The 55,506-nt window shown below is 61.2% G+C and carries 58 protein-coding genes (2 of these 58 only partly in view); 32 read left to right on the top strand and 26 right to left on the bottom strand.

Annotation, left to right across the window (positions count from 1 at the left end; all coding sequences use genetic code 11):
• Window positions 1-953 carry the 5' portion of an AAA family ATPase gene (locus tag JF539_RS25165; RefSeq protein WP_207143701.1) on the bottom strand. Its footprint begins 67 nt before the window's first position, so only the first 953 of its 1,020 coding nucleotides appear in the window; its start codon is at window positions 951-953; its stop codon lies beyond the left edge, outside the window.
• 306 nt (window positions 954-1,259) lie between these two features.
• Here JF539_RS25165 and JF539_RS25160 point away from each other — a divergent pair, with 306 nt between their 5' ends.
• The 5 genes from JF539_RS25160 (at window position 1,260) to JF539_RS25140 (ending at window position 5,252) form a co-directional block, all read left to right on the top strand.
• Window positions 1,260-1,850: a DUF1285 domain-containing protein gene (locus JF539_RS25160; protein WP_419247702.1), complete on the top strand. Its 591-nt coding sequence runs from the start codon at window positions 1,260-1,262 to the stop codon at window positions 1,848-1,850.
• A 50-nt stretch (window positions 1,851-1,900) separates the two neighbouring features.
• Window positions 1,901-2,536: a CoA pyrophosphatase gene (locus tag JF539_RS25155; protein ID WP_207143695.1), complete on the top strand. Its 636-nt coding sequence runs from the start codon at window positions 1,901-1,903 to the stop codon at window positions 2,534-2,536.
• Entirely contained in the window at window positions 2,536-2,796 is a 261-nt protein-coding gene (locus JF539_RS25150) for a DUF6111 family protein (protein ID WP_207143692.1), read from the top strand. Before JF539_RS25155 ends, JF539_RS25150 begins: the two co-directional genes overlap by 1 nt.
• A 10-nt stretch (window positions 2,797-2,806) precedes the next feature.
• Window positions 2,807-4,054, top strand: a complete 1,248-nt coding sequence (locus tag JF539_RS25145) for a CCA tRNA nucleotidyltransferase (RefSeq protein ID WP_207143690.1) — start codon at window positions 2,807-2,809, stop codon at window positions 4,052-4,054.
• A gap of 103 nt (window positions 4,055-4,157) precedes the next feature.
• Entirely contained in the window at window positions 4,158-5,252 is a 1,095-nt protein-coding gene (locus JF539_RS25140) for an HD-GYP domain-containing protein (protein WP_207143686.1), read from the top strand.
• A 15-nt stretch (window positions 5,253-5,267) separates the two neighbouring features.
• Here the strand turns inward: JF539_RS25140 and hemF are convergent, their stop codons facing one another.
• Together hemF and JF539_RS25130 are read right to left on the bottom strand one after the other, a co-directional pair.
• On the bottom strand, window positions 5,268-6,197 hold the full coding sequence (gene hemF, locus JF539_RS25135) for an oxygen-dependent coproporphyrinogen oxidase (protein ID WP_207143683.1): 930 nt from the start codon (window positions 6,195-6,197) through the stop codon (window positions 5,268-5,270).
• 48 nt (window positions 6,198-6,245) lie between these two features.
• Window positions 6,246-6,716 carry a tRNA (cytidine(34)-2'-O)-methyltransferase gene (locus JF539_RS25130; protein ID WP_207143680.1) on the bottom strand — a complete coding sequence of 157 codons (471 nt, stop codon included), beginning with the start codon at window positions 6,714-6,716 and terminating at the stop codon, window positions 6,246-6,248.
• A gap of 227 nt (window positions 6,717-6,943) precedes the next feature.
• On the opposite strand from JF539_RS25130, the gene JF539_RS25125 reads away from it, so the two are divergent.
• The 13 genes from JF539_RS25125 to JF539_RS25065 all read left to right on the top strand — a co-directional run bounded on the left by JF539_RS25125 (window position 6,944) and on the right by JF539_RS25065 (window position 21,428).
• Complete coding sequence (locus JF539_RS25125; RefSeq protein WP_236042671.1) at window positions 6,944-8,725, top strand: ABC transporter ATP-binding protein; 1,782 nt, start codon at window positions 6,944-6,946, stop codon at window positions 8,723-8,725.
• Window positions 8,726-8,776: 51 nt separating this feature from the next.
• Window positions 8,777-9,190, top strand: a complete 414-nt coding sequence (locus JF539_RS25120; RefSeq protein ID WP_207143675.1) for a DUF2177 family protein — start codon at window positions 8,777-8,779, stop codon at window positions 9,188-9,190.
• 187 nt (window positions 9,191-9,377) lie between these two features.
• Complete coding sequence (locus tag JF539_RS25115; RefSeq protein WP_209017587.1) at window positions 9,378-10,697, top strand: methyl-accepting chemotaxis protein; 1,320 nt, start codon at window positions 9,378-9,380, stop codon at window positions 10,695-10,697.
• A 145-nt stretch (window positions 10,698-10,842) separates the two neighbouring features.
• Window positions 10,843-12,705, top strand: coding sequence for a putative bifunctional diguanylate cyclase/phosphodiesterase (locus tag JF539_RS25110; protein WP_207143673.1), 1,863 nt, complete (start codon window positions 10,843-10,845; stop codon window positions 12,703-12,705).
• A gap of 418 nt (window positions 12,706-13,123) precedes the next feature.
• Window positions 13,124-13,543 carry a hypothetical protein gene (locus tag JF539_RS25105; RefSeq protein ID WP_207143670.1) on the top strand — a complete coding sequence of 140 codons (420 nt, stop codon included), beginning with the start codon at window positions 13,124-13,126 and terminating at the stop codon, window positions 13,541-13,543.
• A gap of 2 nt (window positions 13,544-13,545) precedes the next feature.
• Window positions 13,546-15,384 carry an ABC transporter ATP-binding protein gene (locus tag JF539_RS25100; protein WP_207143667.1) on the top strand — a complete coding sequence of 613 codons (1,839 nt, stop codon included), beginning with the start codon at window positions 13,546-13,548 and terminating at the stop codon, window positions 15,382-15,384.
• A gap of 299 nt (window positions 15,385-15,683) precedes the next feature.
• Window positions 15,684-16,247: a ubiquinol-cytochrome c reductase iron-sulfur subunit gene (petA, locus tag JF539_RS25095; RefSeq protein ID WP_207143664.1), complete on the top strand. Its 564-nt coding sequence runs from the start codon at window positions 15,684-15,686 to the stop codon at window positions 16,245-16,247.
• A 25-nt stretch (window positions 16,248-16,272) separates the two neighbouring features.
• The gene (locus JF539_RS25090; RefSeq protein ID WP_207143661.1) at window positions 16,273-17,538 is read left to right on the top strand and encodes a cytochrome b; all 1,266 of its coding nucleotides are present in this window, start codon (window positions 16,273-16,275) and stop codon (window positions 17,536-17,538) included.
• Window positions 17,539-17,568: 30 nt separating this feature from the next.
• The gene (locus JF539_RS25085) at window positions 17,569-18,453 is read left to right on the top strand and encodes a cytochrome c1 (protein ID WP_207143658.1); all 885 of its coding nucleotides are present in this window, start codon (window positions 17,569-17,571) and stop codon (window positions 18,451-18,453) included.
• Window positions 18,454-18,674: 221 nt separating this feature from the next.
• Complete coding sequence (locus JF539_RS25080) at window positions 18,675-19,556, top strand: S-methyl-5'-thioadenosine phosphorylase (protein ID WP_207143655.1); 882 nt, start codon at window positions 18,675-18,677, stop codon at window positions 19,554-19,556.
• A gap of 167 nt (window positions 19,557-19,723) precedes the next feature.
• Window positions 19,724-20,272: an adenine phosphoribosyltransferase gene (locus tag JF539_RS25075; protein WP_207143652.1), complete on the top strand. Its 549-nt coding sequence runs from the start codon at window positions 19,724-19,726 to the stop codon at window positions 20,270-20,272.
• A 3-nt stretch (window positions 20,273-20,275) separates the two neighbouring features.
• On the top strand, window positions 20,276-20,941 hold the full coding sequence (bluB, locus tag JF539_RS25070) for a 5,6-dimethylbenzimidazole synthase (RefSeq protein ID WP_207143649.1): 666 nt from the start codon (window positions 20,276-20,278) through the stop codon (window positions 20,939-20,941).
• Between the two features lie 7 nt (window positions 20,942-20,948).
• Window positions 20,949-21,428, top strand: coding sequence for a GNAT family N-acetyltransferase (locus JF539_RS25065; RefSeq protein ID WP_207143646.1), 480 nt, complete (start codon window positions 20,949-20,951; stop codon window positions 21,426-21,428).
• Between the two features lie 24 nt (window positions 21,429-21,452).
• On the opposite strand, the gene JF539_RS25060 is transcribed toward JF539_RS25065, so the two are convergent.
• Complete coding sequence (locus JF539_RS25060) at window positions 21,453-22,373, bottom strand: agmatinase (RefSeq protein ID WP_207143643.1); 921 nt, start codon at window positions 22,371-22,373, stop codon at window positions 21,453-21,455.
• 261 nt (window positions 22,374-22,634) lie between these two features.
• On the opposite strand from JF539_RS25060, the gene JF539_RS25055 reads away from it, so the two are divergent.
• Window positions 22,635-23,660, top strand: a complete 1,026-nt coding sequence (locus JF539_RS25055) for a methyltransferase (protein WP_207143640.1) — start codon at window positions 22,635-22,637, stop codon at window positions 23,658-23,660.
• Between the two features lie 134 nt (window positions 23,661-23,794).
• Complete coding sequence (locus JF539_RS25050) at window positions 23,795-24,037, top strand: hypothetical protein (RefSeq protein WP_207143637.1); 243 nt, start codon at window positions 23,795-23,797, stop codon at window positions 24,035-24,037.
• Window positions 24,038-24,049: 12 nt separating this feature from the next.
• Here the strand turns inward: JF539_RS25050 and JF539_RS25045 are convergent, their stop codons facing one another.
• The 4 genes from JF539_RS25045 to gcvA are packed head-to-tail and all read right to left on the bottom strand — an operon-like array spanning window position 24,050 to window position 26,854.
• Window positions 24,050-24,529 carry a MaoC family dehydratase gene (locus tag JF539_RS25045; protein ID WP_207143634.1) on the bottom strand — a complete coding sequence of 160 codons (480 nt, stop codon included), beginning with the start codon at window positions 24,527-24,529 and terminating at the stop codon, window positions 24,050-24,052.
• Window positions 24,526-25,005: a MaoC/PaaZ C-terminal domain-containing protein gene (locus JF539_RS25040; protein ID WP_328809316.1), complete on the bottom strand. Its 480-nt coding sequence runs from the start codon at window positions 25,003-25,005 to the stop codon at window positions 24,526-24,528. The genes JF539_RS25045 and JF539_RS25040 overlap by 4 nt, the downstream gene beginning before the upstream one ends.
• On the bottom strand, window positions 25,002-25,901 hold the full coding sequence (locus JF539_RS25035; protein WP_207143631.1) for an NAD-dependent epimerase/dehydratase family protein: 900 nt from the start codon (window positions 25,899-25,901) through the stop codon (window positions 25,002-25,004). Before JF539_RS25035 ends, JF539_RS25040 begins: the two co-directional genes overlap by 4 nt.
• A gap of 32 nt (window positions 25,902-25,933) precedes the next feature.
• Window positions 25,934-26,854 (bottom strand): transcriptional regulator GcvA, encoded by a 921-nt coding sequence (gene gcvA, locus JF539_RS25030; RefSeq protein ID WP_207143628.1) that lies wholly within the window; start codon window positions 26,852-26,854, stop codon window positions 25,934-25,936.
• Between the two features lie 148 nt (window positions 26,855-27,002).
• Here gcvA and JF539_RS25025 point away from each other — a divergent pair, with 148 nt between their 5' ends.
• Window positions 27,003-27,692 carry an FMN-dependent NADH-azoreductase gene (locus JF539_RS25025; RefSeq protein ID WP_207143625.1) on the top strand — a complete coding sequence of 230 codons (690 nt, stop codon included), beginning with the start codon at window positions 27,003-27,005 and terminating at the stop codon, window positions 27,690-27,692.
• An 80-nt stretch (window positions 27,693-27,772) separates the two neighbouring features.
• On the opposite strand, the gene JF539_RS25020 is transcribed toward JF539_RS25025, so the two are convergent.
• Complete coding sequence (locus JF539_RS25020) at window positions 27,773-29,548, bottom strand: SLC13 family permease (RefSeq protein ID WP_207143622.1); 1,776 nt, start codon at window positions 29,546-29,548, stop codon at window positions 27,773-27,775.
• A 387-nt stretch (window positions 29,549-29,935) separates the two neighbouring features.
• On the bottom strand, window positions 29,936-30,622 hold the full coding sequence (locus JF539_RS25015; protein ID WP_207143619.1) for a fumarylacetoacetate hydrolase family protein: 687 nt from the start codon (window positions 30,620-30,622) through the stop codon (window positions 29,936-29,938).
• A gap of 187 nt (window positions 30,623-30,809) precedes the next feature.
• On the opposite strand from JF539_RS25015, the gene JF539_RS25010 reads away from it, so the two are divergent.
• The 5 genes from JF539_RS25010 to JF539_RS24990 all read left to right on the top strand — a co-directional run bounded on the left by JF539_RS25010 (window position 30,810) and on the right by JF539_RS24990 (window position 34,981).
• Window positions 30,810-31,511 (top strand): FadR/GntR family transcriptional regulator, encoded by a 702-nt coding sequence (locus JF539_RS25010; protein ID WP_207143616.1) that lies wholly within the window; start codon window positions 30,810-30,812, stop codon window positions 31,509-31,511.
• A gap of 99 nt (window positions 31,512-31,610) precedes the next feature.
• Complete coding sequence (locus tag JF539_RS25005; RefSeq protein WP_207143613.1) at window positions 31,611-32,588, top strand: ABC transporter substrate-binding protein; 978 nt, start codon at window positions 31,611-31,613, stop codon at window positions 32,586-32,588.
• 82 nt (window positions 32,589-32,670) lie between these two features.
• Window positions 32,671-33,432 carry an ABC transporter permease gene (locus JF539_RS25000; RefSeq protein ID WP_207143610.1) on the top strand — a complete coding sequence of 254 codons (762 nt, stop codon included), beginning with the start codon at window positions 32,671-32,673 and terminating at the stop codon, window positions 33,430-33,432.
• Entirely contained in the window at window positions 33,419-34,219 is an 801-nt protein-coding gene (locus JF539_RS24995) for an ABC transporter ATP-binding protein (RefSeq protein ID WP_209017586.1), read from the top strand. Before JF539_RS25000 ends, JF539_RS24995 begins: the two co-directional genes overlap by 14 nt.
• 9 nt (window positions 34,220-34,228) lie before the next feature.
• Window positions 34,229-34,981 carry an ABC transporter permease gene (locus JF539_RS24990; RefSeq protein WP_207143604.1) on the top strand — a complete coding sequence of 251 codons (753 nt, stop codon included), beginning with the start codon at window positions 34,229-34,231 and terminating at the stop codon, window positions 34,979-34,981.
• A 235-nt stretch (window positions 34,982-35,216) separates the two neighbouring features.
• Here JF539_RS24990 and ychF read toward each other — a convergent pair whose 3' ends face one another.
• From ychF to JF539_RS24965, 5 genes are all read right to left on the bottom strand, one after another.
• A complete protein-coding gene (ychF, locus tag JF539_RS24985; RefSeq protein ID WP_207143601.1) occupies window positions 35,217-36,317 on the bottom strand; it encodes a redox-regulated ATPase YchF in 1,101 nt (366 codons plus the stop codon).
• A gap of 105 nt (window positions 36,318-36,422) precedes the next feature.
• Window positions 36,423-37,439, bottom strand: a complete 1,017-nt coding sequence (locus JF539_RS24980) for a ribonuclease T2 family protein (protein WP_209017585.1) — start codon at window positions 37,437-37,439, stop codon at window positions 36,423-36,425.
• A 122-nt stretch (window positions 37,440-37,561) separates the two neighbouring features.
• Entirely contained in the window at window positions 37,562-38,305 is a 744-nt protein-coding gene (gene pth / locus JF539_RS24975) for an aminoacyl-tRNA hydrolase (RefSeq protein WP_207143595.1), read from the bottom strand.
• 108 nt (window positions 38,306-38,413) lie between these two features.
• Window positions 38,414-39,034, bottom strand: coding sequence for a 50S ribosomal protein L25/general stress protein Ctc (locus tag JF539_RS24970; protein WP_207143592.1), 621 nt, complete (start codon window positions 39,032-39,034; stop codon window positions 38,414-38,416).
• 237 nt (window positions 39,035-39,271) lie between these two features.
• A complete protein-coding gene (locus tag JF539_RS24965) occupies window positions 39,272-40,177 on the bottom strand; it encodes a YiiX/YebB-like N1pC/P60 family cysteine hydrolase (protein WP_207143589.1) in 906 nt (301 codons plus the stop codon).
• Window positions 40,178-40,345: 168 nt separating this feature from the next.
• Here JF539_RS24965 and JF539_RS24960 point away from each other — a divergent pair, with 168 nt between their 5' ends.
• Entirely contained in the window at window positions 40,346-41,530 is a 1,185-nt protein-coding gene (locus tag JF539_RS24960) for a lipocalin family protein (RefSeq protein WP_207143587.1), read from the top strand.
• A 14-nt stretch (window positions 41,531-41,544) separates the two neighbouring features.
• Here the strand turns inward: JF539_RS24960 and JF539_RS24955 are convergent, their stop codons facing one another.
• The 9 genes from JF539_RS24955 to lgt form a co-directional block, all read right to left on the bottom strand.
• Entirely contained in the window at window positions 41,545-42,666 is a 1,122-nt protein-coding gene (locus JF539_RS24955) for an ABC transporter permease (protein WP_207143584.1), read from the bottom strand.
• Window positions 42,663-43,388: an ABC transporter ATP-binding protein gene (locus tag JF539_RS24950; protein WP_207143581.1), complete on the bottom strand. Its 726-nt coding sequence runs from the start codon at window positions 43,386-43,388 to the stop codon at window positions 42,663-42,665. Before JF539_RS24950 ends, JF539_RS24955 begins: the two co-directional genes overlap by 4 nt.
• Window positions 43,385-44,023, bottom strand: a complete 639-nt coding sequence (locus JF539_RS24945; RefSeq protein ID WP_207143579.1) for an ABC transporter substrate-binding protein — start codon at window positions 44,021-44,023, stop codon at window positions 43,385-43,387. The genes JF539_RS24950 and JF539_RS24945 overlap by 4 nt, the downstream gene beginning before the upstream one ends.
• Window positions 44,024-44,241: 218 nt before the next feature.
• Entirely contained in the window at window positions 44,242-45,174 is a 933-nt protein-coding gene (locus JF539_RS24940; RefSeq protein ID WP_207143575.1) for a ribose-phosphate pyrophosphokinase, read from the bottom strand.
• A gap of 247 nt (window positions 45,175-45,421) precedes the next feature.
• A complete protein-coding gene (locus tag JF539_RS24935; protein ID WP_209017584.1) occupies window positions 45,422-46,036 on the bottom strand; it encodes a hypothetical protein in 615 nt (204 codons plus the stop codon).
• 3 nt (window positions 46,037-46,039) lie between these two features.
• Window positions 46,040-47,197, bottom strand: a complete 1,158-nt coding sequence (locus JF539_RS24930) for a M24 family metallopeptidase (RefSeq protein WP_207143572.1) — start codon at window positions 47,195-47,197, stop codon at window positions 46,040-46,042.
• Window positions 47,198-47,206: 9 nt separating this feature from the next.
• Entirely contained in the window at window positions 47,207-47,971 is a 765-nt protein-coding gene (pgeF, locus tag JF539_RS24925; RefSeq protein ID WP_207143569.1) for a peptidoglycan editing factor PgeF, read from the bottom strand.
• A 71-nt stretch (window positions 47,972-48,042) separates the two neighbouring features.
• Complete coding sequence (locus tag JF539_RS24920) at window positions 48,043-49,131, bottom strand: class I SAM-dependent methyltransferase (RefSeq protein ID WP_209017583.1); 1,089 nt, start codon at window positions 49,129-49,131, stop codon at window positions 48,043-48,045.
• Window positions 49,128-49,958, bottom strand: a complete 831-nt coding sequence (gene lgt / locus JF539_RS24915; protein WP_328809315.1) for a prolipoprotein diacylglyceryl transferase — start codon at window positions 49,956-49,958, stop codon at window positions 49,128-49,130. Before lgt ends, JF539_RS24920 begins: the two co-directional genes overlap by 4 nt.
• A gap of 188 nt (window positions 49,959-50,146) precedes the next feature.
• On the opposite strand from lgt, the gene JF539_RS24910 reads away from it, so the two are divergent.
• The 5 genes from JF539_RS24910 to JF539_RS24890 all read left to right on the top strand — a co-directional run bounded on the left by JF539_RS24910 (window position 50,147) and on the right by JF539_RS24890 (window position 53,367).
• Window positions 50,147-50,413 carry an accessory factor UbiK family protein gene (locus JF539_RS24910; protein ID WP_207143566.1) on the top strand — a complete coding sequence of 89 codons (267 nt, stop codon included), beginning with the start codon at window positions 50,147-50,149 and terminating at the stop codon, window positions 50,411-50,413.
• Window positions 50,414-50,755: 342 nt separating this feature from the next.
• Window positions 50,756-51,256 (top strand): YbjN domain-containing protein, encoded by a 501-nt coding sequence (locus tag JF539_RS24905; RefSeq protein ID WP_207143563.1) that lies wholly within the window; start codon window positions 50,756-50,758, stop codon window positions 51,254-51,256.
• Window positions 51,253-52,071, top strand: coding sequence for a pyrroline-5-carboxylate reductase (proC, locus tag JF539_RS24900; protein WP_207143560.1), 819 nt, complete (start codon window positions 51,253-51,255; stop codon window positions 52,069-52,071). Before JF539_RS24905 ends, proC begins: the two co-directional genes overlap by 4 nt.
• Before the next feature lie 93 nt (window positions 52,072-52,164).
• Window positions 52,165-52,863 carry a TetR/AcrR family transcriptional regulator gene (locus JF539_RS24895; RefSeq protein ID WP_207143557.1) on the top strand — a complete coding sequence of 233 codons (699 nt, stop codon included), beginning with the start codon at window positions 52,165-52,167 and terminating at the stop codon, window positions 52,861-52,863.
• Window positions 52,864-53,025: 162 nt separating this feature from the next.
• On the top strand, window positions 53,026-53,367 hold the full coding sequence (locus JF539_RS24890) for a tRNA-binding protein (protein WP_207143555.1): 342 nt from the start codon (window positions 53,026-53,028) through the stop codon (window positions 53,365-53,367).
• Window positions 53,368-53,372: 5 nt separating this feature from the next.
• Here JF539_RS24890 and JF539_RS24885 read toward each other — a convergent pair whose 3' ends face one another.
• Both JF539_RS24885 and JF539_RS24880 read right to left on the bottom strand, forming a co-directional pair.
• Window positions 53,373-54,818, bottom strand: coding sequence for an ATP-binding protein (locus JF539_RS24885; protein ID WP_207143553.1), 1,446 nt, complete (start codon window positions 54,816-54,818; stop codon window positions 53,373-53,375).
• A gap of 11 nt (window positions 54,819-54,829) precedes the next feature.
• Window positions 54,830-55,506, bottom strand: the 3' portion of a protein-coding gene (locus JF539_RS24880) for a response regulator (protein ID WP_207143551.1). It continues 22 nt past the right edge of the window; only the last 677 of its 699 coding nucleotides appear in the window; the start codon falls outside the window, past its right edge; its stop codon occupies window positions 54,830-54,832.

Below are 55,506 nucleotides of genomic sequence, written 5' to 3'. Positions count from 1 at the left end.
AAAGTCAAGGCCATGCGGTGTTGCAGAATGGGTTCGGCAAGCGCCAGCACGTCGTCGATCGACGGTGCCAGCCTGCCGTCCACAAAAGCGCGGGCCCGGACGGTCAGCATCAGCGCCTGACTGGCGCGCGGGCCAGGCCCCCAGGCGATCAGGTTCCGGACGTCGGAGGCGTCAACGCCGTCTTCGGGACGGGCCGAGCGCACGAGCTTCAGGATGGCTTCGACAACGGATTCGCCCACCGGCATTCTGCGGACGAGCTGCTGGTATTCCATCAACTCCTCGGCACTCATGGCGGTCTGGGCCTCAGCCTGATCCGCGCCGGTCGTTTCAAGCAGGATGCGCCGCTCGGCTTCCAGGTCCGGATAGTGAACGTCGATCTGCATCAGGAAACGGTCGAGCTGGGCCTCGGGCAGCGGATAGGTGCCCTCCTGCTCCAGCGGGTTCTGGGTCGCAAGCACGTGGAAGGGGCGGGGCAGGTCGTGCGGATGGCCGGCGACGGTCACATGATATTCCTGCATGGCCTGCAGAAGCGCGGACTGCGTGCGCGGGCTGGCGCGGTTGATCTCATCGGCCATCAGCAACTGCGAAAAGACCGGACCGGGGATAAACCGGAAGGAGCGGTTGCCGTCGGCCCCTTGTTCCATAACTTCGGCACCGAGAATGTCGGAAGGCATGAGGTCGGGAGTGAACTGGATCCGTCGCGCGTCGAGGCCGAGAACGGTTCCGAGCGTTTCGACGAGCTTGGTCTTGGCAAGCCCGGGAACCCCGACCAGCAGGCCGTGTCCGCCCGCCAGTATGGTCACGAGCGTCTGTTCAACGACGGTCTCCTGGCCGAAAATAATACGTGCGATATCGGCTCTGGCCTCCTTGATCCGGTCAACGGCGCGCTCGGCGCTTTCCGCAATCGCGGCAAGATCTTCCTCGGAGGGGCTGGAGGGAGAAATAACGCTCATGTATCACCTTTCCCGTAGCTGGAGTTCGGCCTTCCGGTCCTGGATGGCACTATAGCGCATTGAACTCTGGTTGCTGCGACTCAGGCAGTCTGACACCATATAAATTCGTAGATAAGGCGCAAATGTGCGCCATACAGTGGAAAGGTCCAAGATTCTTGCCCTGCGCTGGGGAAAAGCTTCAGCCCGCCGGTAACCGTGCCGGCCGGGGGGCGGTGACATGGCGTGCGGAATTGTCAATTGTCGCGGTGTCCTCCGATACGATAAGCAGGGAGCGGTAACGCGGCGATGACGAAGGAAACTCAAGACATGGCCAGCACGATGCCGGAGGGGCTCCGGGCGCTGATCGGACGGGCGGATTCCAGGGACAGGCCACCGCCTCCGGTGGAGAAATGGGATCCGCCGTTTTGCGGCGATCTCGATATAAGGATCGCCCGAGACGGTACCTGGTTCTACCTCGGTTCGCCGATCGGCCGGGAGGCGCTCGTCAAGTTGTTCGCCTCGGTCCTGCGCAAGGATGCGGACGGCCGTCACTATCTCGTGACCCCGGTGGAAAAAATCGGCATCACGGTCGAAGACGCCCCGCTCCTGGCTGTCGAAATGGCGGTCGAGGGAAAGCTCGAAACCCAGGTGCTGACGGTGCGGACAAATCTCGGTGATCTTGTGGCAATCGGACCGGAGCACCCGCTCAGGTTCGAAAAAGAACCGGACAGCGGCGGTTTGAAACCCTATGTTCACGTGCGGGGCCGTCTGGAAGCGCTTTTCACCCGGGCGCTCATGTATCAGTTGGCCGACTTGATGGAGGAACGGGAAGCACCAACTGGTGTGGACATGGGAGTTTGGAGCAAGGGTCGGTTTTTCGAGGTGGATCCGGATCTCCTCGCGGGCGCGGAGCCATAAGGAATTGAACGCAAGGGACGGGATGAGATTCTCCAAAGACCGCTTCTTTCATGACTGACGCTTTTACAGCCACCGACTGGCCGGAATGGATATCGGCGCGCCTCGACACGGCTGCCCGCCACGACGCGGACCGGGAGACCGGAGATCATGTGCTCAATCCGGATCTGCCGCCCTACGCCCGCTGGGATGGCCCGCCTCGGGACGCGGCTGTCCTGATCGGCCTCACGGCCGAACCCGATGATCCGAAGGTGGTGCTGACGCAAAGGACCGCGCATCTTAATTCGCATGCGGGACAGATCGCCTTTCCGGGCGGAAAGGTCGATCCGACGGATGCGGATCCGATCGCAGCCGCCCTGCGGGAAGCGGACGAGGAAATCGGGCTGCCACCCGCCCGGGTGGAACCGCTGGGCAATCTTGCGCCTTACCTGACAGGTTCCGGTTACCGGGTCGTTCCGGTGGTGGGCCTCATCCATGCCGCGCCGGCGTTCAAGCCCAACCCGGAAGAAGTCGAGGAGGTCTTCGAAGTGCCCCTGCGGTTCCTTATGGACCCGGCCAATCACCGGAAGCTGAGCCGGGACTGGCAGGGCAAGCGCCGCTATTTCTATGCCATGCCCTTCGGCAAGCGCTACATCTGGGGCGTTACCGCCGGGATTATCCGCTCCCTTTATGAAACGGTCTACCGCTGATGCTGCGTGTCTTTCTTGCCCAACTTTTCCTGTTCCTCCTGCCGTTTCTGGGATACGGGCTCTTTCTCTGGCTGAGTGCGCACCGCAAACAGGCGGACATGTGGACGAAGGGACCTCTCGCCTGGCTGACGCTTGCGGGTCTTTCGCTGGTGATCGCCGGGATGGTGATCATGGCCACGGTCGGCCGCAGCGACGTGGAAAAGAGCTACAGGCCGTCGGAAATACGCGATGGCGTGTTCGTTCCCGGCCGGTTCGAATAGTTCGGGTAAAATGGCGATAGAAACGGCACAACAAAGGCTTCGGAACGCCGAATGGCTGCACGCTCCCGGCATACAGGCGGTGTTTTCAGCCGTGGAGCAGGGGGGGGACACGGCTCGCGTCGTGGGCGGGGCGGTGCGCAACACACTGCTGGGACATCCGGTGCCGGACATCGACATCGCCACGACCGCGCTGCCTCAAGAAGTCATGAAGCGTACGGCGGAAGCCGGGCTCAAGCCGATCGGAACCGGGATCGATCATGGTACGGTGACTGTTGTCAGCGGCGGATTTCCCTATGAAGTCACCACGCTCAGGGAAGACGTCGAAACCTTCGGGCGTCAGGCCAGGGTCGTTTTCGGCCGGGACTGGAAAAGGGACGCGGAGCGTCGCGACTTCACCTTGAATGCACTCTATGTGGATCGGAACGGCGAGCTTCACGATCCGCTGGGAGGATTGGACGACTGCCTTGAGCGGCGCGTCCGCTTCATCGGCGACCCTGACACCCGCCTGCGGGAGGATTACCTGAGGATTCTCCGCTTCTTCAGGATCTTTGCGGCCTATGGCCGGGGTGACATGGACCCGGATGGTCTCGGCGCATGCAGGCGTCAGCGGGACGGGCTCCGGCATCTGTCGGCGGAGAGGATCGGCCACGAAATGCGCCGGCTGTTGCAGGCGCCCCTGGCAGCGGCGGCCCTGCGCGTGATGAACGACAGCGGCTTGTGGGAGATCGCCGCCGGCGGTCTTGCCCGCATCGAGGACTACGAGGCATTGCGCAAGCTGGACGATCTGGCGCCGGAAACCCGGGATCCGGAGCTCGGGCTCGTTGTCCTGGCCGGCTTCGTGCACGAGGATCTCGACAGGGTCTGCGACCGCTTCCGCCTGTCGAACGCGGAACGCAAGCGCATGATGACCGCCTGGTCCGCGGCAAAAAGACTGAAACAGGCTGAAGACCTTCCCGCCGCTTCAGCGTTTTTGTACGAATTCGGACGGCAGGGCGCGCTCGACGGGCTGCTTGCGGTCTGGTCCATGCGCAGCGCCCAGGACTCCGCCGAGGCGGATGCCCTGGCCCGGCTGCTGCCTGTTTTGCGCAGCGGGCCGGTTCCGGTCTTCCCGGTGAAGGGAGCCGATCTGATCGCTCTCGGCCATCCTCCAGGCCCCGCGCTTGGCGGCCAGTTAAGCCTGCTGGAAGACACCTGGCGCCACAGCGGGTTTACGTTGAAAAAAGAAGAGTTGCTGGCACGGGTTGCTTGTGAATTTTAGCAGTTTTTAAAGAAAACCCCGGCACTCTGAATTGCGTTTTCCGTAAGGTTACGTTTTCAAGAATCCGCACCCGTAAGGCGTGCGAAGTTGGGTGAGGCATGGAATGGAAATTGTTCTGATCTCGGACGGACCTCTTCCGATCGAATCTCCGGTCAGAAAACTGCCGTTTTTTTTCCCGGCCCGGCTGGTCGACATGTCCAAGGTCTCTTCCAACACCGTCGGCGATGCGCGCATCGCGATCATTGAACTGCTCGAAAGCACCGATGCGGGGCTGAGCGCCTTGAGAACGTCGTGGGAAAGCATCGCGCAAATTCCCGTTATCTGTCTGGTGGCGAAATCCGACCGCAGGGAAAACATTCAGGCTGCCGCTCTCGGCAGAACCACGGTGCTGGATCGAGGCACGCCGCTGGCCCTGATGCTCAAGACCATCCAGGAGCTTGTGGGGGGGCAGGAGGAGACCAATCTGCCGAAGAACCTGCCCACGGAGACCGGACAGGCCTTCGTCAAGGGCATTGCCTTCCTGGAAGGCATGTGGCTTTCGGCGGTCCAGGGCAAGGGTATCCAGACAGCCCAGATGGAAAAAAGCGCGTCGGATGTTTTCACCGCGCTGTCGCTCAACGGTCTTTCTCCCTGGTTGCAGGCGGTCAACGCGCATCACAGTGCCACATACAGCCACTCCCTGGCGGTCGCCGGACTTGCCGGAGCGTTCGCCAAGCACCTTGGCTGGAGCGACGCGGTTTGCCGGCAGGTCATCGCCGGCGGGCTGATCCACGATATCGGCAAGGCGCGCATTCCGCTGACCATTCTCGACAAGGCCGAGCGGCTGACCGCGGAAGAACGCGCAATGATCGACCGGCATCCCGAGTTCGGCCGCGAGATCCTCAAGCCGCAGCTCGACGTTCCCGTCGACATCAAGAAAATGGCGATTCAGCATCACGAATATCTCGACGGGTCCGGATATCCCGACGGCCTGAAGGGCGGCAGGATTTCCGACAAGGTCCGCGTGATCACGATCTGCGACATCTATGTCGCCCTCACGGAGGACCGGGCCTATAAGCCCGGCCTTTCGGCGCGCGATGCAATCAAGACGATGAAGGACCTCGGCGCGAAGCTCGACCAGTCGCTGCTGGACGAATTCGCGGCGATGCTGCTGAACCGGCAGTTCGGTCAGGTCAGCCGCAAGTCTTCCGCGGCCTGACGCCGCCCCGGGCTCTCAGGGCCATTTCACAACCGGCGGCATGGAGGACAGGATCGAGGCGACGTTGCCTCCGGTCTTCAGCCCGAAGATCGTTCCCCGGTCGTAGAGCAGATTGTATTCCACGTAGCGGCCCCGTCGGATCAGCTGTTCCTCCCGTTCCGCCTCGCTCCAGCTCTTTTCGAAATTTCTTCGCACGAGCAGCGGATAGACGTTCAGGAAAGCCAGTCCGACGTCCCTGGTGAAGGCGAAATCCGCATCCCAGTCGCCGCTGTTGAGGTAATCGTAAAAGATGCCGCCGATGCCGCGCGGCTCATTGCGGTGCTTGAGGAAAAAGTACTCGTCGCACCAGGCCTTGTAAGCCGCGTAGTCGGCGACCTCATGGGCCTCGCAGGCCTGCCGCATGGCGCTGTGGAAGGCTTCGCTATCAGGGTCTTCCTGGGTCCGCCTGGCGTCGAGAACGGGGGTCAGATCGGCGCCGCCGCCGAACCACTGCCGGGTGGTCACAACCATTCGGGTGTTCATGTGAACGGCCGGGACATGCGGGTTGTGCATATGGGCGATCAGACTGATGCCGGAGGCCCAGAAGCTCGGGTCTTCGCTGGCACCGGGGATCTGATCGCGGAACTCGGGCGAGAACTCGCCGTGAACGGTCGAGACATGCACACCGACCTTCTCGAAGACGCGACCGTGCATCATGGACATGACACCGCCGCCGCCCTTGGCACCGGTGCTGTCGGTTCGCTCCCAGGGCGTTTGCTCGAACCTGCCCGCAGGCCGGTCGGCGAGGGGGCCGGACAGGGCAGCGATTTCGGTTTCCAGATCCTCGAACGCGGCGCAGATCCGGTCGCGCAGGTCGCGGAACCAGGCAGTGGCCGCCGCTTTCTTGTCTTCGATACCCTCGGGTACCGGGCCGCCTCTTTGTTGGGGAGAAGAAGGTGCTGTCATGGGCTCGGTCTCGAATCGTTGCTCAGGGGCTTTCCGGGAGATCGCGGATCAGCATTGGCTTTTAGGAAATGTCCCCGTCTGTCGCAAGGCTTCCCCCAGCACCATGCCGGTGGACACGGCGACGTTCAGCGACCGCATGCCTTCGGCCATGGGGATGGTCAGGCGGGCATTCGCAAGGTCGTGAACGCTTTCGGGGACGCCCGAACTCTCGCGCCCCATGAGGAGGATGTCGTTTGCCTGGAAGGAAAATTCCGTGTAGGGCGCCGCGGACTTCGTGGTCATGAGCAGGAGCCGCAGTCCTTGCGCTGCGCGCCAGGTCTCGAAATCCGCAAAGGACATGTGGCGCATCAGCGCAGCCCGTTCCAGGTAATCCATGCCCGCCCGCTTCAAGGCGCTGTCGGACACCGGAAAACCGGCCGGTTCGATCAGATGCACCCTGACCCCCATGCAGGCGGCAAGACGCAGGATCGTTCCCGTGTTTTGCGGGATGTCCGGCTGGTAAAGGGCAATGTCCGGCATGGTTTCCTCGCTCTTTGCCTGGGCGGCGCTGCATAGCAGCGTCAGGCGCCGATGTCATGTTGCATCGCCAGAACGGAGGAAAAGGAAATTGTTTGGCTCTCCACCTGCTCCAGATATGTAGGGTAAGTCCGAATTGCCATTCTCCTTTCTGGAGCCTCCCGGTGTCCCCTCTCTTCCGCCTGTTCGAAACCTGGATCGACCCCTTCCGCGAACCGCCTGAAAAGGACATGCCGCGCGGTGGCGCCGCGGCTCTGCTTTATTTCGTAAGGCAGGTGCGCTGGCCCTTTGCGGCGATGCTGGTGCTCGGCGGAGCTTCGGCGGTTCTCGAAATAACGATTTTCAATTTTCTGGGCGCCATCGTCGACCTGCTCGATGAGGACGGACGGGCCACTTTCTTCTCGGACCACGCAGTCACGCTTCTGGGCATGGCTTTCGTCGTTCTGGCGGTGCGCTTTATCGTCACCAGTCTGATGGCTCTTCTGGAAGAGCAGGCGGTGGTCCCCGGTTTCTTCAATCTGGTCCGCTGGCAATGCCACGAACGGGTCATGAAACAAAGCCTGAGCTACTTCCAGGACGATCTGGCGGGGCGTCTGACGCAGAAGGTCATGCAATCCGGCATGTCTGCCGGGGATTTCATGGTCAGCCTGCTTCAGGTGGCCTGGTTCATCGTGGTCTATTCCATAACGACCCTGGTCCTGATCGCCGATCTGGATTTCCGGCTCGGAGCCATTGTCGCAATCTGGCTTGTCTGTTTCGGGCTGACCGCCTGGATCTTCGTTCCCCGCATCCGTGAGGCCTCCAAGGAGGTCGCCAACAGTTACTCGGGCGTGACCGGCCGGCTGGTGGACACCTATACCAATATTCAATCGGTGAAACTGTTCGGTTCGGCGCGGGAGGAAAGTCGCGGCGCGCGGAACGCGGTAGAGGCCTTCATCGGCAAGTTACGGATCTTCACGCGGCTGCTGACGTCCATCCGCATGATAATGAGCCTCCTCAACGGCGTCATGATCGTCGTGATATCCGCTGTTGCCCTTAGGGCGTGGCAGGATGGCGGCATCAGCGCTGGGCATGTGGCCTTTGCCCTGAGCCTGGTTCTCAGGCTCAACGTTCTGCTCAACCGTCTTTTCAATCAGCTCAACGGCTTGTTCCGCAATTTCGGTTCGCTGCAGGACAGTATGGAGACGGTCGTGAAGCCCGTTCTGCTGAGCGACCGGCCGCAGGCGCGCGATCTTGCCGTACGCCGGGGGGCGGTGACGTTCGAGAACGTCCGCTTTCACTACGGCAAGGCCGGCGGGGTAATCGATCATCTGAACCTTTCGATTGCACCGGGCGAACGGGTCGGCCTTGTTGGCCGGTCGGGGGCTGGCAAGACCACGCTTGTCAGCCTGCTGTTGCGGTTCTTCGACGTCGAGGCCGGGCGTGTCCTCGTGGACGGACAGGATGTGCGCGAGGTCACGCAGGAGTCCCTGCGCCGTGCCGTGGGCATGGTAACCCAGGACACGTCGCTGCTGCACCGTTCCATCCGCGAGAATATTCTCTATGGCCGCATGGCGGCCAGTGAGGACGAACTTCTGGAGGCGGCGCGCAAGGCGCATGCGCTGTCCTTTATCGAGACACTCGAGGACAAGCGAGGCCGCAAGGGCTTCGATGCCTTTGCCGGAGAGCGCGGAGTGAAATTGTCGGGCGGTCAGCGCCAGCGTATCGCGATTGCGCGGGTTCTGTTGAAAAACGCACCGATCCTTGTGCTCGATGAAGCGACCTCGGCGCTGGATTCGGAAGTGGAGGCCGCCATTCAGGACAACCTGCAGCAATTGATGACCGGCAAGACCGTGATCGCGATCGCGCACCGGCTGTCGACCATTGCCGCAATGGACCGGTTGATCGTCATGGACAAGGGCAGCATCGTTCAACAGGGGACACATGACGCTCTGCTGGCCGAGGACGATGGGCTTTACGCGCAGCTCTGGAAACGGCAGTCGGGCGGTTTTCTGGAACCGGCGGTCTTGTGATCCGTGCGAGCGGGCCGTCCGTAAAGAAGTCGTTTGGCTGCCGAGGATCAAATGGCTAAGCTTGTAACCGCCTATTTCACGACGGCGCTGGTGTTCCTGGCTGTCGACTATGTCTGGCTGACACGGGTCGCGACCCGGTTTTATTTCGACCGCATCGGTCATTTGCTGATGGACAAGCCCAACCTGGCGGCGGCCGGGCTCTTCTACATCCTTTACGTCGTCGGCATCGTGGTGTTCGCGGTGGCCCCGGCCCTGAAGTCGGAAAGCGTCTGGATCGCGGTCGTCTATGGCGCGCTTTTCGGGTTCTTTACCTATGCGACCTACGACGTCACAAATTACGCGACCCTCAAAGGCTGGCCGGCAGAGGTCGTGGCCGTGGATGTGGCCTGGGGAACGGTGCTGTCGGGTTTTTCGGCTGCAGCAGGCTATCTGCTGACGCGCCAGCTGATCGCCTTTTCGCAGTAGTGAGAAAATACCGACGCGAACGAGCGCCGCGGGCGCTGCCGCCTGCGCAGACCGTATTTAAGTATTTTCCCTAAGATCGTCCGTTACCGTTTTTTTTACGCAAACGGCGTTATTTTCCGGAACTTAGCGGCTGTTTGCGGGGGTCGCCCCGGAACGGCGCCCATCGGAATGATTATCGGGGTTAATTGTGACGCTTTCGATCAAGGGCAGGTTTGTCGTCATGGTAATGACGGCTGCAGCCATCATGATGCTCGGAACGGCTTTCGCGTTCTGGACCTTCCGGCAAGCTTTCATGGAACAACTTGGCAGGGTGGAAGGCGCCCGGCAGTTTCTATCCGGCGATGTGGCGCACAAGATCGACAGCCTCATTCTGGATCAGATGGTGACCATTGCCCTGGTGGTGTCTCCCGTCGGGTTGGCTTTCCTGGCGGTTGCTCTTTATCTCGCGATCGGGCTTGCCAAGCCCCTGGGCCGATTGCAGAGAGGCCTTGAACAGCTGTCCGCAGGCGATCTCGACGTGGAAATCGAAGGGGCGGAGCGGACCGACGAAATCGGTGCCATTGCCCGCGCCGTAACGGAGTTCCGGGCCAATTTGGCTGAAAAGGCGAAGGAGCAGGCCAGTCTGGATCTTGTGCATCAGCAGGAACTCAGCGACGAGCGCAAGGCTTTGCTGCACGATGTAGCGGACGATTTCGAAAAATCGGTCATCGGGGTCGTTTCCAGCCTGACCCGGGCCACCGGCAGCGTCGAGGACAATTCCAGCCAGCTCAATCTGGCCATGTCGTCGTCCTATCAGGCGGTACAGGAGGTCCGGCAGGCGGCCACGGAAGCTTCCGCGTCGGTGGAGGTCGTGACTAACTCGTCCGAACGGCTTTCGAGCTCCCTGGCCCGCGTTCGCGAAGATGTCGACGAGGCGACCAGCATTGCGGGTATCGCGGTCGAAGAAGCCCGCAAGACCGATGAAATCGTCGGACGTCTGGGTGAAACCGGCCGGGCCATCGGCGAGATCGTCGAGCTCATCAGCCAGATTGCGAGCCAGACGAACCTTCTGGCCCTGAATGCGACCATCGAAGCGGCCCGTGCGGGAGAAGCCGGCCGCGGTTTCGCGGTTGTCGCCAACGAGGTCAAGGTGCTGGCCGAGCAGACCACCAAGGCGACGGAAGACATTTCCGCCCAGGTGGCCTCGGTTCGCGAGGTCGCGGAGCTTTCTGAAACGGCGATCCGTTCCATCGTCGAGACCATCGGCAGGGTCAGCGAGATATCCGGTAAAATCCGGGAAGCCGTCGAGGTGGAGACCATGGCGACCCAGGAAATCGGCAGCAACGCCCTGACGGCGCGCTCCAGCTCCGAGCAGGTCTCCAGCAATATCCACACGTTGAACGAAGCGATGGATTCGAGCCGTTCGGCAACCGTGGAAATGCAGAACGCTTCGGCTGAGCTTGGACAATTGTCCAGTTCGCTGCAGTCGCAGGTGCGGCAGTTTTTGCAAAGTATCCGGGCTGCGTAAGCTTTATTCCGGCCTTCCGCAGTCGATCCTGCAAGAGTGCTGGTAATAATACCAATATTCTTAAATCTAATTTTCGTGCTTAGAAATATTTGACGTTTTTGCAAGCGGGATCGTTTGGGTTAAAAGCCCTGACAGAAATCGGAAAATGGCTGGATTCCTGGCCGGTGGGCCAATGTATGTCTTGATATTCTTCTTGGGAGCCGTGATTGCCCTCGTCTCTCAAGGTTTTCTGGCGCGCGGCCGCATGCCGCGACCGGTCCCGAACGAACCCGGTTTCGAGTTCGGAAACGACGCAGCGATTTTACGGCTCGTTGTCGAACACGCCCATGAGGGTCTTGTGATGCAAGACGTGTATGGGTTGATTCAATGGTCGAACCCCGCTTACTCGCGCATTACGGGCTACTCCGCGGAAGAAATCCGTGGCAGGCGTCCCCAGGAGTTCATTCTGCCGCCTGAAAACAAGATGCCGGCCGATGAGGTGCAGGCGTTCAGATACGATCTCGAGAAGGTTGCGTCCGGGTCCGAGGAACTCATCTTGAATCGCCGAAAGAACGGCGAACTGTTCTGGAACCAGCTCACCTTCGCGGTTGTCGAAGGAAATTCGCTTGACGACGCCAAGATAATCCTCATCTGCAGGGATGTGACCAGCCAGGTCGAGCATATGAAGGACCTGGAAGAGGCTCGAAACAGGCTGAAGCACCAGGCGGAGCACGACGACCTGACGGGTGTCGCCAACAGGGGCAGGTTTGAGTCCTATCTTCAGGAGCGTATCGCAGCTTCGGAGAACGACGGCGGGCCATTCGGGATCATCCATTTCGACCTCGACCATTTCAAGGAAATCAACGATACGCACGGCCACGGCGCGGGAGATGCCGTGTTGCGGAACACGGCTCAGGTTCTGAAGGCAACCCTGGGAGACAAAGGGCTTGTCGCCCGGATCGGCGGCGACGAGTTTCTGGCCGTTTTGCCGGAACCGCGCGGGGAGGTGGAACTCGAAGCTGCCGCGCGGAGGGTCCTTGCGGGTCTTGAAAAGCCGGTCATGGTGGACCGCCAGGCGATCCGGGTTTCCGCAAGCATCGGATTGCTGCTGGTGGACGGACGGAAGGCGAGCGCATCCGAAGCCATCAACCGAGCGGATATCGCTCTATACGAAGCCAAGAAGGCCGGGCGCGGCCAGATCGCATGGTATACGGACCTTGTTGGCGCCGCGCACCGGCATCGGCGCATGGTCATGGCGCGCCTGGACCAGGATCTCGAGCAGGGCAACCTCTCTCTCATGATGGAGCCTGAATACTGCTTCAAACGGCAAGCGGTCACAGGCTTTGAAGTCTCCGCCAACTGGCTCCATCCCTCGGAGGGACTGGTCGATCCGATCGAGATGCTGTCCTCCCAGGAAGACACGATGCGGATCGCAGCCATAGAGCGTTTTGCGATGGAGCGCGGATTTGCGGAAGTCGGGCGTCTTCGCAACGAAGTGGGTGTCCCGTTCACGCTGTCCGTCAATCTTTCGGAGGCCAGTCTGAAAGAACAGGGCGCACCGGACCGGCTCAAGGCCCTGTGCAATGAGGCAGGGTTCGCCGCGCAGGACGTCATCGTCGAACTTGAGGAGAAAATCGTCAGGTTCAATGAGACGAGCGGCCTGAAGGCGGCCCTTGAACATCTTTCCGCTTGCGGCTTCCAGGTCGCTCTGGACAAGTTCGGCAGCGGTCATGGCGGCGGTAGCCAGCTGATATACATGAATGCGGATGTCCTGAAAATGAGTCATCAGCTGACCGAGGGACTGGAGACCGAAGAGATCAAGAAACAGGTCGTGCAATCCGTCATTCATCTCGCCCGCTCGCTTGGCGTCGAGGTTTCTGCAGCCGGTGTCGACCGGCCGGGCCAGGTGGAGATCCTGAAGGACTTCGGTTGCGACCGCGTTCAGGGAAGAGCGCTTGGCGGGCAGATGTCGCCGCGCGAGGCGGAAATTCACGTTCGAGGTTTCGGCATGCAGCCGGAACTTCAATAAGTCCGGTCCAATGGCTCAAGCTCGTCGTGCGATGCCCGGTTACACGCAAAGGCTGTGTCCGATTGGCAACAGTTGACGAACACCTGCTTCAATTGGGCACAGTGGTACTTTTCAAGAGAGGGAAAACCGGTTACCAAATCGTCAGCCGGGCGATAACGCGGGCTTCCATCGATTCTTCCGGCGGCTCTGCCGCCACGCAACCAGGAGGGCTTACATGATTGATCTTTGCATGATCCACCCGCATGCCTTCCATACCGGTTGCGTCTGGGCCGCTGTCCGCCTCCATTAGGAGGCCTATCCGGCCACTCTTCAATTCCAGCTTTATGATGACCGGCTCAAGCCGTCCGTAGTCCGGCTGCATGTGCGTTCGCGCATGTCCGCCGTCATCAACCGTTCCATTCTTTTCGGAGATAATCCGATGTCGGTCCACTATTTGCCGGGCGCCGAGGCCTTGAGGCGGCGTTCGGATTTCGAGATGCCGCCGCCGGGGCGCGGACGGCTCCCGCGTATCCGCAATACCTTCCTCACCGCGTGTCTGTTCGTGGGAGGCACCTTCGCTCTCACCGGTCTCATTTACGCGCCGGTGCTGATTACAAAATTGCGCCGGGTCGATGCTCTGGAAATCGCAGGCCGGCACGTTTCCGCGGCCATGTTCGCGGATGACCTGCTGTCGCTCTTCTGGGGCGCATTCATTCTGGCGCTGGCCGTCACCAGCTTTGTCGCCGGAGCGGTCCTGTCCGTTTCCGGTTCATTCATCCGCCCGCATCGCCGGCCGCTTCCCTGGGAAGACCCCAGGCGGCACCCTGCCGTGTTACGTTTGATCGGGCCTGAGAGGTAAACATGTTCGACCGGTTTGAAAACCTGACTGATCCGTTTGAAAAAGCCGAACTCGACGTTCCGCCGAAAGGCTTCTGGGCCTTTTGCTGGTATTACACCAAGCCGGTCTGGCCGATCGTGGCCTGTGTCTCCTTTTTCGGGATGCTGGTCGCCTTGCTGGAAGTGTACATCTTCACCTTCCTGGGCGACCTCGTCACCTGGCTTGAGAAATCGGATCCGTCCACCTTCCTGAACGACAACTGGCCGATGCTGGTGTTCATACTGGTCGTTCTTCTGGTGGTGCGGCCCGTGCTGGAACTTGTCTGGCAGCTTTTCTTTCACCAGGGGCTGATGGGCAACTACCCCATGTCCATCCGCTGGCGGGTGCACCGGTATCTGCTCCGCCAGAGCGTCTCGTTCTATCAGAACGATTTCGCCGGCCGTATCGCCACGAAGATGATGCAGACCGCGCTTGGCGTCCGTGAGGTCGTCTCGCGCCTGGCCGACATCATGGTTTATGTGACCGCGTATTTCGGAGCGGCGCTGTTCGTGGTCGCAGGAGCCAATCTGTGGCTCTCTCTTCCCTTTCTGATCTGGTTCGTGGCCTATCTGGCGACGATCCGCATCTTCGTCCCGAAGCTTCGGGACGTGTCCAAGCAGCAGGCGGACGCCCGGTCCCTGATGACCGGCCATGTCGTCGATGCCTACACCAATATCGCGACGGTCAAGCTGTTTTCTCATGCGGAGCGGGAAGAGACTCACGTCAAGGGGTCTATGACCCAGTTCCTGAACACCGTTCATCATCAGATGCGGCTGGTGACCGTGCTCAATATGGTGCTCGTCTTCATCAACATGCTTCTGCTGTCGTCGATCGGCGGTCTGTCGATCTTTCTGTGGCAGGCCGGCGCGGTCACGATCGGCGATGTCGCGATCGCTGTCGCCATCGTGCTGCGTCTGCAGGGCATGTCGCACTGGATCCTGTGGGAACTGGCCGGACTTTTTGAAAACGTCGGCACCGTTCAGGACGGCATAGCCACGATTTCCCGGGAGCGGGAGGTCACGGACACGCCCGATGCGAAACCGTTGACCGTCAGCCGCGGCGAGATCCGTTTCGAGGGCATCCGCTTTCACTACGGCAAGAAGGCGGGTGTCATCGACGATCTGACCTTGAGTGTCGCGCCGGGGGAAAAGATCGGCCTGATCGGAAGATCCGGGGCGGGGAAATCCACGCTCGTCAATCTGCTGCTTCGCTTCTACGACCTCGAAGGCGGGCGGATACTGATCGACGGCCAGGAGATTTCCGGCGTCCGGCAGGACGACATACGGGCGAATGTCGGCGTGGTGACTCAGGATACTTCGCTTCTGCATCGCTCCATCTTCGAAAACGTCGCCTACGGCAAACCCGGGGCAACGCGGGAGGATGTGGAGCTGGCGCTGGACAAGGCCCATGCCCTTCAGTTCGTGCAGGGGCTGTCCGACATGGAAGGACGCAAGGGCCTCGACGCGCATGTCGGAGAGCGGGGTGTCAAGCTGTCCGGCGGCCAGCGCCAGAGGATCGCGATCGCGCGCGTGCTTTTGAAGGACGCACCGATCCTTGCGCTGGACGAGGCGACCTCCGCCCTCGATTCCGAAGTGGAAGCCGCCATTCAGGAAAGCCTGTTCGAACTCATGGAAGGCAAGACGGTGATCGCGATCGCGCACCGTCTGTCGACTATCGCGGCGATGGACCGGTTGATCGTCATGGACAAGGGGCGAATCATCGAGGAAGGCACTCACCAGGAACTGCTCGACAAGGCCGGCCTTTACGCACAGCTCTGGCAGCATCAGTCGGGAGGCTTTTTGTCGTCGGTTCAGGCGGCTTGATCCTCCGCGCGCCGGCAAGACCGGAAATTGCGAATTTCCGGTCTTGCGTTCCGTCCCGGAATAAAGGCCGAACAATGGCGTAACTGCGGCTTTGTCTGCGACATTTGCGTTCTGCGGCGTTTGTTGAACTAGACAAGTGTTTAGAAGGGTGCAAAAAGACAAGCGGCTAGACCGGTACGCTTAGGGCGGCTCCGGTCTCCGATGAGCCCGGCATGATTGCAGCGTCCTTCTCGGGAGAAAGGTGCGCGGATCAGATGCGGGCTATCGGTACAGGTTGAACACATAAAGAGGACGCGACCTTGGCACACACAACGGATGCGGAAGAACCGAACCGCCGTGACTTTCTCTATATCGCGACCGGGGCAATGGGCGTTGTGGGCGCCGGCGCACTGGTATGGCCGTTCATCGACCAGATGAACCCGGATGCTTCGGCATTGGCCCTGGCCTCCATCGAAGTCGATGTTTCCGCCGTCGAGGAAGGCCAGTCTATCACCGTCAAATGGCGCGGAAAGCCAGTCTTCATCCGGAACCGCACAGAGGCGGAGGTGGAGGAATCCAAGTCCGTTCCGCTCAGCGATTTGCCTGATAAGTTCGCGCGAAATTCAAACCTGCCGGCCGATGCCGAGGCGACAGATGTCAACCGGGGTGTCGAAGGCAAGGAAAACTGGCTCGTCCAGGTCGGTATCTGTACCCATCTGGGCTGCGTGCCGATCGGCGACCAGGGTGACTTCGGTGGCTGGTTCTGCCCTTGTCACGGTTCTCACTATGACACCGCCGGCCGCATCCGTAAGGGCCCGGCTCCCGAGAATTTGCTGATTCCGCCGCTCGAGTTCGTCACCGACTCGATGATCAAGATCGGTTAACAGCACAGATTTTTAGGAGACAGCCATGGCTGGACATTCGAATTATGTACCGCAGAGCGCTGCGGCCAAGTGGCTTGAAAGCCGCCTGCCGGTTATCTCGCTCATGCGCGGTTCCTTCGTGGACTTCCCGACGCCGAAGAACCTGAACTACTGGTGGACCTTCGGCGGTATTCTTTTCTTCGTGCTGATCGCGCAGATCATTACCGGCATCGTGCTGGTGATGCACTACACGCCGAGCACGACCGCCGCTTTCGACAGTGTCGAACACATCATGCGCGACGTGAACTTCGGCTGGATGCTGCGCTACCTGCATGCGAACGGCGCTTCGATGTTCTTCATCGCGGTCTACATCCACATCTTCCGTGGTCTCTACTACGGCTCCTACAAGGCGCCGCGCGAGATCTCCTGGATCCTCGGCGTGATCATCTTCCTGATCATGATGGGCACCGGTTTCATGGGCTACGTGCTGCCCTGGGGCCAGATGTCCTTCTGGGGCGCGACCGTGATCACCAACCTGTTCTCGGCCATTCCGCTGGTCGGCGAGGAAATCCGCACCTGGCTGTGGGGCGGCTTCGCGGTCGACAATCCGACCCTGAACCGGTTCTTCTCGTTGCACTATCTGCTGCCGTTCATGATCTTCGGCGTGGTGATCCTTCACGTCTGGGCGTTCCACACAACGGGCAACAACAACCCGTCCGGCGTTCAACCGAAGACCCAGCAGGATACGGTTCCCTTCCACCCGTACTACACGATCAAGGATCTGTTCGCGATCGTGGTGTTCATGATCCTGTTCGCCTGGTTCGTCTTCTATGTGCCGAACTACATGGGCCACCCGGACAACTACATCGAGGCGAACCCGCTGGTCACGCCGGCACACATCGTGCCCGAATGGTACTTCCTGCCGTTCTACGCGATCCTGCGTGCGGTGCCGGACAAGCTCGGCGGCGTCGTGGCGATGTTCGGCGCGATCGCGGTGCTGTTCGTGGTGCCGTGGCTGGATACCTCCAAGGTCCGTTCCGGAACGTACCGTCCGCTGTTCAAGCAGTTCTTCTGGATCTTCGCCGCGGTCTGCCTTGCGCTCGGATATCTTGGTGCCATGCCGGCTGAAGGCTGGTACGTGACGTTCTCGCGGATCTTCACCGTCTATTACTTCGCCCACTTCCTGATCATCCTGCCGATGCTCGGGTTCCTGGAAAAACCGCGGCCGTTGCCGGCCTCCATTTCCGAAGCGGTTCTGAAGAGCGGGTCCGGCACGCCGGCCGGCGCTGCAGCCGCCCCGGAAACGAAGTAACGCGAACCGGATCGGGAGTTAATTGAGACAATGAGCACCATGATCAAAATGGTTCGTTCCTTCGCCGCTGTGGCCGCTGTAGCGGTTTCGGCCCCGGCGTTTGCCGCCGGCAACGCCCCGCATATCGAGCGCCATCAGTGGTCCTTCGCAGGTCCTTTCGGCACCTTCGACCGGGGTCAGCTGCAGCGCGGCTTCAAGGTCTACCGTGAAGTCTGCGCATCGTGTCACGGCTTGCGTCAGGTGGCCTTCCGCTCCCTGGCCCAGGACGGCGGCCCGAGCTTCTCGGAAGAGGAAGCCAAGCAGATTGCCTCCGAGTACACCGTCATCGACGGCCCGAACGAAGACGGCGACATGTATGAGCGTCCGGCGATCCTGGCCGACAAGTTCCCGTCGCCGTTCCCGAACGAGCAGGCGGCGCGGGCCTCCAACGGCGGCGCCTATCCGCCGGACTTCTCTCTTCTGGCGAAAGCCCGTGCGGCGCATCGCGGGTTCCCGTGGTTCGTCTTCGACGCTTTCACCCAGTATCAGGAGCAGGGCGCCGACTATATCTACGAGCTGCTGATCAGCTACCCGGACGAAGCTCCGGAGTGTCTCGGCGAGGATTTTTCAGGCAATTTCAACCCGAAGTTCCTGGGTGGTTCGATCACGGCGGAAGCCTGCGCGCATGAGCATCTGACCGGCGGTGAAATCGGCATGGCAGCGCCCTTGTTCGACGAACTTGTCGAATACACCGACGGCACGCCGATGACTGTCGATCATTATGCCAAAGACGTTGCCGCTTTCATGATGTGGGCCGCCGAGCCGCATCTGGAAGAGCGCAAGAAGATCGGTTTCCGTGTCATGGTCTTCCTGATCTTCTTCGCCGGCATGCTCTACTTCACCAAGAAGAAGCTCTGGCGCAACGTCGATCATTGATCGGACCTGAGCCAAGCGCCTGGTTAAGCCGCCGGTTTCCGGCGGCTTTTCTTTTGAGCCGAATACCGGCATTGGCCGCGCCTCCGGCGGTGCTGGGGCCAATGCAGAATGTGCCATGGCTACCCTTGACGTCATCGGCGATCGGTTGGAATAAACCTTGCGGACTGCCCGGCTCTATTTTTCATTGAGGGCAGCGGTTAACCGGAAGACTTGGAGCGGACATGGCAGACGCGGTTTTAGGGATCATCGGCGGCTCCGGCATTTACGATTTGCCAGGGCTGGAAAATGCGGAATGGATCACGGTCGACAGCCCCTGGGGCGCTCCCTCCGACCAGGTCCGGGTTGGGACGGTTGACGGTCTAAAGGTCGTCTTCCTGCCGCGTCATGGCCGGGGCCACGTCTATTCGCCGAGCTCCATCAACTACCGCGCAAATATAGATGTCATGAAACGCTGCGGCGTGACCGACCTGCTGTCGGTTTCCGCTTGCGGATCGCTGAAGACGGAGCACGCTCCGGGGACCTTCGTGCTGGTGGACCAGTTCATTGACCGGACGATCGCCCGCGAGAAAAGCTTTTTCGGGACCGGATGCGTTGCCCATGTTTCCATGGCAACGCCGGTCAGCCCGAAGCTGGTCGACGCTGTGGCGGCGGCCGCGGAAGCCGAGGGGCTCGCCTACAACAAGGGCGGAACTTACCTGGCGATGGAAGGCCCGCAGTTCTCATCGCTTGCCGAAAGCCAGCTCTACCGGTCCTGGGGATGCGACGTGATCGGCATGACCAACATGCCGGAAGCCAAGCTCGCCCGGGAAGCGGAGATCAGCTACGCCACGGTCGCCATGGTGACCGACTATGACAGCTGGCATCCGGATCACGGCGAGGTCGATATCCAGGCGATCCTCAAGGTCTTGCGCGACAACGCGGAAAACGCCCAGCGTCTCGTGGCGCGGGTGGCCCGCGATCTGCCGCGGGCGCATCAATCCTGTCCGGCCGGGTCCGATACGGCACTGGAATTCGCCATGATGACAGCGCCGGACAAACGGGATCCGGAGCTTGTGGCCAAGCTCGATGCGGTCGCCGGACGTATCCTCAACAGGCAGGCCTGATTTTTCAGGCCCGTTAACCCCTTGCGCCGCCTCGAGATGCTTCGAAATCGCTTCGACCGTTCCGGCAAACTTGATATAACCGGCGGCCGGGGATGGTTTCCGGAAAAAGTTCCGCTGTTTCGGGTTATTAGCGCAGCGCACCGGTCCAGACAGAGAAAGAGGGCTCCATGGTCGAGCAGACAATCAAGGATGAATTGATCGGCGCCATCCGTACGATCGAGGACTATCCCGTCGAGGGAATCCAGTTCCGGGACATCACGACGCTGCTCGGCAACGCCAGGGCCTTCCGGCGCGCGGTGGACGCACTGGTCCAGCCCTGGGCGGGATCGAAGGTCGATCACATCGCCGGCATCGAAGCCCGCGGTTTCATCCTGGGCGGGGCGGTGGCGCATCAGCTCTCCGCCGGCTTCGTGCCGATCCGCAAGAAGGGCAAGCTGCCGTCGGAAACCGTGCGGATCGCCTATTCTCTCGAATACGGCGTCGACGAGATGGAGATGCACAAGGACGCCATTCAGCCGGGTGATCGTGTCATCGTGGTCGACGACCTGATCGCGACCGGAGGAACCGCGGAAGCGGCCTGCAAGCTGTTGCGGTCCATCGGCGCCAATATCGAGGCGGCCTGCTTCATTGTGGACCTGCCGGATCTGGGCGGTCGCAAAAAGCTGGAGGCTTTGAACGTCCCTGTCCGCACCCTGGTGGAATTTGCAGGACATTGATCAATGGCCCCGGGAGGATTCGAGCCTGGTGACGGGCCGCCGGCCTTTTCTCAGGATTTTCAGCGGGAGTTCGAAACGCTCTTGAAATGGCGCAGGGACGTGCGCCGGTTCAGGACCGACCCCTTGCCCGAAGGCATGCTTGACCGCCTGCTGCATCTGGCCGATCTGGCGCCCTCCGTCGGAAACAGCCAGCCCTGGCGGATCGTGCTTGTGGACAGTCCGGAAAGACGCGAGCAGGTGGTCGCCAGTTTCGAAGCGGAGAACGAAACCGCCGCCATGCGTTACGGCGGTGACAAGGCGCTGAAATACCGCCAGCTCAAGCTGGCCGGTTTGAAGGAGGCACCTGTTCATCTGGCGATTTTCAGTGACGACGATCCCGGCCAGGGGCACGGGCTGGGCCGGATGACCATGCCGGAGACGCTGGCCTATTCCACCGTGAGTATGATTCACACCTTCTGGCTGGCGGCGCGGGCGGAAGGTGTCGGTGTCGGCTGGGTCTCGATCCTCGATCCGGAAACGGTCTGCCGGGTGCTTCAGGTTGACGCCGGTTGGCGCTTCGTGGCTTATCTATGCGTCGGTTTTCCGGAGGAAGACCATCTGGACCCTGAACTGGAACGGGTGGGCTGGCAAGCACGCAGTCCTCTCGAGCAGCGGTTGTTCCGCAGGTAGGTACTAAATGGCCGTGATCATTCGTCCAACGGAAGACAAAGACCATGCCGCCGTCCACCGGCTGCTGACCGAGCGCTGGACAGGGCCCGAGATCATGCTGGACGACGAGATGGTCGACGCCTCCCGCCTGCCGGGCTATGTCGCCTATGACGGCGAGGAACTGGTCGGGCTCGTGACGCTGATCAAGCGGGATGGAGAATGGGAGATTCTCACGCTCGATTCGCTCAACCGCTGGGGCGGCGTCGGCAGCCAGCTTCTGGACGCGGTCGTGGTCGAAGCGCGTTCCATCGGTATGGGTCGTCTGACCGTTCGCACCTCCAACGACAATCTGGATGCCTTTCGCTTCTACCAGCGTCGCGGTTTCCGGCTGGAGCGGATCGGTCAGGGCGTCATCGACCGGGAGCGTGAGCTCAAGCCCGCCATTCCTTTGCGCGGCGATTACGGCATCGAAATTCACGACGAAGTTCTGTTTGCCAGAACGCTTTAACAGCAACTGCTGGTTTGTTTGCTTCTACTTTGATATTGGCTGACGGATGATCGTGCCAATGGCGTTGACAAGCATTCGAGCCGCGGTGAGCGCCGACAGTCCGTCGATGTCGGCCGGCGGATAGAGTTCAACGAGATCAAACCCTGCAATAGTTGATCGCCGGCCGAGGCCCGCGATCAGGTCGATGACCTGCGTGTAGGTCAATCCGCCGGGCGTGCGGGCTGCCACGCCAGGCATTACGCTGGGATCGAGACCGTCGCAATCAAGCGTGACAACGGTTCGCGAACCCTCGGGGATGTGTCTGAGTGCCGCTTCGACACCTTCGGCATGAATCTCGCGGGCAGTCACGAAACGGCTGCCATAGCGCTGAGCGGCTTTTATCTCGTCCAAGCCTGCGCTGCCGACGGCTCGAAGACCAGCCTGCACGATGCCTGCGATGTGAGGCATCTCGCTCACGCGGCGCATCGGGCTAGAATAGCCGTAGAGTTCCCCCTCCACTTCATGGCGCCAGTCGATATGGGCGTCGATCTGCAGAACCCAGACAGGCCCGCGATCCGCGAAGCCGGAAATAAACGGGATCGGAACGGAGTCGTCGCCTCCGAGCAGAACCGGAACCGCTCCTTGGGTCAGGATCTCTCGGGTTTTCGCCTCGATGCGCGCCCTGTTACCGGCATTGTCCCGCATGTCGGTCGAGATATTGCCGTGATCGACGCAGCAAACCGGAACTCCCGAAAAGAGCGGTCCCCCGAGATCGAAGTCCCAATTCTGCAGAAGAGGAGCATCTTCTTGGCTTGCGGCCCGGATAGCATTGGCGGCAAGCGCATATGCGCTACTGTCCTTGGCCGGATAGGTGCTGCCGTGTCCGGCGCCGAAAATTACCACGCGAGGCCTGAGGCCGTCGGACAAACGCTCGGGAAGACCCAGAAAGCGTGCTGTTTCGGTCATGGTTCGGATTCCTGCGTTCCGGTTGGATCGGCGTGGGGTAGGCGCTTCCAGTAATGGTACGTCGACCGTGACTACAAGTGAAGCTGCTCCAAGGCGTTTCGCATGGCCCGAACCGGGAGCGAGTGTCTGGTTTAGAGAGCTTGAGTTTTCACGTTGGTTTGCATTGCGTTGCACAATAGTTATAATCGGAGACGCTTGAATTCAGTTTTTCGGAGCTGAAATCGTTCTTCTTTTCTTCAATAGAAAAATTGGGAGGTTTGTATGACGTCTCCGGTCAGGGAGCTTGAGACTGCCGAGGAAATATCTGATATTGCTTTTGCCTTTATGGGGTCAAAGGCGCTTTTTTCTGCATTGCATGTCGATTTGTTTTCTATTCTTTCCGAAAAAACCTTGACGCCGGAACAGGTCGCCGAAGCGAGTGCGCTCGATCTCGACCGGGCGACCACCCTGCTGACGGCGCTGACGAGCCTTGGCCTCGTGCGCAGGGACGGCGAGGGTTTCACGAATTCGCCGGCTGCGGAGGCTTTCCTGGTCAAGGGGCGCAAATACGACTTCGGTGATTATCTGCGTTTCCAGATCGACAAGCAGATGTACCCGTTCCTGACCCAGCTCAACGACGCGTTGACGGACAGTCTGGCCAAGGATCAGATCGCCTCTTACGAAGACTGGTTTTCCGATCCGGAGCAGGCGAAACTCTATTCCCGCTCCCAGCATGCCGGGTCGCTCGGCCCGGGCCGAGGGCTGGCCAAGATGGTGGATCTGTCGGCCGCAAGGACCCTGCTGGATGTCGGCGGGGGCACCGGCGCTTTTTCAATTTCGCTCTGCAAGGCCTATCCGGAGCTCAGGTCGAGCGTCCTGGACTTTCCGAATGTGGCCAAGGTCGGCGAGGAATTCATCGCCGAGGAAGGGCTTTCGGAACGCATCGGTTACCGGCCCGGGAATGCGCTCAAGGACGAATGGCCCGAAAGTGCCGACGCGGTGCTGATGTCCTATCTGTTCTCCGGTGTGCCGGGCTCTGAAATTCCCGGCCTGATCCGCAAGGCGTTCACCGTTCTGACGCCCGGCGGGAACTTCATGGTTCATGATTTCATGGTCGACGAGACGCGGGAAGGTCCGAAACTGGCGGCGCTGTGGCAACTGCAGCACACGGCCTTCAATCCGGAAGCCCGGTCGATCACCAGTTCCTATGTCGCCGACCTGATGGCCGCGGCCGGCTTTGAGAAGATCGAGACCAGACCGATGATCCCCGGCATGACCACCCTCGTTCATGCGCGCAAGCCGGCGTAACGAAACGATCCAGACTCTCTTCGATCTGCTGTCGAACAGGCCTGTGGCTGTGGCGTCCCTATGTCACAGTGCGGGGGCTTAGGGAATGAACTAGGGAAATTGCGTAAGTAGTTTTCCTGGTTCATGGAGTCGTTATGTCCGCACTGTCCTCTTCCAGAGAAGTTCTTCTGGTCCGCATTCTGTTGGCGATCCCCGTCCTGAATCTGTTTCTCAAGGACGCACTTTACGGCGACAACGATGCGAAATACTGGTTCATGGGAAACGTCGCCATGATATGGGCGGCTTCGATCTACCTGTTCGGCTACCCTGCGATCATCCTGCCGGCCTTGTCCATGGTTCCGATGGCCTTTCTCTGGATCCTGGACGTCTGTCGTTAGGATGCTTTCCGGTCAGGCCGGCAGCCGCTCGATCAACTGGCTTGCCCTGAAGGAAAACACCAGCGTTCCGTCCTGATTGTGCCCGAGCATGTCGGAGCGGACGAGCCCCCAGTCCGGGCGTCCCCGGTGGTTCGTCTTTTCGGCCACCACCTGGGTGTAAGCGATCGTGTCCCCGACAAAGACCGGCCTTATCCATTTGAGGTCCTCGAAGCCAGGGGAGGGGCCGATCCTCGCCGGTGTCCTGCCCTCTTCCAGAGCCTGTCGGTGGAGCGCCTGCTGGGTGGCGACGAAGAGCTTCATGAAGACGGAGGCGGTATGCCAGCCGGAGGCGCACAGGCGTCCGAAATGGGTTTGCGCGGCTGCTTCCTCGCTCAGGTGAAACGGCTGGGGATCAAATTTTTCGGCGAAACGGACGATTTCTTCCCGCGTGAAGCTGTGGCTGCCAAGCTCGAATCTGTCGCCAATCTGGATATCCTCGAAAAAGGCGGTCATGGGGCCGGGCTCCGTTTTGCGATCAGGATCGGGTTTTCCCAGCGCAGAACCGTTTTACCGTTCTGATTGTCAGCCGTGACCTTGATGAAAACCATGCCGAGATCCGGCCTGCTTCTCAGGGCCCGCGTGTCCAGTACGTCGAGCGTGGCGTTCAAGGTGTCGCCCGGATAAACCGGACGTCGCCATGAAAGCTTGTCGATCCCGGGGGACCCGCGGCTCGCGCATTTGTTCAAAAGGCCGGTCGCGACCAGCCTCATGACGAGGCTGGCGGAATGCAGTCCGGCCGCGGCCAAACCGCCCAGAAGCGAGGCCTTGCCGGCATCTTCGTCCAGGTGAAACGGCTGCGGATCGAACTCGGCCGCGTAGTCGACAATGTCTTCCTTCGTGACCGTCAGCGAGCCGAGGTCGTAGCTCTGTCCGGAGGCGAAATCTTCAAAATGGAGCATGGTGGAAAGCGGCTCGGTCCTGTTTCTCACGTTGTAACGTATTTCCGCCAGTCATGCTCTTCCCTGAAGCCCAGAATCTCGCGGATCTTGCGGTTGGAAAAGAGTGCCTCATGGCTGCCGAGCTCACGGCTCAAGGGGACATTCGGGAAGAAACGTTTCAGGATTTCGGTGTTGGGAATGTCGACGGAATTGGTGTCGTTGCCCGCATTGAAAACCTGATAGCCGAGACCGTCCTTTTCCAGGCACAGGTCGACGATCTGGCCAAGGTCGCGCGCATCGATATAGCAGAAGATGTTCCGGCGCCTCTGTGCCGGATTCCTGAAGAAATCCGGGAAGCGGTCGTATTCATGCGGCTCGATGACATTGCCGATCCGGAGCGCGTAGATGTCGAAGCCGGAGCGGCGCTGGAAGGCGCGGGCCGTCTGCTCGTTGACGACTTTCGACAGGCCGTAACTGTCCATCGGGTCGACGTCGTAGTCTTCCTCCACCGGCAGCACCTTCGGGTCGGCAATACCGTCGGCGAAGCAGACGCCGTAGGTGGTCTCCGAAGACGCGATGACGATCTTGCGGATCCCCAGTTTCACCGCCGCCTCGATCACATTGTATGTGCCGACCGCATTCACCTCGAAGGTCCTGTTGTCGGGGTGAATGAGGATGCGGGGAACGGCCGCGAAGTGGACCACCGCGTCGAACCTCGGCACGCCGGTGCCAGGTTCCAGCTCGTCGAAATTGGCGTAGCTGGTCATGACGTTGAACATCTCGCCCGAACGGGTGATGTCGGCAGTCAGGTTGTCGACGCCCGGATGCTCCAGCGGCTTGAGATCGACGTTGACCACCCGGTGGCCGCGCTCCAGCAGATAGGGAACAACATGCCGCCCGGCCTTGCCGGTGCCGCCGGTGAACAGGATGCGTTTGGGGGTGCTCATGCTCTTTCCTTGGTGGGGTCAGGGTCCGTACCCTAAACTGTTTCTTTCCGGTCAGTCCGCAGCTTTTTCGGTGTCCCTGCAAGTTCTTCGAGCAGCCAGTTGCCAAACGCCATGACGTTTGGATCCTCCGACATGGTTTCCGGATAGACGAAATGGTAGGTCAAGCCCTCCAGTTCCGGAGCGAAGGGTTGTATGAGGAGACCCTGTTCGATCTCTTCGCGCACCAATACGGTGCTTGCGAGCGCAATGCCCTGAGCGGCGACCGCCGCCTGAATAACGTGACTGTCATCGGTAAGGATGGTTTGAACCTCAGGGACCTTCCCGGAAAGCCCGGCATGGCCGAACCATTTTTTCCAACTGGGTGTGAATTCGTCGTTTCTGCGCCATTCCGAATGGAGCAGCGTGTGATTGAAAAGATCCTCCGGGTTGCGGATCTCCAGAAGCGGGCTGCAGACCGGCGCGAAACGTTCTGTGAAAAGCGGTTCGGCAACAAGGCCCTTAAATGGGGCCTTGCCGTAGCGGATGGCGCAGTCGGCCGCACCGGTGCCAAGCTCCGTGACGGCATCGCTTGGATAAAGCCGTAACGTGATCTGGGGATGGGTTGCGTTGAATCTTGCTATCCGTGGAACGAGCCATTTGGCCGTGAAGCCCGTGGTTGAGGTTAGCGTGAAGGCTTTCCGGCTCCCCTCCCGGGTGACGCTGCCAAGCGCCCGAGTCATGGAGGAAAATGCATCCCGGAAAACCGGATAAAGCTGAGAGCCTGTCTCCGTCAGCGCGACCTTGCGAGGCAACCTCTCGAACAGACGCATGCCGATCGTGTCTTCAAGCAGCCTGATCTGGTGGCTGACCGCGGTCGGCGTTACGCCAAGTTCTTCCGCCGCGCGCTTGAAACTCAGATGGCGCGCGGCGGCTTCGAAGGCACGCAGGGACGCAAGGGGTGGAAGCTTGTTCATAGATGAATTTGATTCAGCCGATGCGTGAGGAATTCGATTTTGTGAGTGTCAGAAATAATACCTAACTTGATGTCAGGCAACGGCGCCGGTTGTCCATGAGTGAGTTTCAATCAGGTTGATGCGCGCATGCGCTAGACGGAGAGAGAACATGACAACCCTACTACATATCGATTCCAGCGCGCGCTCCGGCGGGTCCGACGAACATCGCTTCGGCTCGCACAGCCGGCGGCTGTCCCGCCGTTTCGTTTCAGGCTGGAAAGCCAGGCGGCCGGGTGACGCGGTCGTTTATCGCGATGTGGGTGCGAAACCGCCTGAAGCCGTCAGCGGAAGCTGGATTCACGCCGCATTCACCCCGCCGGAAAACCGGGAACACTGGATGCGCGAGGTGCTCGCCGAGAGCGACGAGCTTGTCGACGAGCTTTTGCAGGCCGATGTCATTGTTGCGGGCGTGCCGATGTACAATTTCGGAGTGCCGGCCCAATTCAAGGCCTATATCGACAATATCGTGCGGGTCGGCCGAACGTTCGGTTTTGATCGGTCAAGGCCCGGCGAACCCTATTGGCCGATGGTTCCAGCCGACAAGACCCTGGTCATTCTTTCTTCTCGCGGTGACTACGGCTACGAAGCGGGCGGGCGCCTGGCGAACAGGAACCATGTCGAGCCAGGCATCAAGACGGCGTTCTCCTATTTAGGTATCACCGACGTCCATTCGGTCGCGGTCGAATTTGACGAATTCGCCGATGAGCGTCTTCAAGCCTCGATCGCGTCGGCCGAAGGTGTCGTGGACAAGCTTGTGGCAGACCTCAGCGGGCGGGCGGGCAAAGAGCGGGCGGCTTGACCGCATTCGCCGAAAAGACGCCTGGCCTGGAATCGGCCGGGCGTGTTCGTCGAAGCCGCTCACGTCAACCGGGTAAGGTTTTAAAGCGGCCAGAAGACCAGAATTGCGGGAACGGAGACCGCCAGAACCAGAATTTCCAATGGTAGCCCGATGCGCCAGTAGTCGCCGAAACTGTAGCCGCCCGGCCCCATGATGATGGTGTTGTTCTTGTGGCCGATCGGGGTCAGGAAGGCGCAGGAGCCTGCAACGGCGACCGACATCAGGAAGGGGTCGGCGTTGACGCCGAGCGATCCGGCGATCTGCACGGAGATCGGCGCGGCGATCAGGCAGGTCGCCACGTTGTTGAGGAAGTCGGAGAGCGTCATGGTGACGGCCATGAGAACCAGCAGGGTGACCCAGGCGGGGGCACCGGCTGTGAGGGTAACGATGCCGTCGGCGATCAGTTGCGCGTTGCCGGCATCCTCGAATGCCTGGCCGAGCGGGATCAGCGAACCGAGCAGCACGATGACCTTCCATTCCACGGAGGTGTAGACCTCGGAGCCGCCGATCAGTCCGGTCGCGGCGTAAAGGACGACACAGGCGGCGAGGGCGACCGGCAGATAGGCCAGACCGGCGACAGCGGCGGCAATCGCCAGGACGAAGCCGGCGATGGCAAGCCAGGCCTTGTTGCGCTGGATCACGCTCGTCTTGCGGCCGAGAAGCGGCAGCACGCCGAGCCATGTGCAGGCCTGGTCGAGCCGTTCCTCTGCCCCGAGCAGCAGAAGCACATCTCCCGGACGGACGTGCTCGTGGCGGACCCGCTTCTGGATCCGGCGTCCCTGGCGGGAAATCCCGAGCAGGGTCACGTCATGTCCGTGTAACAGCCGCATGCCGACCGCGGAGTGTCCGGTGATCCTTGCATGATCGGGCACGATGGCCTCGATGAGGGAAAGAGCACCTCCGCCGAGACCGCCCTTGTGGCGTTCGGAGCCCGCGAAATCGAGCTTGGCGGCACCCATGAAGCTTTCTATAGCCTTCGGGTCGCCTTCCACCACCAGAAAATCACCGGTCCTGATCTGTTCGCGGCGGGCAAAGCCCCTGACCCGCCGTCCGTTCCGGACCAGACCGATGATGACGACGTCCTTTTCATCCGCGATCGGATGCAGGTCGCCGACCGTCAGAGGCTTGTCCTCGTCGACCTTTCCCACGCGCAGTTCAGCGGAGTAGAGGCTTTCGGCGAATTCCTCCCGTTCCGGCGCCTCGCGGATGTGCTTGGGCAGCAGGCGCCAGCCGAACAGTGTCACGAAGGCGATGCCGCTGACGGCGACCACAAGGCCGACGGGCGTGAAGTCGAACATGCCGAAGGAGGCGCCGAGCGCGCTGGCGCGGTATTCGGCAATCACGATGTTCGGCGGGGTGCCGATCAGGGTGATCATGCCGCCGAGGATCGTCGCGAAGGAGAGCGGCATCAGGGTCAGGCCCGCCGATCGGCCGGCCTTCTTGGCCGCTTCCAGGTCCAGCGGCATCAAAAGGGCGAGGGCGGCGACGTTGTTGATGATACCGGAAAGCCCGGCTCCGAAAACAGCCATCAGGCCGATGTGCGCGGAAAGACCGCGAGAGGTCGACAGCAGATGTCCGGCGATCAGTTCCACGGCGCCGGAATTCATCAGGCCCCTGGAAACGATCAACACCAGCGCGATGATGATGACGGCTGAATGACCGAAGCCGGAAAAGATCTCTCCCGAGGGAACAAGCCCGAGCAGCGCACCGGCGATCAGCGCGGCAAAGGCAATGAGATCGAAGCGGATACGGCCCCAGACAAGCAGGGTGAAGACGAGGCCGAACAGGACGAAGAGAGCAATCTGGTCAAATGTCACGAAAGGTCCGGTCCCTCTGGAAGTATGTTCACGCCGACCATGACCAAATCTTCATCCCAAGGGAAGGCGCAGGACGGGTTCGTACACCATTTCCCTTCGCGGCAGGACAGAGATGGCGCCAGGGTGAAAAGGATCTGCGACAGGGACATTTCATCCCGCCGGCAGGATAACGCGGGAAACGGGGCTCGGGTTCCGAAAGAAAGCCGGATGGTCCGGGGAGGATGTGCAGAGTTCGGCAAGGCCGTCGAAAGGTGGGTGAACCACAAGGGGCCGAACCCGCTGACGATAATGGGCCCGGGCCGGAGCTGGCCGGGCTGGCCCGGCCGGAAATCGCCCATTGAAAAACCCGCCGGCCTGCCGGCGGGCTTATCTCGTTGTGCCGTGGGTTCAGACGACCGTGACTTCAAGAGAAGGCAGTCCGTCGACCGTCACCACCATCCTGTCGCCCTTTTCGACCGCACCGACGCCCGCGGGCGTTCCGGTCAGGATGACGTCGCCTGCGGCCAGTTCGAAGTATTCCGAGAGATAGGAAATCATCTCCGGAATTTTCCAGATCATCTGGTTGAGATCGCCGTCCTGCCTCAGGCCGCCGTTGAGGGTCAGCTTGATCGTGCCGCTGTTCATCGAGCCGGTATCCTGAGCGGGGACAAGGGGGGTGATCGGCGCCGACTTTTCAAAGGCCTTGCCGATTTCCCAGGGGCGGCCCATCTTTTTCGCCACGCCCTGCAGGTCGCGCCGGGTCATGTCGAGGGCGACACCGTAGCCATAGACATGCTCGAGGGCCTGTCCGACCGGAATATTCGTGCCGCCGGATTTCAGCGCCACCGCCAGCTCGGCTTCGAAATGCACATCTTCCGATTTCGCCGGATAGGGGAATTCCTTCGTGACGACCAGGTTGTCCGGATTTTTCTGAAAGAAGAACGGTGGTTCCTTGTCCGGATCGTGTCCCATTTCAACGGCATGGGCCGCATAGTTCCGGCCGATGCAATAGACCCGGCGGACGGGAAACAATCCACCCGAGCCCTGCACGGGCAAGGTTACCGGTTTTGGCGGCTCAATCACAAACTCAGACATTCGACACCTCCGCTTGTTCTGATTACGGATGACCCTAATCAATTTCAGATCAATCACAACCAATTTTTTTGTTTTCGATTTTTTCTTGCATATCCGAATTGATTCGACCTTAATAGCTGTATTGATCCTGTATTGGTTGATCAATTTGCGTAATTGATCACCTGAAGCCGAAAGGGAGACAGCCTTCGTGTTAACCCGTCCGGACCCTTCGGACCGCAATGGTGCGGTTCAACTCTTGAAGGACTTCATCGCGGAGCACGCGTTTGCACCGGGTGACCGGCTGCCGGCCGAGCGCGAGTTGATCGGCCGGCTCGGCGTGACGCGAAGCAACCTGCGCAAGGCTCTCGATGCCCTGGAGCGGGAAGGGGCGATCTGGCGCCATGTCGGCAAGGGCACGTTTGTCGCGGAGCAAGGCGACGGGCGGGAGGATGGATTGGATCTCAGTCTCCTTGCCGAGATCGGCCACCAGATCACGCCGGTCAAGATGATGCGGGCGCGCCAGTGTATCGAGGCGGTGATCGCGCGGGAGGCCGCGATCAATGCGTCGCGCCAGGCCGTCAAGAAGATCACCGAAATCAAGGACCGGGCGAAGGCGGCGGAAACCTGGCAGGACTACGAGGCCCAGGACGATCTGTTTCATCATGCGATCGCCGAGGCGACCGACAACATTCTGCTTCTCACCCTGTTCGAGCAGCTGAACAAGGTCCGCCGGGCCGTAGCCGTGAACACCGTCATTCGCGAGACGGTGCGCCCGCCGGAGAGCCACACGAGTTTTGCCGAACACGACCGGATCTGCGCGGCGATCGCCGCACGCGATCCGAAGGCTGCGCACGATGCCATGTGGCAGCACATCAGTTCGGTGTCCGCGCGCCTGTTTGGGGAGGTGTGAAGACGACAAGCTTTTTTCGTGCCGCCGGACAGAGCCGAAACGTGCCGGGGCGACACGGAACAAACGGGCCTGGAGGGGTCCACATTCGGGAGGAAAACCATGAAGTCCTTTTTGCGCAAACTGGGCGCGGCCGCCGCGTCCGTTCCGCTTGCCATTGCCCTGCTGGCCAATCCGGTGGAGGCAGCGGGCAAGATCAAGATTGCCCTGGCGGAAACGCCGTCCGACGAACTCGCCGCCTTCTTTGTCGCGCTCGACCGGGCCAAGGCCAACGGTCTCGACTATGAATGGACGGCGTTCTCGGATGAGGAACTCGCCATCCAGGCCGTCCTGAGCGGCCAGATGGACATCGGCTTCGGGACACCCTACGCCGCGATGCAGCGCTCCAAGGCGCCGATCCGCATCGTGTTCCAGCTCTCCAAGCTGAAGTTTTTCCCGGTCACGTCCAAGAAATACGGCAAGCTGGAAGACCTCAACGGCGAGCCGATCATGCTGCATTCGCGGGGCGGGGGGACGGACTCCATCGCCAACGTGATCGAGGAGAAGATGAACATCAAGTTCGGCGACCGGTCCTATGTGCCGGGCTCCTCGAACCGGGTCGCGGCCCTGATGGCGGGGCAGACCGATGCGACCATCATCGACCTGTCGAACAAGAACAAGGTCATGAAGATCGCCGGGGACAAGTTCAACGTCCTGCCCATGTTCGAGGTCGAGGCCAGCGACGAGGCGCTCTTCGCCAATCTGGACTGGATCAAGAACAACGAGGAAGACGTCAACATCTTCGTCAGTGCCCTGTTGAGCGTCTGGCAGGACATGACCGAGGACCCGTCGATCATCTCAAGGGAAACCGATCCGAACGGGCCCATCGGGCAACTGCCGCCGGAGATCCTCGGGAACCTGGACGAGTTCTATGCCGCCGCAGTCCAGGGCGGTCTCTACGATCCGGACGGCGGCGGTCTCAAGGCGGCCCAGGCGGACTTCGACTGGTATGCGCGCGCGGGCCAGCTCGAGGGCGATCCGTCCACGCTGAAGGTCGAGGACTTCTGGTACCTCGCGCCGCTTGAGCAAGCGTCCAGGTAAGCCGAGCGTGAGGCCGCCGGCCAAACGGGCGGCCTCCTTCCTCACCTGAAATCCCGATGCAAGAGATTGGGGAACGAGACCTATGGTACGCCGTTCTTTCTGGCTCAAGATCGTGTCCGCGCTGGTCCTGTTCGGGGCCTGGCAAGTTGCAGGCATGATCCCGGTCAGCTACGCCTTTCCGACCTTTTTGGAATCCATGTCGGCGCTCGCCCGCATGGCCGCCGACGGGACGCTGTTCACCGCCTATCTCGAAACCCTCAGGCCTCTGGTGGTCGGAGTTGCCATCTCGGCCTTCCTGGGGATCGGCCTCGGTCTGTGGATCGGGCTCAGCAGCAGGTTCGACTGGCTGTTTTCGCCGATCTTCATCGTCATGCAGGCCGCGCCGCTGGCCGCGCTGATTCCGCTTCTCGTCATGGCCTACGGCATCGGCCTGACATCGAAGGTCTTCGTCGTCTGCATCATGGCCATGCCCGTCATCGTGCTCAACACGGCCGGCGCGGTGCGCAACACACCCGCCTCGTTGAAGGAAATGGGCCGGTCGTTTCTCGCCTCCGACCCGGAGATCATCGTGAAGATCATTGTTCCGGCGGCGTCGCCCGTGATTTTCAGCGGGTTGCGGCTCGGTGTTTCCGCCGGGTTCATCGGAGCGGTGCTGGCCGAACTGAAAATCACGCCGACCGGGGTCGGCGACATCATCACCTACAGCCGTTCGATCGCGGACTACCCCGCCATGTACGCGGCGATCTTCTCCATCATTCTTCTGGCCGTCCTGTTCCTGAACTTGCTGGAGCGGCTCGAAGTCTATCTCTTTGAAGGAAATGTCCGTGGTTATGCCTCAGATTAAAGAAGTCGTGGATGTCCCCGGAGCGCAGGAAGCCGACAACGCCGTGGTCGCCAGGGGGATCTCCAAGACCTATGGCTCCGTCGAAGCCCTCAAGAACCTGACGCTGGAATTCCCGCGCGGCCAGTTGACCTCGCTGCTCGGGCCGTCCGGCTGCGGCAAGACCACCTTGCTGAAGATCATCGCGGGTCTCCTGCAGCCGACGGCCGGGGAAGTCGAGGTCAACGGCAAACCGGTCACGGGTCCGGGGTCGGACCGGGCCTTCGTGTTCCAGGATTTCGCGCTGCTGCCCTGGGCCAATGTGCTGCGCAATGCCGCCTTCGGTCTGGAGTTGCGGGGTGTCGCGAAATCCGAGCGGGAGGCGATTGCCGAAAAATACATCGCCGAAGTCGGCCTCAAGGGCTTCGAGAAAGCCTACCCGCACGAGTTGTCCGGCGGCATGCGCCAGCGGGTCGGTCTGGCCAGGGCTCTCGCCGTGGACGCGGACGTGCTCCTGATGGACGAGCCGTTCTCGGCGGTCGACGAACAGACCCGGCGCAAGTTCCAGGAGGATCTGCTTAACCTGGTCAAGCACGAGAACAAGACCTTCATCTTCGTGACCCACTCCATCGAGGAGGCGGTCTACGTCTCGGACCAGATCGCGATCCTGCTGCCGAGGCCGAGCCGGGTCTCCGAAATCATCCGCCCGGCGGACCTCAGGCACAAGAACGTCGACAATATTCGCCGGGACCCGGAGTATCTCGACATCGTCGACAGTATCTGGGCCTCGCTGCGCAGCTACGTGGAATAGGAGGCAGGAATGATCGTCTTCGGTTACCGGCTGCCCGCCATGTCCTCGCTGATCCTCTGGGCGCTCGTCTGGGAGATCGTCGGCCGCCTGGGTCTGACCTTTTTCGTGCCGCCGCTGTCGGAAGTGGTGGTCACCCTGTTTTCGGTGATCGGCACGGCGCCGTTCCTCAAGGCGCTCTCCGAGACGGCCCAGGCCTTCGCCGCGGGCGTTCTGGCCGCCGTCCTGATCGGCATTCCGGTCGGCATCCTGATGGGCAAGAGCCGGCTGGTGGACGAGTTGCTGCTGCCCTGGGTCAACATGTTCCTGAGCGCACCGCTGACGGCACTGGTTCCGGTGCTGATGGTGCTGTTCGGCTTCGGCATGAAGTCGATCATCATCACGACGACGCTCTTTGCCATCTGGATCATCATCCTGAACGCCAGGGCAGGGGTTTTGCAGATCAACCGGTCGCTGGTCGAGATGGCGCGCTGCTACGGGGCGAACCCGTTCCAGGCCTTCTACAAGATCTATTTCTGGGCGGCGTTGCCGGAAATCCTGGGCGGGGTGCGCATCGGCGTGATCCGGGCCGTCAAGGGCGTGATCATCGGCCAGCTGCTGATCTCGATCGTCGGCTTCGGGGCGCTGTTCGAACTCTACGCCAACAATTTCCTGATGGCCCATTTCTGGGCGGTGCTGATCGTGCTGTTCGCGATGGCGTTTACGGTCTCGGAGCTGCTGGCCTATCTGGAGCGGCGGGTGTCCTACTACGCGGCAAGCCGGTAGGGTGGTTCAGGGATTTTCTCCACCGAGCTGCGTACCAGGAGCCGTGTCACCCCGGCCAAGCGTAAGCGCACAGCCGGGGCCTACTCGCTTCTCGGCACGCGGGTGAGTCATGGGAACTTGGGGCTCCTCCACTCCACTTTCATTTCTCTGGAAATGAGTAGGCCCCGGTTCTCGCTATGCTCGCCCGGGGTGACTTTGGAGAAAGATGATATCCGTCGAACTGGCGGATCGGCTGTTACGTGTTGAACTTGAACAACAGAACATCGCCGTCCTTGACGATGTATTCCTTGCCTTCGTCGCGCGCCTTGCCGGCCTCCTTGGCCGCCGTTTCGCCGCCAAGCGAGACATAGTCGTCATATGCGATCGTCTGGGCGCGGATGAAGCCGCGTTCGAAGTCTGTGTGGATCACACCGGCGGCTCCGGGTGCCTTGGTGCCCTCGGTGATCGTCCAGGCGCGGGTTTCCTTCGGGCCGGCGGTGAAATAGGTGATCAGGCCGAGCAATTCGTAGCCGGTGCGGATCATCCGGTCGAGACCGGGTTCTTCCAGGCCGATGGTCTCCAGGAATTCTTCCTGCTCATCCTTGTCGAGCTGTGAGATTTCCGCCTCGATGGCTGCGGAGATCACCACGGAGGCGGCCCCTTCCGCCTTGGCCATTTCGGCGACCTTTTCCGAAAGCGCGTTGCCGGTCGCCGCCGAAGCCTCGTCGACATTGCAGACATAAAGCACCGGCTTGGAGGTCAGCAGATTGAGGCCCTTCAGCAATTTGGCTTCCTCGGCATCCGCCACGTCCAGCATCCGGGCCGGTTTGCCATCCATGAGCAGGGCGAGGGCGGCTTCCATGATCGGCAGGACAGCCTTGGCTTCCTTGTCGCCGCCGGTCGCCTTCTTCTTCAGAGGCGCGATGCGGCGTTCCAGGCTTTCCATGTCGGCGACCATGAGCTCGGTTTCCACCGTCTCGGCGTCCGCCAACGGATCGATCGTGCCGTCCACATGGGTGATGTCGTCGTCCTCAAAGCAGCGCAGCACATGGGCGATCGCGTCCACTTCGCGGATATTGGCCAGGAACTGGTTGCCGAGGCCTTCCCCCTTGGAGGCGCCGCGCACCAGTCCGGCGATGTCGACGAAGGTGATGCGGGTCGGAATGACTTCCTTGGAGCCGGCAACCCCGCGAATGGCGTAAAGGCGCGGATCTGGAACGGCGACTTCACCGGTGTTCGGCTCGATGGTGCAGAACGGATAGTTGGCGGCCTGGGCCGCGGCGGTTTTGGTGAGCGCGTTGAAAAGCGTGGACTTGCCGACATTCGGCAGTCCGACAATGCCGCACTGGAATCCCATGGGAGATCGCTTTCGGTTTAGCTTTGAAACTGTTGCCGCGCTACATGCCCGAGCGCAGGAGACAGGTCAAGAGTTTGTCACCGCAAGGCGTCTGTACAACGCGGGCTATTGCGTGCCGGCCGGATCGACAATTCCGCCGCTGCAGCCCATGCCGGTGGTGTCGGCGGCCAGCAACAATTCACCCAGACCGGTCTCGGGCGTGATCCTGCCCTTGAGGTTCAGCCAAATTTCGTTGACGAGCTTCCGGTTGCCGTCCTGGAGGCACTTGATCTGGACGCGATCGCCAGACCCTTCTCCAAAGGCTTTGTCAAACGCCGCACGGATCTGCGCACCGGCGATTTCCTCACCGATGTTGTTGAAGAACAGCTCGCCCACGCCGGAAGCGTTCACCAGCCCGGTCAGGTAGAGCGTATCGTCGTAGAATTCGTCGGCGCCGCCCGCGCCCCTGTAGCAGGTGCCGTGCTTGATCCATTCGTGGTGGTGCAGGAAGCTCGCGAAACCAGGCATGAGCGCGGCAAGCTCGTCTGCCGTTTCGGTATCGATTTCAGGCGCGGGCAGGCGATGCCAATTGTCCGGACTGTCCAGGTTTTTGACGCTCTTCGGGACGCCGCAGTAGTAGTTGCCGTTGGGTTGCGGCCAAAGCCCGTGGATCGACATCTGCATCGTGGTGTGCGGCAGGAGCCCGTTGTTCAGGTCACGGCATTCCTTTTTTCCGGAGCGTATCTCGCAAAAGGCAGGTTGCCAGCTCAACGTCAGCAGGTTGTCTGTCGATTCTGGGCCGTCCTGAGGGATGATGACATCTTCAACGACATCGGGCTGAGTGGTTCGGGTGCCGGCTTCGACGACATGCAGACCGCAGCCGGTACTCACCCATCGGGATGCGGTTACCGGGGCGTCCTCGATCACGACCTGAAAATAGTCGCCGCCGGGCTTGTTGATGCCGAGCATCCTGTAAGCTGTGTCCGGGGCCGTCGTGATGTTGCCGGGGTTCGTCTGCTTGTTCTTGCTCTGGAAAGCCTCGCAGGTTTCCGTCGCGATGAAATAACCTTCAAGTCGCTCAAATGCGGAAGCCGGAACGGAGTTGAAAAGACCCAGCGCCAGACAAATAAGCAGGAAACGCATGACCACCTCCCGGACTGTCATCGTGTGCATCGGCTTGGCAGAATGTGCGCCCGGCGTGACAAAAATATGAAGCGAGGCTCTTCGGATATTCTTGTTCTGGTTGATTTTTCGCGCCTCTCCGGTCAGTCCTTGTCACCACCGAGCAGTTTTTTCAGCATATCGGCCATCGGGCCGGATTTGGGGACATTGACAGGCTTTGGCTGGCGGGCCTGACGGATATGGCTTTGGCCCTTGGGTGTTGCAGGCTTCGCGCCGCCGCCGCTCCCGGAGGGTTTGTCCTTGCGTTGCGCCTTTTCCGGCTCAAGCGTCAGTGTCAGCTTGTTGGCGAACTGGCTGTCCTTGCCTTCTGCCAGCAGGTCCGCGTGATTGGCGATCTCGTTCAACAGCGGCTCGAGCCAATCCCGGTCGGCCCTGGCGAAGTCTCCGAGCACATAATTGGAGACGAGCTTCTTGTCGCCCGGATGACCGATGCCGAGCCGGAGACGCCGGTAGTCCGCGCCGATATGGGCCGTGATCGATCTGAGGCCGTTATGGCCGCCGTGGCCGCCGCCGATCTTCATGCGAAACTTGGCCGGCGGCAGATCGAGTTCGTCGTAAAGGACGACGATATCCTCCGGTTCGATCTTGAAAAAGCGCATGGCTTCCCCGACCGAACGGCCCGACTCGTTCATGTAGGTCGATGGCTTGAGCAGAAGGACCTTTTCGGAGCCGAGCCGGCCTTCCGACACTTGTCCCTGAAAACGTGCCCGCCACGGCTGGAAACCGGAATGGCGCCTGTGGATCTCATCGATCGCCATGAAGCCGATGTTGTGCCGGTTGCCTTCGTATTTGCTTCCCGGATTGCCCAGGCCGACGATGAGTTTCATGGCGTGTCTTTCGAGGAACAGGACCAGAAATGAAAAAGCAGCCGAGGACGGCTGCTTGAAAGCAGGGGGCGGAGGCCGCCTCCTGCGGGTGTATAGCAGAAGAAAAGCTTATTCGCTTGCTTCTTCGCCTTCTTCAGTCGCCTCTTCTTCGGGCTCCTTCATGCCGGCCGGCGCAGCGATGGTCGCGACGGTGAAGTCGCGGTCCGTGATGGTCGGCTGGCAGCCTTCCGGAAGCTTGACTGCTGAGATGTGCAGCGTGTCGCCCGGCTGAGCGGTGGCAAGGTCGATTTCGAGCGCTTCGGGGATGTTGTCCGCCGGAACGTTCATTTCGACTGTGTGACGAACGATGTTCAAGACACCGCCCTTCTTCAGGCCCGGGCAGGCTTCTTCGTTGAGGAAGTGAACCGGAATTTCAACGGTCAGGGTTGCGCCCTTGGCAACGCGCAGGAAATCGACGTGCAGAACGTCGTCACGCACCGGGTGCAGCTGGAAATCCTTGGCGATGACCTGATGCTTCTCGCCATCGACGTCGATTACGCCGATATGGGTCAGGAAGCCGCCCTTGTGCAGGGTCAGGGTGGTTTCTTTCACCGGAATGGTGATCGGCAGGGCCGGTTTCTTGTCACCGTAGATAACGGCGGGGAGAAGGCCTTCGCGACGCAGCGCCCGTGCGGCCCCCTTGCCCACCCGGTCCCGTGCCGACGCCTTCAGCTCATAGCTGGCAGCCATGGCAAAACTCCTTCGAGTGTATGGATAGCGGACCGGCGAACCACCGTGTCTTCAGGACTTGAGTTGTCCGGGATCGGTCCAGATGCGCCTCCTCCAGGGGTGCAGGCGCGAGCGCGGATATACAGAAAGGGCCGCCGGAAAGCAAGTCTGCCGTCATGGTTTTGTGACGCGCACCGCGGATTTCTCCCCTTTTTCGGTCGATCTGCCCCCTGAGGTTCTCGTGCGCATGTTGCCGGATCAGGAACAGGCGCCGCTGTTTGCCGCGGCGGAGGTGGAAAAATAGTCCCGTTTCAGATCCGCCTTGTTCCCGGCAGTCCAGCCTTCTCTATCGGCGGAGACATAGGCGGCGAAGCGAAGCCGGGACCTGCCTTCCAGCGCCGAGGCGACGATGTCGTCGGGAACGATTGCCGTTCGCCCGTAAACCTCGCGCAAGGGAATGTCCTGATTTGCGAGAACATGATTGGCGAGTTCCGCGCAGAACAGGCGCTCGTCGTCGCCGGCGTCGAAACGGAAGTCGAAGCCGGTGCCGATTTCCGAGAAAAAGTGGCGGAGGAGCGCACGCTTCCGTTTCGGCGAGGCGACGGTAGGGCGCAGGACAATGGCTTGATCGACATTGAAAACCTCGTCCGCGGACGCCAGTCTGACCCCCTCCGAAACGGCTTCGATGAAGATGTCTCCCGCTTTGATGGCATCCGCATGAGCCTGGACGGTTTCGTCCTTCCAGAGGCCCAGCGTGCGAAGCTCTTTCTCTGTTCCCAGGTAGACGGCGACGTGGATGAAGGTGCCGGGCAACAAACGGTGGGTCGCCTTGCCGCGGGAACTGACGAGAACGAGATCGAGCGGCTGTAATTTCGAGCGCAGATATACCTTGGCGTCCTGTTGCCGGTGCAGATAGCCGTCGCGCCACCGGATGAGCGACGCGATACGCCCAAAAACCGGGGCGCCGACTTCCGCGCCGGCCACCAGGACCCTGGGATAAGGCTCGGCGTCGGTCCGGCAGGCCGGTGGATCCCGCGGTTCCGCAGTGGGACAAGGCGCGTTGTCGGTGCGATGGCTACAAGCGCTCAAGACAAGTGCGGCAAGCGAAACGCTCCACCAGCGCTTCACCTGCCTGTACCAAGCCTCTTCAAGAAGAAGTTTCAAAGTTGGACCGTGGAGATAAGGCAAGTGGTGGATCTTGAACTGTATTATTGGAAAAGCGACAGTGTTTGCTTATAGCTCTTGTCCGCCGGAAACAATTGGTAAAAAAGTTCCGGTACCAGGAGACTGGAATTCCATCGGAGTCCAATCGAGGCATGAGGCGCATAAAACTTGACTTCTGAGCCCTTGACGGTCGGAAACTGGCCTCCAACGCTTGCAGCCGATCCCGAGGCGGCGATCGAGTGGTGGTTCGTGCAGGGGCAGATCGATGGGGCTGGCGGCCCCGACCTCTATTTCATGTGCGCCTTTTTTCAGGTCCGTTCCGAAACCACCGGCTGCGACCCGGCACAAATGCTGCTTTTTCACACGTTGCGGGGAGACGGCTCCACCGTGAAGCTGGTCAGCCGCGCCTCGACGGACCTATCGGATGTCTACCGTTCGATTGCCGCCAGAGTGATCGATTCCAGGTATCCGAGGTTTCTCCGCGATTTCCTGTTGCGCAAGCATATGGCTGCATCGGCCGGCTTCGCCAGGATCAGCGGCATTGAATTCGCGGAAACACGCGCGAAGGTTTCCGTGGAGAAATGTGCCATCGAATGGGACGGGTTCCGGTTTTTTGAAGATGGAGACGGATTTCGGCTGGTTCTGCCCGGCGCACAGAGTGACGCGGTGGCGGCTGGAGCGCTCGACGTTACGCTGATACCGGAGAGGCCCTGGCTTTGTGAGGATGGCGCGCAATTCAGTTCGGATTTCATGCCGGCTTTTTCCTACTATTCCTGTCCCCGGCTTCGGGTCGACGGGAAGTCCGGTACCGGGGCGGTCCGGGGACGCGCCTGGATCGACCGGCAGCGGGGGCCGACGCTGGACAACTGGTTTCTGTCGAAGCGCGCCGGCGCCATATATCCGCTTGGCTGGGACTGGCTGGGTTTGTCGCTCGACAACGGCCTGGACTTCCTGGTTTCGCGGCTGGGCTTTGCCGGGAGACATGAAACGGCGGATGCCTGCATCATTCGTCTGGATGGCGACGGCGCGGCCAAGGTTGAGGGACGGTTCGAGCGGCTGCCTCATGCACCTTGGGTGAGCCGGAGAAGCGGCGCCGCCTATCCGCTCAGGCATCGCCTCGTCCTGCCGCAATACGGGACGGATATCGTCATCGAGCCGGTCACGCTCGACCAGGAGATTCCGGTCTTCGGCGCATCGCCGGTCTGGGAAGGTGCCGTAAAGGCGCAGGGAACGGTCGAAGGGCATGAGGTGCAGGGGTTCGGCCGCCTTGAGCTGTTCGGATATGCCTACGATAGCGACGACCTGATCCGCTCCGTCACCAGAGGGGTGCAGGTCTATCTGCACCAGGACTGAGGGAATTTGGGGAATTACTTGCCCCGAAGCACGGAAGCGGGGGACAGGGACGTCGTCTGGAGCGCCGGCAGAAGGGCACCGGCAAGACCCATGAAAATGGAAATGAGCAGTCCTTCGGCGAGTAGGCGGGGGCTGATCGCGGGGTCGACAATCCCGGAAACGGCGTCCCAGCCGGCAACCGCATGCGCCACACCGGCGCCCGCCGCGCACCCGAGCAGGCCGCCCGCACCGGACAGAACCGCGGCTTCCAGAAGGATAAGCAGGACGATCTGTTGGCGCGACCAGCCGACGGCATTCATGATCGCGATCTCGCCGCGGCGTTCGCGGACCGCCGTGCTCATCGTGTTGAATATGGCGAAGACCGCGCTCAAAAGGGCCACCACAGCGATCGAACGCGACAGGACGTCGGCAATGCGCGCGAAGGTGTGACCGGTTGCAAGCGCCTGAATATCTTCAACTGCATATTCGGAAAAACCCGTCTTCAAACGCTCGATCGCGGCCGTTTTTCCCGCCTGTGAAAGCGCCGGATCGAGACGGACGTTGATGGCTGTCGCCTGACCCTCCCGGAAGGTCAGCCGCTGGGCCGTGGCAAGCGGCAGCATCACGAGGTTCCGTGTCAGCAGCGACTCTGAGTCGGCGATGCCGAGGATTTCGAAGTCGGTATGGAAGAGCCGGAGAGCATCGCCGACCTCAAGGCCGTAGCGGTTGGCAAAGGCTTCGCCGACAACGGCGGCTTCTCCGGCCCGTTCGTCCGGCAGGGCCCCTTGCGACAGCGTCAGGGCCCGCCAGGGATAGGCGCCGGGATGCCAGGCGACGACGACGGCGGAGCCGCCATTGTCGAGAGAGGTCATGCGGGTCAGTTCCGCAGCCGCGTCCGAGACGCCGTCAAAGGCTTCAATCCGTTCGGCCAGATCTTCATCGACGATGGAGGAGATCAGGTCGACCGCGCCCTTTTCCGTGATCACCACATCCGTCTGGCGCTGGTTCAGTGCGGAGAGAAGGGACTGCTCGACCCCGCGGGCGAGGCCGATCAGGGCGACAAACGAGGCAACGGCCAGCAGAACGCTGAAGAGCGTCGCGAGCGTGCGAACCGCGTGAGAGCGAAGATTGGCATAGGCGATGGAGGAAAAGGTCACGAGGCTTCCGTTTCCGAAGAGAGGTCGCTGTAGGTTCCCTTTCCGTCGCAAAGAACGAAGTGCCGGCCGCAGGCCCTTGCGACTCTTGGATCGTGCGTGACGATGACGATCGTCATCTTTTCGCGGGTGCTCAGTGTCGTGAGGAGATCCATCACGATTTGGGAATTGCCGGAATCGAGTTCGCCCGTCGGTTCGTCGGCAAGCAGAATTTCCGGCCGGTTGGCCAGACTGCGCGCGATGGCGACGCGCTGACGCTCGCCGCCGGACAGACCGGCAGGAGTGCGGTCCGCCAGGTCTGAAGCGTTTACCCGTTTCAGCAATTCGTCGACCCGTTCGCGCCGCCTTTTCTGATTGTGTTCCAGGCCGATCATGGGCAGTTCGACATTCTGGGCACAAGTCAGTGTCGGCAGCAGCCAGTCGTCCTGAAAGATCAGGCCGATGTGGCGCTGGCGCATCCGCGTCCACTCCGCGTGCGTTCTCGGGGTCTCGCCCGAAACGCTCACGCTGCCGGATTCCAGGTCGATCAACCCGGCCAGCGCATAAAGAAGCGTCGACTTGCCACTGCCGCTCGGGCCGGTGACCGCTGTCATCTCACCGGGGGCCGCGCCGAAGTCCAGATGGTCGAGCGCCCGGGTGCTGCCGCGATTGAAGGTCTTGACCAGATCCCGTGCGCTTATGCTTCCCTTCGGCGGGAAGCTCCGTATGCTTGAGGCGCCTGTCATGAAATCCGCCCTGCAAGTTCGCCCGAGCGAAGATCGGTCAGGAGACGCTCGAAGCCGTGTTCCTCCAGCACACGGGAAAAGGCCGCCCTTTGCCGGGCCGAAGCGCGGATGCCGTCGACCTCGATATCGCAGACCAAAGCCGGATGTTCGCGGCACATGTGCCAGAAGGTGTCTTTCTCGCGGCCGGCGACCCGGGAGCGGCTGACCACAATGACAGCGCCACCCGGGGCCGTTCTGGATCCGAGGACCGTCGAGACGGCGGATCCCAATCGGCGAACGCCGAGCACGAATCCCTGTGCCAGATGTTCCTTGAAGGCCTCTGTATATTGTCTTTGCCTTTTCGTCCCGAGCTGGTTGAACCTGTCGTAGCCAAGGGCGTCCCGAGCCATGGTTCCAAGGGCAAAATGGCTCGTCACGATGGCCTTGAAGCGGGTGGCCATGGCTTTGGCGGCGAGGTTTGTTTGGGCGGAAAGGCCGTCGGACGCGATGAGCATGCGCGCCACGGCTTGCTCAGACCCGTTCGCCTGCTTGGCCCCCGCGAGTCCATTGCCGACGCCTTGAACGAGAATGAGGACGACCAAAAGACCCGTCATCCGGCGGAATTGAACAAGGGCAGCGGTCCGCAAACGGTTCACGTTGTTTCTCTGCCCCCGGTCAAAATCCAAGTCCAGACAGGTTTTCAAACTGCTCTGGTTGCAGCCGTCAATCTACGTGGGGGACTGCCGGAAAACCAGCCCGGTGAATACGCGGTGTCTGCGGTCTTTCGTTGAGACCCGGTTTTCAGTGAGACGTTGCCGCAAACGAAAACGCCCGGCGGTGGCCGGGCGTTGACATGAAATCGTGTTTGTCCTGCTCAGTTGAACAGGCTGGAGACCGATTTTTCCAGGGCCGTGCGGTTGATCGCCTCGCCGATCAGGGGGGCGATGGAGATGGCCCGGATATTGGCGGCAGCGGTGATCGCGGCGGTCGGTTCGATGGAGTTGGTGATGACCAGCTCCTTCAGTTTCGAAGAGGTAACGCGGGCGACCGCGCCACCGGAGAGCACGCCGTGCGTGATATAGGCGGTGACGGACTTGGCGCCATCGGCCAAAAGAGCCTCGGCCGCGTTGCACAGCGTGCCGCCGCTGTCGACGATGTCGTCGACGAGAATGCAATCGTAGCCGCTGACCTCGCCGATGATGTTCATGACTTCAGACTCTCCAGGCTTGTCGCGGCGCTTGTCAACGATGGAGAGCGGCGCATCGATGCGCTTGGCGAGTGCGCGTGCGCGAACCACGCCGCCGACGTCGGGGGAGACCACCATGACATTGTCAGTGGCGTAGCGCTCCTTGATGTCGCGGGTCATGACCGGCGCGGCAAAGAGGTTGTCCGTCGGGATGTCGAAAAAGCCCTGGATCTGACCGGCATGGAGGTCGAGGGTCAGGACGCGGTCCGCGCCGGCTTCGGTGATCAGGTTGGCGACCAGCTTGGCGGAAATCGGCGTCCGGCCGGAGGCGCGCCGGTCCTGGCGGGCATAGCCGAAATACGGCAGCACGGCGGTGATGCGCCGGGCTGAGGAGCGGCGCGCAGCATCGATGATGATGAGCAGCTCCATCAGGTGGTCGTTGGCCGGATAACTGGTCGGCTGGACGACGAAGACGTCCTCGCCGCGCACATTTTCCTGAATTTCAACGAAGATTTCCTGGTCGGCAAACCGCCGGACCTGGCATTTCGCCAAGGGAACATCCAGGTAATTGGAAATTTCCTCAGCCAGGGCTCGGTTGGAATTGCCCGCAACGATCTTCATGAGCCGCAAATCCTTCTGGTGCGACACCGGGTTTGCACGCAGGGCCGGCTGCTGCAAACACACGGAAAGGGCCTAGGCCTTGCGACCTAATCTCGACTGGCAGATGCCGGGAACTCAACTGGGGACTCCCGGCAGGCGGCGGCGTTGTAGCAATCAACACACGGAACGACAACAGCTCTGAAGCCCTGTCACACGCTTTTTTTAAATTTTTACAAGGTGGCGAGTTGGTTATCCAGCTAAGAAGGGATTACCGGTTGAGCCAGGCCTTGATTTCGACGATCGAGCGGTTGGCAATCCGGGAGAGAGTTCCCGAATTGACCGCCCGCCAGGGATCGCCCGAGGAGCCGCTGGTCGCTTCGGTGCCTGATATCCGCTTCAGGCGGCGTCCCGATCCGTCGACAATGTCGAAAACGTAGAAAACCGTTCCGGTCGAAGGCTGGCCCGTCGCGGCCAGGTAGCCGTTGACCCGGTAGGTCGCGCTGGCCCCGACGCGGCGAACGAGAGTGATGCCGTTTCTGCCGGCCTCACGGCCGATGAACTCGGACAGTTCGTCGGCAATGTTGCCCGGAGCACCGGTGAAAGGCTCGAAAGCGAAGGTGATTCCCTGTTCGTCGTCCGCCTGTCCGCTGATGGACGGTGAGGGCGCCGCCGTGGCAACGGGACTTGGCGGCTGGGGGGCGGACTGACAGGCGGCGACAGCGCTCATGAGCAGCAGACTTGCCAGGAAGCGCAGGAAGACGGTGTTATGCTTGCGGAACGTGTCGGGCATGTAGGAGGCCTGGCTGTCGATGTGTCTGTGTGTCGTGTCGCAGCGGCCGGCTCGGTTTCCGGAGAAAACGGCGCCGCACCGCAAAGTCGCCATTGTTTATCCTGACTTGACCGGAAGGTCGAGAGGCAGGGTGGATAAGCTTTCCGGAGCGTTTTCCGTGGTCAGGTAGGTCTGTCCGAGGGTCATCGCCGTTCCGCTGATGGAATCCATCAGGATCATGTGCATGAAGATCACCATGTCGGGTTTCACCTCGGCCGGATTGGCCTTGTAGGCCATGGGAGTGTCCATCCAGCTCGGCGTGAAACGCGCGCCCAGCGAATAACCGCAGGCGTTCAGGCGGTGCGGCATCATTCCGCGCGCATCCACCGCGGCGGCGTGGGCGTCGAACACATCGCCGAAGGTGTTTCCCGAAACGAGCCGGGTTTCCACCGCCGCCAGAGCTTCCCGCGCAGCGTCATACATCTCCCGGTGCCTGTCCGTCGGCTCACCGACAACGACCGTGCGCATCAGGGCGGCGTGATAACGGCGGTAACTGCCGGCCCATTCGAGCGTGATCTGGTCCTGGGATCCGAGAATGCGGCGACCGGACTTGTAGCGGCAAAGCAGGGCGTCCGCTCCGGAGCCGATAATGAACTCGTTGCCGGGATAGTCCCCGCCACCTTCGAAGATCGCGCCTTGCATGGCCGCCAGAATGCAGCCTTCGTCCGCTCCGGGCTGGATTTCGTCCATCGCCGCATGGTAAGCCTTGTCGCCAAGTTCCGCCGCCTTGCGGACATAGACGATTTCTTCCGGGCTCTTGACGGCTCGCAACGCCGGGATGAACGGTGAGGCGTCCGAGATGTCGGCGAAGCTCGACAGTTCCGCGTTGATCTGAAGGGCAACCTTTCCGGTCATGCCGTGGGTGTCGTATTCGATGCCGATCCGGCTGCCCAGAAGGTCCATGTCGAAAAGCATGTCCTTGAGCTGGCTCACCGGGCTCGCGGCGCCCGTGTCGATCCAGATCCGGATGTCCTGGATGTTGGACGTGTGTTTGGCCTGCCGCTGATCGGCAGAGCGGGTCAGGAGCACCTTTGCACCGTCCCTGGTGACCACCAGGCACTGGAAAAAGCAGAAGCCGAACGTATCGTAGCCGGTCAGCCAGTACATGCTTTCCTGGGCGAACAGGAGCATGGCATCGAGCTTTTCCGCTTCCATGGCGGCTTTCAGCTTTTCAAAGCGGTTGGCGAATTCGGCATCGGAAAAGTGAAGGGCCATATGGTGTTCCTAGAGTAGGGCGATTGCGCTGATCTGACGGCCGTAGTCCGGCTCTTTGCGATGGGTGGTGCGGCGGTAGGAAAAGAACCGGTCTTCATCCTTGTACGTGCAATGGCCGGTGCCGCCGACATGTCTCAGCCCAAGATCCCGCAACCTGTCCGTAATGAAGGCCGGGAGGTCGAACATGAAATGTCCGGGCTGCCCGGATGGTTCGAAATAGCGGGTGTTTTCCGGATTGTCCGCGACAAAGCGATCGTGAAACTCCGGTCCGACTTCATAGGCGTCTTGCGAGATGGTCGGGCCGAGGACCGCTCTGATCCCGGATTTCGCCGCGCCGAGCGACTCCATGGCCGCGACGGTGTTCTGAAGGACGCCGCCAAAGGCGCCCTTCCAGCCGGAATGGGCGGCTCCGATCACCCGGGCTTGAGGATCGGCGAAGAGCACAGGGCCGCAATCGGCTGTCGCGACGCCGATCGCCAGACCTTGCGTTTTCGTGACAAGCGCATCCGCCTTGCGGTCGGCGCCATCTTCGAAGGGGCCCGTCACGACGATCACATCTGGCGAATGGATCTGGTAGGGAGACACCAGGTTGGCCGCGTCCACTCCGAGCGCCGAGGCGACCCTGTTGCGGTTCTCCAGAACATGGCCACGTTCGTCGCTGGATCCTAGGCCGATATTGAGGCTGCCGTAAATTCCGTTCGAGACGCCGCCTTCGCGGGTGAAGTAGCCATGGCGTATGCCGTCAAGCTTGAGCAAGTCCGACTCGATTTTCATTCTGGTCCTGCCTGGCCCCCGAAGACGGTTCAGGGCGCGATTCGAATATTGCGCAACGATCCTTGTGCGTTTCAGCGGATGCTGTCAAACGGCGGCAGGCTCATTTCCGGACCTGTGACGGCCAGAACCTTGAATAACCCGCCCATCTGATCGGGCGCGGCCAACCGTTCGACGGCGTCACGGATCGCTTCCTGCTCCTCGTGGGATTTTCCCGCCCCGAGCGCCCCGGCGCGTTCCAGAAGCCCCGAGCGCAGCAGGAATTCGCCCTGGGTGAGGGGAGGGTGCGCAGTGGCGCCTTCCGCGGAGGCTGCCGATGCGAGCGCTTCGAAATTGACGTGCGCCGTCAGGTCCGCTTCCCCCGGATGGGCCAGAACGTCGTCATGGGCGTGCCGGTAGAGCGCCTGGAGCGTGTCGCCGGGAGCCGTCTTCAGATAGCCGTAGTCGATGAAGAGCGCCATGCCGCCGTATTTCGCCAGCCGGGCGCCGATTTCTCCGGCAATCGCATTCGCGGCGGGTTGTGTCTCCAGGATTGTGCCAACAGGGCTCGAGACGCAGTCCGGCGGGATGGCGGCATCGGCCAGCCGGGCGGTGCCCGCGCCGAACGCCAGGTCGCCCGTTTCGTTCAGCCCGACCTGCCGCTCGCGCCAACCGTCTTCGGTCCTGACGAACTGGTGAATCGGCAGGGCATCGAAGAATTCATTGGCAACGAGGAGCAACGGGCCGTCCGGAACATCGCGGAAGGTATCTTGATGCGCGGCGACGAGCGGGGCCTCCTTCAGCGTTTGCCTCTGGAATTCGCGCAGCCTCGGGCTGGTCTCCACCAGATTGAGCGACGCCGTCTCCAGGAAGGCGGGCCTGAGGGCGGCGACGCGCAGGAGGTCCGCCATCAGGGTTCCCCGCCCCGGTCCGAGTTCGACAAGTTCTACCCGTTCCGGGCGGCCCATCGCCTCAAAGGCGGTCAGGCAGGCGGCGCCGATCAGTTCGCCGAACATCTGACTGACTTCGGGAGCCGTGATGAAATCGCCCTTCGCGCCGAAAGGCTCACGCGTCGTGTAATAACCGGCCTCCGGGTCGCCGAGGCAGGCCGCCATGTACTGGGCGACCGATAGCGGTCCTTCCGCCGAAATCCGGGCCTTGAGCTTTTCCTTCAGTCCGGTCAACGGGAGGAGGGTCCGGGTTTGCGGCTTGCCCAGATCATCGTGGCGAGACCGGCCAGGATCATGGGCAGGGAGAGGAGGATGCCCATTGTCAGGAAACCGCTCAAATAACCGATATGGGCGTCCGGCACCCGGTAGAGCTCGGCAATCGAGCGCGCGACGCCGTAACCGAAGGCAAAGGCGCCCGCAAGGAACCCCGGTTTTTGAAGGAGCGCGAAGCGGTGGCTCAAAACGCGCAACACCAGAAACAGCACGATGCCTTCCAGCGCGGCTTCATAGAGCTGGCTCGGATGCCGGGGCTCGGGACCGCCGGTCGGGAAGACAACGGCCCAGGGGACATCGGTGGGGCGGCCCCAGAGCTCTCCGTTTATGAAATTGGCGATGCGGCCGAAAAACAGGCCGATGGGCGCGGCGCATCCGGCGAGGTCGAACAATGTCCAGAGCGACAGGCCACGCTTCCAGGCGAACAGGATCATGGCGATGACCGTGCCGGCGAAACCGCCGTGAAAGGACATGCCTCCGGTCCAGACCGCGAAGGCCTCGAGTGGATTGGCGAAATAATAGGCCGGATTGTAGAACAGCACATAGCCAAGGCGTCCGCCGAGGATGATGCCGATCGTGCCCCAGAGGACGAAATCGTCGAGTTCCAGAGGCTCCGGCCGACGGACACCGGCCCACAGCCGGTCGTTCACGACGAGCGCGCGCATGTAGCGCCAGGCCAGAACGATGCCGACGATATAGGCGAGCGCGTACCAGCGCAGGACGATCGGTCCGTAGATATGGATGCCCGGTTCAATGGCGGGAAAAGGCAGGGCGAGTAACGGTGGCACGGCGGACCCTTTTCAAACGGCCTGGGAACGGTTGACAAAACCCGGGCAACGCATGCGCCATCTTGTTCCGTGCGTCAAGCTGCGGCCCTGCCTTGCCTTCAGGGGCTGCGGCGGATTTGGTTCTTGAAGTCGAGACCAAACCCTCATACCTGTTGAGATATCTTCTGTTCCCGATCAAGGAGGGTCGGATGACCCAAGGCCCGAACCGTTTTCTCGACGATTTCGCCAAACTCATGACCGATGCCGCCGGCGTTGCGCAAGGCGCGCGCCGGGAAGTGGAAACCGCCTTCAAGGCTCAGGCGGAACGCTTCTTGTCCGATATGGACGTTGTGTCCCGGGAGGAGCACGAGGTTGTGAAGGAAATGGCGATACGGGCGCTCGACAAGGTCGAGGAGCTCGAATCGCGGCTGGCAAAGCTTGAAAAAGGCGAGGCCGGCAGCGACGGGGAGGCCTGAAGCGCCTGAATGACGCTGGTGCAGCCGTTTTTTGTTGAAAGTTGATGACGGAAATACGACGGCTGCACTTGGCGGATTTGCAATGTTTTTGAGCAATATGTCTAAATTTATTGCCGACTCGTCCACAAGTTTCAGCTTTTCCAGCCGAAATAGTCTGTATCCCTTAATTCCTTCCTGCACCTATACTCAATGATAACAGGGATTCGTCGGAGCAAGACGGAACCGGTTCGTCAAGGGCCACTCAGGGACGCGTTTTGCTCCTCCGGCATGGGACATTTCCCGGCGGCCCGCCCGGTTATCCTGATCGGGTAAAAGGCCCCGGCTCGAAAGGGGAGAAGGCACATGAGCCTCATCGAGATCGAATTCGAGCGACCTGGCAATCCCGTCGATACCATAGAGACTGTCGCCGCCTTGAACGACTGGGTCTTCGAGCGGTCGGACGAGGACGAGATAACCATCTCGATCGAGGGAAGCTGGTGCGACTACCATGTGTCCTTTTCCTGGATGGAAGCAGTCGAGGCCCTGCATCTGGCCTGCGCCTTCGATCTGAAGGTCACCGAGCCCCGCAAAACCGAAATCGTCCGTCTCCTGGCCCTGGTCAACGAGCAGCTCTGGATGGGGCATTTCGATCTCTGGCACAAAGAGAATGTCGTGATGTTCCGGCAGTCTCTGTTGCTGGCGGGCGGCGCGGAAGCTTCCTCGGCGCAAATCGAGGCGATGCTGACGAATGCACTTGAAAACTGCGAACGTTTCTATCAAGCCTTCCAGTTCGTCGTCTGGGCCGGTCACTCGGCCTCCGAGGCGATGAACACAGCCTTGTTCGAAACCGCAGGAGAAGCATGAGTTTTTCCAAAGAACGGCCCTTCCTTCTTGTCGGAGCCGGCAAGATGGGCGGGGCGATGTTGTCGGGCTGGATGGCCGAAGGGGTTGACCCTTCAGCCGTCACGGTCTGCGATCCGCGTCTGTCCGAAGAGATGGACGCCCTGTTGAAACAGCACGGCATCCGCCATGTCGCCTCCGTTCCGGAGGACTTGTCGGCGGCAATCGTGCTGGTCGCCGTCAAGCCGCAGCTGATGGATCAGGTGCTGCCCGGCCTGAAACCGGCCGTGGCTGCCGATACGCTGGTCCTGTCGGTCGCGGCGGGCACGCCTGTCGCGAAGTTCCAGTCGGTTTTCGGCGATGTACCGGTCTGCCGATGCATGCCGAACACGCCCGCCATGGTGAAGCGCGGCATCACCGCCGTCTATCCGACAGGCGTTGTGAGCGAAGCGCAGAAAGAGGACGTGGCCCGGCTGCTTTCCGCGGTTGGCAAGGTCGTGTGGCTCGACAGCGAGGACCAGATCGATCTGGTCACCGGCGTCAGCGGATCGGGACCGGCCTACGTGTTTTATCTCGCCGAGGCATTGAGCCAGGCAGGGAAGGCGGCCGGTCTGCCGGATGAGCTTGCCGAAGAGCTCGCGGTCGCCACCGTGTGCGGGGCCGGTGAACTGATGCATCAGTCGGGGGACCATCCTTCGATCCTGCGCCAAAACGTGACCAGCCCGAATGGCACCACGGCCGCGGCGCTGGAGGTGCTGATGGGCTCGGAAGGGATACAACCGGTCATGACGGCAGCCGTCGCCGCCGCGGTCAAGCGGGCGAAGGAACTGGCGGATTAATCGGTCAAGCCGGGACTGCGGCGGCAGGTCACCCTTTTCGCCGCGGGCCCGGTTTCCTATGTTCTGGACAGAATGAATCGTGGAGACCGGCAGATGGTGAGCGCCAAGACCAAGCAAAAGATCCTGCAGACGTTTCTGGACCTTCTTTGCGCGCATCCCTATGAGGATGTGTCGCTGCCGATGATCGCGGAAGCCGCGAAGGTCAAATTGTCCGACATGCGCGCGGCCTACGGCTCGCGGCGGGATCTGGTTGCCGCCTTTGCCGAGACGGTCGACACGGAAGTACTCGATGCGCGCGACGAGGACATGGCGGACCAGCCTCCGCGCGACCGTCTGTTCGATGTGCTGATGACCCGCATCGACGCCCTGGGCAAAAACCGGGATGCGGTGCGAGCCCTCTATGCGGCGGCGCGGCGCGATCCGGCGCTGGCCCTGGAGTTCAACCAGATCGAGGTCAAGTCGCAACGCTGGATGCTGATCGCCGCGGGCATCGAGGCTTCCGGCTTCAAGGCGGGCATGATTTCGCAAGGGCTGGCTGTCGCCTTCGCCCGTGTCGTGGATGTCTGGCTTGGCGAAGAGGACGAGGGCATGCCGCGCACCATGGCCGCTCTCGACAAGGAACTCGACCGGGGATCGTCCTTCATGCAGCGCCTGAATGGTCTGGAACGGGCCGCGAAGGGATTTCGTTCGTTTCTTAACAGAGCGTCCGAAAGGCGCCGGGGCCGAAGGGCTCGGGACAGGGATGACGTGGACGAGGCCAATGTGACGGGCGATGCGCCCGCCAGAGCATAGCTGTTTTTCGACACGGATTTTTCCCCGTGCTACCCCGGGTCTCGCTCCGCTTGCCCGGCGTGAAACCTGATACAGTTTCTGCGTAACGAAGCCTCATTGACCAGCCCTTGCGCCAGACCGCCAGACCGTTCATGGTCGCTCGCGGAATGAAAGGACGTTTTCGTGAGCGATCAGATCAGTTTTGACGATTTTCTGAAAGTGGATGTACGCGTCGGCCGCGTTGTCGAGGCCGAGGATTTTCCCGAGGCGCGCAAGCCCGCCTACAAGATGCGGATCGATTTCGGTCCGGACATCGGCATCAAAAAGACTTCCGCGCAGATTACCAAACACTATACGCCCGAAACGCTGGTCGGCCGGCTGGTGATGGCGGTGGTAAATTTTCCGCCCCGCCAGATCGGTCCGGTCATGTCGGAAGTGCTGACGCTCGGCGTGCCGGACGAGGATGGGGAAGTGGTTCTCTTGACCCCGGACAAGGACGTGCCGATCGGCGGCAGACTTTTCTGAGAAGATCAGGCCGGCACCCGAAGCTTGGCCCTCAAGCCGCCGAGCGGACTGTCTTCCAGATAGAGTTCGCCACCGTGGGAGCGGGCGATGTCGCGGGCGATGGCGAGGCCGAGGCCGCTTCCGGTCTCGTCCATGTTGCGGGCCAGATCGAGGCGGTGAAATGCCCTGAAGGCCATTTCGCGCTGGTCTTCCGCGATGCCCGGACCGTCGTCGTCGACGGTCACGATCAGCCAGTCCTTGTCGATTCTGCCGTCGACCTCCACCCGGTTGCCGTATTTGCAGCCATTGACGATCAGGTTCGAGAGGCAGCGCTTGATGGACAGGCGCTTGACCTGCGCTTCCGAGGGACCTTCGAAACGGGTCGTGACCGCCTGACCGGAAATCTCCGCTTCTTCCTCCAGTTCCTCCAGAAGGAGCGCCACATCCGTTGTCTGGATGTCCTCGTCGCCGTCGCCCCTGGAAAAGGCCAGATAGTCCTCAAGCATGTGGCTCATCTCGTCCACATCCTTGCGCATGGCGTCGCTTTCCGGAGTTTCTCCCAGAAAGGCCAGCTGCAGCCGGAGCCGGGTCAGGATGGTCCTCAGGTCGTGGCTGACGCCTGCGAGCATGGTGGTACGCTGTTCGATCTGCCGTTCGATGCGCCGGCGCATGTCGATGAAAGCAAGGCTGGCCCGGCGGACTTCCCGGGCGCCGCTGGGGCGGAAGTCGTCTGCCGGACGCCCCTTGCCGAAGGCTTCGGCCGCGTTGGCGAGGCGCACGATCGGCCGGATCTGGTTGCGCAGGAACAACAGTGCGATGAAAACCAGGACCAGGGATGTCGAAAACATCCAGACCAGGAAAATATGCGAGTTGGACGCGTAGGTCTGGCTGCGCCGCGTGAATACCCTCAGGATGGAATCCTCAAGCTGAATGCGGATTTCGACGAAGCGCGAGCGGCCGACCGTGTCGATCCAGAAGGGTTTGCCGATCCGCTGGCTGATCGCCAGGCTGAGTTCCTTGTCGATGACGTCGAAGAACGGCTTCGGGGCGGGGGGCGGCAGGGGCTCAAGCGGCATGACCGTCAGGGACATGCCGAGCGCCCTGGAGGCCATGCCCTCGATCTTGCCGTAGTCCGGGTCCTGCGGGTAGTTCTCCAGGACATAGACGACGGAGGCGATTTCCCGCACCACGGCTTCCGACATCCGCCGGGTCACGAGCTGGTAGTGGCGCTCCATGAACACGAAGACGAGAACGGATTGCAGGATCACGACCGGACCGACGATGATCAGGAACGTGCGGGTGAACAGGCCTTTCGGCATGATCCTGTACATCAGCCGGGAGGCCGACCGGTAGCCGCGCAAGACCGGCTGCAGGGGAACCGCCAGAGGTTTGAGCGGCCGCGAAACAAGCTTCAGCCGGTCCGCCAGCGCAATACGAAAGTGCCGGGCAAACGCTGTTGCGAACCGCGTCATGCGCTCAAGGCTCAGTCGCATGCGAGACGGTAACCGATGCCCCGGACCGTCTGCAGATAGACCGGGTTGCCGGGATCGGTCTCGATCTTCCGTCTGAGACGGTTGATCTGGACGTCCACGGTGCGTTCGCCGAGGCCGCTTTCGTCGCCGACGATTTTGTGGCGCGGAACGGTCGCTCCGGGTTGCTCGGCGAAAATCGACATGATCTGTTTTTCCCGGTCGGTCAGGCGCACCGGGGCATCGCCGTTTTTCAGTTCTCCACGCACGGCGTTGAAGGAAAACGGCCCGAACCGGATTTCCTCTGTCGCGACGACGGGCTGCTGGTTGCCGCGGCGGAGAATGGCGGCCATCCGCAAGAGCAGTTCCCGGGGTTCGAAAGGTTTGGGAAGATAGTCGTCGACCCCGGCTTCCAGGCCGGCAATGCGGTCGGTCGCTTCCGATCTGGCGGTCAGCATCAGGATCGGCACTTCGGAGGTTTCTCTCAACGACCCGGCCAGTTCAAGACCGGTCTCGCCGGGCATCATCACGTCCAGCACGATCAGATCGAATTCCAGTCCCGACAGGCAGGTGCGCGCTTCGGCGGAATTGGCGGCGGTCGAGACGCGATAGCCGTTTTCCTTGAGCAGTCTGGAGAGCAGATCCCGGATCCGCTTGTCGTCGTCGACCAGAAGAATGTGGCTGGCGTTGT

The organism is Roseibium aggregatum (assembly GCF_017309185.1).
Classification (GTDB): domain Bacteria; phylum Pseudomonadota; class Alphaproteobacteria; order Rhizobiales; family Stappiaceae; genus Roseibium; species Roseibium aggregatum_B.
The sequence above is the reverse complement of the archived record's forward strand: the minus strand, read 5'-3'. Positions and strand labels throughout refer to the sequence as shown.

What these genes read in the sequence shown, in the direction of transcription:
- JF539_RS25160 (WP_419247702.1), top strand. Translation starts at nt 1,260, where the DNA reads ATGGCCAGCACGATGCCGGAGGGGCTCCGGGCGCTGATCGGACGGGCG.
- JF539_RS25155 (WP_207143695.1), top strand. Translation starts at nt 1,901, where the DNA reads ATGACTGACGCTTTTACAGCCACCGACTGGCCGGAATGGATATCGGCG.
- JF539_RS25150 (WP_207143692.1), top strand. Translation starts at nt 2,536, where the DNA reads ATGCTGCGTGTCTTTCTTGCCCAACTTTTCCTGTTCCTCCTGCCGTTT.
- JF539_RS25145 (WP_207143690.1), top strand. Translation starts at nt 2,807, where the DNA reads ATGGCGATAGAAACGGCACAACAAAGGCTTCGGAACGCCGAATGGCTG.
- JF539_RS25140 (WP_207143686.1), top strand. Translation starts at nt 4,158, where the DNA reads ATGGAAATTGTTCTGATCTCGGACGGACCTCTTCCGATCGAATCTCCG.
- hemF (WP_207143683.1), bottom strand. Translation starts at nt 6,197, where the DNA reads ATGACAGCACCTTCTTCTCCCCAACAAAGAGGCGGCCCGGTACCCGAG.
- JF539_RS25130 (WP_207143680.1), bottom strand. Translation starts at nt 6,716, where the DNA reads ATGCCGGACATTGCCCTTTACCAGCCGGACATCCCGCAAAACACGGGA.
- JF539_RS25125 (WP_236042671.1), top strand. Translation starts at nt 6,944, where the DNA reads ATGCCGCGCGGTGGCGCCGCGGCTCTGCTTTATTTCGTAAGGCAGGTG.
- JF539_RS25120 (WP_207143675.1), top strand. Translation starts at nt 8,777, where the DNA reads ATGGCTAAGCTTGTAACCGCCTATTTCACGACGGCGCTGGTGTTCCTG.
- JF539_RS25110 (WP_207143673.1), top strand. Translation starts at nt 10,843, where the DNA reads ATGGCTGGATTCCTGGCCGGTGGGCCAATGTATGTCTTGATATTCTTC.
- JF539_RS25105 (WP_207143670.1), top strand. Translation starts at nt 13,124, where the DNA reads ATGTCGGTCCACTATTTGCCGGGCGCCGAGGCCTTGAGGCGGCGTTCG.
- JF539_RS25100 (WP_207143667.1), top strand. Translation starts at nt 13,546, where the DNA reads ATGTTCGACCGGTTTGAAAACCTGACTGATCCGTTTGAAAAAGCCGAA.
- JF539_RS25090 (WP_207143661.1), top strand. Translation starts at nt 16,273, where the DNA reads ATGGCTGGACATTCGAATTATGTACCGCAGAGCGCTGCGGCCAAGTGG.
- JF539_RS25085 (WP_207143658.1), top strand. Translation starts at nt 17,569, where the DNA reads ATGAGCACCATGATCAAAATGGTTCGTTCCTTCGCCGCTGTGGCCGCT.
- JF539_RS25080 (WP_207143655.1), top strand. Translation starts at nt 18,675, where the DNA reads ATGGCAGACGCGGTTTTAGGGATCATCGGCGGCTCCGGCATTTACGAT.
- JF539_RS25075 (WP_207143652.1), top strand. Translation starts at nt 19,724, where the DNA reads ATGGTCGAGCAGACAATCAAGGATGAATTGATCGGCGCCATCCGTACG.
- bluB (WP_207143649.1), top strand. Translation starts at nt 20,276, where the DNA reads ATGGCCCCGGGAGGATTCGAGCCTGGTGACGGGCCGCCGGCCTTTTCT.
- JF539_RS25065 (WP_207143646.1), top strand. Translation starts at nt 20,949, where the DNA reads ATGGCCGTGATCATTCGTCCAACGGAAGACAAAGACCATGCCGCCGTC.
- JF539_RS25060 (WP_207143643.1), bottom strand. Translation starts at nt 22,373, where the DNA reads ATGACCGAAACAGCACGCTTTCTGGGTCTTCCCGAGCGTTTGTCCGAC.
- JF539_RS25055 (WP_207143640.1), top strand. Translation starts at nt 22,635, where the DNA reads ATGACGTCTCCGGTCAGGGAGCTTGAGACTGCCGAGGAAATATCTGAT.
- JF539_RS25050 (WP_207143637.1), top strand. Translation starts at nt 23,795, where the DNA reads ATGTCCGCACTGTCCTCTTCCAGAGAAGTTCTTCTGGTCCGCATTCTG.
- JF539_RS25045 (WP_207143634.1), bottom strand. Translation starts at nt 24,529, where the DNA reads ATGACCGCCTTTTTCGAGGATATCCAGATTGGCGACAGATTCGAGCTT.
- JF539_RS25035 (WP_207143631.1), bottom strand. Translation starts at nt 25,901, where the DNA reads ATGAGCACCCCCAAACGCATCCTGTTCACCGGCGGCACCGGCAAGGCC.
- gcvA (WP_207143628.1), bottom strand. Translation starts at nt 26,854, where the DNA reads ATGAACAAGCTTCCACCCCTTGCGTCCCTGCGTGCCTTCGAAGCCGCC.
- JF539_RS25025 (WP_207143625.1), top strand. Translation starts at nt 27,003, where the DNA reads ATGACAACCCTACTACATATCGATTCCAGCGCGCGCTCCGGCGGGTCC.
- JF539_RS25015 (WP_207143619.1), bottom strand. Translation starts at nt 30,622, where the DNA reads ATGTCTGAGTTTGTGATTGAGCCGCCAAAACCGGTAACCTTGCCCGTG.
- JF539_RS25005 (WP_207143613.1), top strand. Translation starts at nt 31,611, where the DNA reads ATGAAGTCCTTTTTGCGCAAACTGGGCGCGGCCGCCGCGTCCGTTCCG.
- JF539_RS25000 (WP_207143610.1), top strand. Translation starts at nt 32,671, where the DNA reads ATGGTACGCCGTTCTTTCTGGCTCAAGATCGTGTCCGCGCTGGTCCTG.
- JF539_RS24995 (WP_209017586.1), top strand. Translation starts at nt 33,419, where the DNA reads ATGCCTCAGATTAAAGAAGTCGTGGATGTCCCCGGAGCGCAGGAAGCC.
- JF539_RS24990 (WP_207143604.1), top strand. Translation starts at nt 34,229, where the DNA reads ATGATCGTCTTCGGTTACCGGCTGCCCGCCATGTCCTCGCTGATCCTC.
- ychF (WP_207143601.1), bottom strand. Translation starts at nt 36,317, where the DNA reads ATGGGATTCCAGTGCGGCATTGTCGGACTGCCGAATGTCGGCAAGTCC.
- JF539_RS24980 (WP_209017585.1), bottom strand. Translation starts at nt 37,439, where the DNA reads ATGCGTTTCCTGCTTATTTGTCTGGCGCTGGGTCTTTTCAACTCCGTT.
- pth (WP_207143595.1), bottom strand. Translation starts at nt 38,305, where the DNA reads ATGAAACTCATCGTCGGCCTGGGCAATCCGGGAAGCAAATACGAAGGC.
- JF539_RS24970 (WP_207143592.1), bottom strand. Translation starts at nt 39,034, where the DNA reads ATGGCTGCCAGCTATGAGCTGAAGGCGTCGGCACGGGACCGGGTGGGC.
- JF539_RS24950 (WP_207143581.1), bottom strand. Translation starts at nt 43,388, where the DNA reads ATGACAGGCGCCTCAAGCATACGGAGCTTCCCGCCGAAGGGAAGCATA.
- JF539_RS24940 (WP_207143575.1), bottom strand. Translation starts at nt 45,174, where the DNA reads ATGAAGATCGTTGCGGGCAATTCCAACCGAGCCCTGGCTGAGGAAATT.
- JF539_RS24935 (WP_209017584.1), bottom strand. Translation starts at nt 46,036, where the DNA reads ATGGCGACTTTGCGGTGCGGCGCCGTTTTCTCCGGAAACCGAGCCGGC.
- JF539_RS24930 (WP_207143572.1), bottom strand. Translation starts at nt 47,197, where the DNA reads ATGGCCCTTCACTTTTCCGATGCCGAATTCGCCAACCGCTTTGAAAAG.
- pgeF (WP_207143569.1), bottom strand. Translation starts at nt 47,971, where the DNA reads ATGAAAATCGAGTCGGACTTGCTCAAGCTTGACGGCATACGCCATGGC.
- JF539_RS24910 (WP_207143566.1), top strand. Translation starts at nt 50,147, where the DNA reads ATGACCCAAGGCCCGAACCGTTTTCTCGACGATTTCGCCAAACTCATG.
- JF539_RS24905 (WP_207143563.1), top strand. Translation starts at nt 50,756, where the DNA reads ATGAGCCTCATCGAGATCGAATTCGAGCGACCTGGCAATCCCGTCGAT.
- proC (WP_207143560.1), top strand. Translation starts at nt 51,253, where the DNA reads ATGAGTTTTTCCAAAGAACGGCCCTTCCTTCTTGTCGGAGCCGGCAAG.
- JF539_RS24895 (WP_207143557.1), top strand. Translation starts at nt 52,165, where the DNA reads ATGGTGAGCGCCAAGACCAAGCAAAAGATCCTGCAGACGTTTCTGGAC.
- JF539_RS24885 (WP_207143553.1), bottom strand. Translation starts at nt 54,818, where the DNA reads ATGACGCGGTTCGCAACAGCGTTTGCCCGGCACTTTCGTATTGCGCTG.